The sequence below is a fragment of the Fredinandcohnia onubensis genome (assembly GCF_002734285.1).
Classification (GTDB): Bacteria; Bacillota; Bacilli; order Bacillales; family Bacillaceae_L; genus Ferdinandcohnia; species Ferdinandcohnia onubensis_A.
In genome coordinates, this window is record NZ_NSEA01000011.1 from 226982 (window position 1) to 284652 (window position 57671).

Annotated in this window: 61 protein-coding genes and 1 riboswitch (1 of these 62 cut by a window edge); of the genes, 15 read left to right on the plus strand and 46 right to left on the minus strand. The window is 38.5% G+C overall.

Annotated elements, in window-relative coordinates:
• From CKJ95_RS23380 to CKJ95_RS12520, 5 genes are all read right to left on the minus strand, one after another.
• A partial coding sequence (locus tag CKJ95_RS23380) for a BtpA/SgcQ family protein (RefSeq protein WP_306475362.1) occupies window positions 1–201 on the minus strand: 201 nt, incomplete at its 3' end.
• Window positions 202–338: 137 nt separating this feature from the next.
• Window positions 339–1178: an SDR family NAD(P)-dependent oxidoreductase gene (locus CKJ95_RS12505; protein ID WP_099353755.1), complete on the minus strand. Its 840-nt coding sequence runs from the start codon at window positions 1176–1178 to the stop codon at window positions 339–341.
• A 206-nt stretch (window positions 1179–1384) separates the two neighbouring features.
• Window positions 1385–2155: an MBL fold metallo-hydrolase gene (locus CKJ95_RS12510; RefSeq protein ID WP_099353756.1), complete on the minus strand. Its 771-nt coding sequence runs from the start codon at window positions 2153–2155 to the stop codon at window positions 1385–1387.
• A 554-nt stretch (window positions 2156–2709) separates the two neighbouring features.
• Entirely contained in the window at window positions 2710–3726 is a 1017-nt protein-coding gene (locus CKJ95_RS12515) for a LacI family DNA-binding transcriptional regulator (protein WP_180271498.1), read from the minus strand.
• Window positions 3727–3871: 145 nt separating this feature from the next.
• Window positions 3872–4570 (minus strand): polysaccharide deacetylase family protein, encoded by a 699-nt coding sequence (locus tag CKJ95_RS12520; protein ID WP_099353758.1) that lies wholly within the window; start codon window positions 4568–4570, stop codon window positions 3872–3874.
• An 88-nt stretch (window positions 4571–4658) separates the two neighbouring features.
• Between CKJ95_RS12520 and CKJ95_RS12525 the strand changes: the two genes are divergently transcribed.
• A complete protein-coding gene (locus CKJ95_RS12525; RefSeq protein ID WP_099353759.1) occupies window positions 4659–4943 on the plus strand; it encodes a hypothetical protein in 285 nt (94 codons plus the stop codon).
• Between the two features lie 98 nt (window positions 4944–5041).
• Here the strand turns inward: CKJ95_RS12525 and CKJ95_RS12530 are convergent, their stop codons facing one another.
• The 16 genes from CKJ95_RS12530 to CKJ95_RS12605 all read right to left on the minus strand — a co-directional run bounded on the left by CKJ95_RS12530 (window position 5042) and on the right by CKJ95_RS12605 (window position 20894).
• Window positions 5042–5242, minus strand: a complete 201-nt coding sequence (locus tag CKJ95_RS12530; RefSeq protein ID WP_099353760.1) for a cold-shock protein — start codon at window positions 5240–5242, stop codon at window positions 5042–5044.
• A 247-nt stretch (window positions 5243–5489) separates the two neighbouring features.
• Window positions 5490–6215: a twin-arginine translocase subunit TatC gene (gene tatC / locus CKJ95_RS12535; RefSeq protein WP_099353761.1), complete on the minus strand. Its 726-nt coding sequence runs from the start codon at window positions 6213–6215 to the stop codon at window positions 5490–5492.
• Window positions 6216–6276: 61 nt separating this feature from the next.
• Window positions 6277–6486: a twin-arginine translocase TatA/TatE family subunit gene (locus CKJ95_RS12540; protein WP_099353762.1), complete on the minus strand. Its 210-nt coding sequence runs from the start codon at window positions 6484–6486 to the stop codon at window positions 6277–6279.
• A 16-nt stretch (window positions 6487–6502) separates the two neighbouring features.
• Complete coding sequence (locus CKJ95_RS12545; RefSeq protein WP_099353763.1) at window positions 6503–6691, minus strand: hypothetical protein; 189 nt, start codon at window positions 6689–6691, stop codon at window positions 6503–6505.
• 77 nt (window positions 6692–6768) lie between these two features.
• On the minus strand, window positions 6769–8412 hold the full coding sequence (locus tag CKJ95_RS12550; RefSeq protein WP_099353764.1) for a PhoX family protein: 1644 nt from the start codon (window positions 8410–8412) through the stop codon (window positions 6769–6771).
• A 345-nt stretch (window positions 8413–8757) separates the two neighbouring features.
• Window positions 8758–9771, minus strand: a complete 1014-nt coding sequence (gene bioB, locus CKJ95_RS12555) for a biotin synthase BioB (RefSeq protein ID WP_099353765.1) — start codon at window positions 9769–9771, stop codon at window positions 8758–8760.
• Between the two features lie 21 nt (window positions 9772–9792).
• A complete protein-coding gene (locus tag CKJ95_RS12560) occupies window positions 9793–10392 on the minus strand; it encodes a biotin transporter BioY (RefSeq protein ID WP_099353766.1) in 600 nt (199 codons plus the stop codon).
• Between the two features lie 152 nt (window positions 10393–10544).
• Window positions 10545–12182 carry a S8 family peptidase gene (locus tag CKJ95_RS12565; RefSeq protein WP_099353767.1) on the minus strand — a complete coding sequence of 546 codons (1638 nt, stop codon included), beginning with the start codon at window positions 12180–12182 and terminating at the stop codon, window positions 10545–10547.
• 413 nt (window positions 12183–12595) lie between these two features.
• A complete protein-coding gene (locus CKJ95_RS12570) occupies window positions 12596–14161 on the minus strand; it encodes an FAD-dependent oxidoreductase (RefSeq protein WP_099353768.1) in 1566 nt (521 codons plus the stop codon).
• Window positions 14162–14679: 518 nt separating this feature from the next.
• The gene (locus CKJ95_RS12575; RefSeq protein ID WP_099353769.1) at window positions 14680–15960 is read right to left on the minus strand and encodes a plasmid pRiA4b ORF-3 family protein; all 1281 of its coding nucleotides are present in this window, start codon (window positions 15958–15960) and stop codon (window positions 14680–14682) included.
• 112 nt (window positions 15961–16072) lie between these two features.
• Window positions 16073–16969, minus strand: coding sequence for an Rpn family recombination-promoting nuclease/putative transposase (locus CKJ95_RS12580; RefSeq protein WP_099353770.1), 897 nt, complete (start codon window positions 16967–16969; stop codon window positions 16073–16075).
• A gap of 130 nt (window positions 16970–17099) precedes the next feature.
• Window positions 17100–18200 carry a hypothetical protein gene (locus CKJ95_RS12585; RefSeq protein WP_099353771.1) on the minus strand — a complete coding sequence of 367 codons (1101 nt, stop codon included), beginning with the start codon at window positions 18198–18200 and terminating at the stop codon, window positions 17100–17102.
• Window positions 18201–19073 carry an ABC transporter ATP-binding protein gene (locus tag CKJ95_RS12590; RefSeq protein WP_099353772.1) on the minus strand — a complete coding sequence of 291 codons (873 nt, stop codon included), beginning with the start codon at window positions 19071–19073 and terminating at the stop codon, window positions 18201–18203. It abuts the gene before it with no gap.
• Window positions 19057–19869, minus strand: a complete 813-nt coding sequence (locus tag CKJ95_RS12595) for a hypothetical protein (RefSeq protein WP_099353773.1) — start codon at window positions 19867–19869, stop codon at window positions 19057–19059. The genes CKJ95_RS12590 and CKJ95_RS12595 overlap by 17 nt, the downstream gene beginning before the upstream one ends.
• A complete protein-coding gene (locus CKJ95_RS12600) occupies window positions 19841–20413 on the minus strand; it encodes an RNA polymerase sigma factor (RefSeq protein ID WP_099353774.1) in 573 nt (190 codons plus the stop codon). Before CKJ95_RS12600 ends, CKJ95_RS12595 begins: the two co-directional genes overlap by 29 nt.
• Before the next feature lie 169 nt (window positions 20414–20582).
• Window positions 20583–20894 (minus strand): hypothetical protein, encoded by a 312-nt coding sequence (locus CKJ95_RS12605; RefSeq protein WP_099353775.1) that lies wholly within the window; start codon window positions 20892–20894, stop codon window positions 20583–20585.
• A 276-nt stretch (window positions 20895–21170) separates the two neighbouring features.
• Between CKJ95_RS12605 and aspA the strand changes: the two genes are divergently transcribed.
• Window positions 21171–22589, plus strand: a complete 1419-nt coding sequence (gene aspA / locus CKJ95_RS12610) for an aspartate ammonia-lyase (protein ID WP_099353776.1) — start codon at window positions 21171–21173, stop codon at window positions 22587–22589.
• Window positions 22590–22624: 35 nt separating this feature from the next.
• Here aspA and CKJ95_RS12615 read toward each other — a convergent pair whose 3' ends face one another.
• The 5 genes from CKJ95_RS12615 to CKJ95_RS12635 all read right to left on the minus strand — a co-directional run bounded on the left by CKJ95_RS12615 (window position 22625) and on the right by CKJ95_RS12635 (window position 27592).
• Entirely contained in the window at window positions 22625–23410 is a 786-nt protein-coding gene (locus CKJ95_RS12615; protein WP_099353777.1) for an SDR family oxidoreductase, read from the minus strand.
• Between the two features lie 240 nt (window positions 23411–23650).
• Window positions 23651–24574 (minus strand): DMT family transporter, encoded by a 924-nt coding sequence (locus CKJ95_RS12620; protein ID WP_099353778.1) that lies wholly within the window; start codon window positions 24572–24574, stop codon window positions 23651–23653.
• 119 nt (window positions 24575–24693) lie between these two features.
• Window positions 24694–25299 (minus strand): TetR/AcrR family transcriptional regulator, encoded by a 606-nt coding sequence (locus tag CKJ95_RS12625; protein WP_099353779.1) that lies wholly within the window; start codon window positions 25297–25299, stop codon window positions 24694–24696.
• 12 nt (window positions 25300–25311) lie between these two features.
• Window positions 25312–26028 carry a GTP pyrophosphokinase gene (locus CKJ95_RS12630; RefSeq protein ID WP_099353780.1) on the minus strand — a complete coding sequence of 239 codons (717 nt, stop codon included), beginning with the start codon at window positions 26026–26028 and terminating at the stop codon, window positions 25312–25314.
• A 262-nt stretch (window positions 26029–26290) separates the two neighbouring features.
• Window positions 26291–27592: an MFS transporter gene (locus CKJ95_RS12635; protein WP_099353781.1), complete on the minus strand. Its 1302-nt coding sequence runs from the start codon at window positions 27590–27592 to the stop codon at window positions 26291–26293.
• Window positions 27593–27722: 130 nt separating this feature from the next.
• Between CKJ95_RS12635 and CKJ95_RS12640 the strand changes: the two genes are divergently transcribed.
• Window positions 27723–28961 carry a helix-turn-helix domain-containing protein gene (locus CKJ95_RS12640; RefSeq protein ID WP_099353782.1) on the plus strand — a complete coding sequence of 413 codons (1239 nt, stop codon included), beginning with the start codon at window positions 27723–27725 and terminating at the stop codon, window positions 28959–28961.
• Window positions 28962–29022: 61 nt separating this feature from the next.
• Here the strand turns inward: CKJ95_RS12640 and CKJ95_RS12645 are convergent, their stop codons facing one another.
• Both CKJ95_RS12645 and CKJ95_RS12650 read right to left on the minus strand, forming a co-directional pair.
• Window positions 29023–29319 carry a spore coat protein gene (locus CKJ95_RS12645; RefSeq protein ID WP_099353783.1) on the minus strand — a complete coding sequence of 99 codons (297 nt, stop codon included), beginning with the start codon at window positions 29317–29319 and terminating at the stop codon, window positions 29023–29025.
• Window positions 29312–29521, minus strand: a complete 210-nt coding sequence (locus CKJ95_RS12650) for a hypothetical protein (protein ID WP_099353784.1) — start codon at window positions 29519–29521, stop codon at window positions 29312–29314. The genes CKJ95_RS12645 and CKJ95_RS12650 overlap by 8 nt, the downstream gene beginning before the upstream one ends.
• Before the next feature lie 152 nt (window positions 29522–29673).
• Here CKJ95_RS12650 and CKJ95_RS12655 point away from each other — a divergent pair, with 152 nt between their 5' ends.
• The 4 genes from CKJ95_RS12655 (at window position 29674) to trhO (ending at window position 32468) form a co-directional block, all read left to right on the plus strand.
• A complete protein-coding gene (locus CKJ95_RS12655; RefSeq protein ID WP_099353785.1) occupies window positions 29674–29883 on the plus strand; it encodes a spore coat protein in 210 nt (69 codons plus the stop codon).
• A 14-nt stretch (window positions 29884–29897) separates the two neighbouring features.
• Window positions 29898–30260 (plus strand): spore coat protein, encoded by a 363-nt coding sequence (locus tag CKJ95_RS12660; protein ID WP_099353872.1) that lies wholly within the window; start codon window positions 29898–29900, stop codon window positions 30258–30260.
• Between the two features lie 20 nt (window positions 30261–30280).
• The gene (locus tag CKJ95_RS12665) at window positions 30281–31420 is read left to right on the plus strand and encodes a zinc-dependent alcohol dehydrogenase (RefSeq protein WP_099353786.1); all 1140 of its coding nucleotides are present in this window, start codon (window positions 30281–30283) and stop codon (window positions 31418–31420) included.
• Between the two features lie 142 nt (window positions 31421–31562).
• Window positions 31563–32468, plus strand: coding sequence for an oxygen-dependent tRNA uridine(34) hydroxylase TrhO (trhO, locus tag CKJ95_RS12670; protein WP_099353787.1), 906 nt, complete (start codon window positions 31563–31565; stop codon window positions 32466–32468).
• A 32-nt stretch (window positions 32469–32500) separates the two neighbouring features.
• Here the strand turns inward: trhO and CKJ95_RS12675 are convergent, their stop codons facing one another.
• Window positions 32501–33169 (minus strand): oxidoreductase, encoded by a 669-nt coding sequence (locus CKJ95_RS12675; RefSeq protein ID WP_099353788.1) that lies wholly within the window; start codon window positions 33167–33169, stop codon window positions 32501–32503.
• Window positions 33170–33467: 298 nt separating this feature from the next.
• On the opposite strand from CKJ95_RS12675, the gene CKJ95_RS12680 reads away from it, so the two are divergent.
• Entirely contained in the window at window positions 33468–34730 is a 1263-nt protein-coding gene (locus CKJ95_RS12680; protein ID WP_099353789.1) for a sensor histidine kinase, read from the plus strand.
• Between the two features lie 84 nt (window positions 34731–34814).
• Here CKJ95_RS12680 and CKJ95_RS12685 read toward each other — a convergent pair whose 3' ends face one another.
• Window positions 34815–34967 (minus strand): ParA family protein, encoded by a 153-nt coding sequence (locus tag CKJ95_RS12685; RefSeq protein ID WP_099353790.1) that lies wholly within the window; start codon window positions 34965–34967, stop codon window positions 34815–34817.
• A gap of 169 nt (window positions 34968–35136) precedes the next feature.
• Here CKJ95_RS12685 and CKJ95_RS12690 point away from each other — a divergent pair, with 169 nt between their 5' ends.
• Both CKJ95_RS12690 and CKJ95_RS12695 read left to right on the plus strand, forming a co-directional pair.
• Entirely contained in the window at window positions 35137–35907 is a 771-nt protein-coding gene (locus CKJ95_RS12690) for a class I SAM-dependent methyltransferase (RefSeq protein ID WP_099353791.1), read from the plus strand.
• Between the two features lie 51 nt (window positions 35908–35958).
• Window positions 35959–37029, plus strand: a complete 1071-nt coding sequence (locus CKJ95_RS12695; protein ID WP_099353792.1) for an NAD(P)H-dependent flavin oxidoreductase — start codon at window positions 35959–35961, stop codon at window positions 37027–37029.
• A gap of 143 nt (window positions 37030–37172) precedes the next feature.
• Here the strand turns inward: CKJ95_RS12695 and thiD are convergent, their stop codons facing one another.
• The 4 genes from thiD to CKJ95_RS12715 form a co-directional block, all read right to left on the minus strand.
• Window positions 37173–37958 carry a bifunctional hydroxymethylpyrimidine kinase/phosphomethylpyrimidine kinase gene (thiD, locus tag CKJ95_RS12700; RefSeq protein WP_099353793.1) on the minus strand — a complete coding sequence of 262 codons (786 nt, stop codon included), beginning with the start codon at window positions 37956–37958 and terminating at the stop codon, window positions 37173–37175.
• Window positions 37958–38605: a thiamine phosphate synthase gene (gene thiE / locus CKJ95_RS12705; RefSeq protein ID WP_099353794.1), complete on the minus strand. Its 648-nt coding sequence runs from the start codon at window positions 38603–38605 to the stop codon at window positions 37958–37960. Before thiE ends, thiD begins: the two co-directional genes overlap by 1 nt.
• A complete protein-coding gene (gene thiM / locus CKJ95_RS12710) occupies window positions 38592–39416 on the minus strand; it encodes a hydroxyethylthiazole kinase (protein WP_099353795.1) in 825 nt (274 codons plus the stop codon). The genes thiE and thiM overlap by 14 nt, the downstream gene beginning before the upstream one ends.
• Before the next feature lie 58 nt (window positions 39417–39474).
• Window positions 39475–39585, minus strand: a riboswitch (TPP riboswitch).
• Between the two features lie 86 nt (window positions 39586–39671).
• A complete protein-coding gene (locus CKJ95_RS12715; RefSeq protein ID WP_099353796.1) occupies window positions 39672–40370 on the minus strand; it encodes a DUF421 domain-containing protein in 699 nt (232 codons plus the stop codon).
• A gap of 170 nt (window positions 40371–40540) precedes the next feature.
• Between CKJ95_RS12715 and CKJ95_RS12720 the strand changes: the two genes are divergently transcribed.
• The 3 genes from CKJ95_RS12720 to CKJ95_RS12730 all read left to right on the plus strand — a co-directional run bounded on the left by CKJ95_RS12720 (window position 40541) and on the right by CKJ95_RS12730 (window position 42297).
• A complete protein-coding gene (locus CKJ95_RS12720; RefSeq protein WP_099353797.1) occupies window positions 40541–40888 on the plus strand; it encodes a PadR family transcriptional regulator in 348 nt (115 codons plus the stop codon).
• Window positions 40875–41876 carry an HAAS signaling domain-containing protein gene (locus CKJ95_RS12725; RefSeq protein ID WP_099353798.1) on the plus strand — a complete coding sequence of 334 codons (1002 nt, stop codon included), beginning with the start codon at window positions 40875–40877 and terminating at the stop codon, window positions 41874–41876. The genes CKJ95_RS12720 and CKJ95_RS12725 overlap by 14 nt, the downstream gene beginning before the upstream one ends.
• Before the next feature lie 97 nt (window positions 41877–41973).
• A complete protein-coding gene (locus CKJ95_RS12730) occupies window positions 41974–42297 on the plus strand; it encodes a hypothetical protein (protein ID WP_099353799.1) in 324 nt (107 codons plus the stop codon).
• A gap of 44 nt (window positions 42298–42341) precedes the next feature.
• Here the strand turns inward: CKJ95_RS12730 and CKJ95_RS12735 are convergent, their stop codons facing one another.
• Complete coding sequence (locus CKJ95_RS12735; protein ID WP_099353800.1) at window positions 42342–43043, minus strand: gamma-glutamyl-gamma-aminobutyrate hydrolase family protein; 702 nt, start codon at window positions 43041–43043, stop codon at window positions 42342–42344.
• A gap of 15 nt (window positions 43044–43058) precedes the next feature.
• The gene (locus CKJ95_RS12740; protein ID WP_099353801.1) at window positions 43059–44108 is read right to left on the minus strand and encodes a DmpA family aminopeptidase; all 1050 of its coding nucleotides are present in this window, start codon (window positions 44106–44108) and stop codon (window positions 43059–43061) included.
• A 755-nt stretch (window positions 44109–44863) separates the two neighbouring features.
• Between CKJ95_RS12740 and CKJ95_RS12745 the strand changes: the two genes are divergently transcribed.
• The gene (locus CKJ95_RS12745) at window positions 44864–45859 is read left to right on the plus strand and encodes a zinc-binding dehydrogenase (RefSeq protein WP_099353802.1); all 996 of its coding nucleotides are present in this window, start codon (window positions 44864–44866) and stop codon (window positions 45857–45859) included.
• Window positions 45860–46015: 156 nt separating this feature from the next.
• On the opposite strand, the gene CKJ95_RS12750 is transcribed toward CKJ95_RS12745, so the two are convergent.
• Genes CKJ95_RS12750 through CKJ95_RS12765 form a run of 4 tightly spaced genes read right to left on the minus strand, consistent with a single transcriptional unit; the run spans window position 46016 to window position 49491 of the window.
• Window positions 46016–46759 carry a hypothetical protein gene (locus CKJ95_RS12750; RefSeq protein WP_099353803.1) on the minus strand — a complete coding sequence of 248 codons (744 nt, stop codon included), beginning with the start codon at window positions 46757–46759 and terminating at the stop codon, window positions 46016–46018.
• Window positions 46760–46807: 48 nt separating this feature from the next.
• Window positions 46808–48076, minus strand: a complete 1269-nt coding sequence (kynU, locus tag CKJ95_RS12755; protein ID WP_099353804.1) for a kynureninase — start codon at window positions 48074–48076, stop codon at window positions 46808–46810.
• 13 nt (window positions 48077–48089) lie between these two features.
• Window positions 48090–49235 carry a GNAT family N-acetyltransferase gene (locus CKJ95_RS12760; RefSeq protein ID WP_099353805.1) on the minus strand — a complete coding sequence of 382 codons (1146 nt, stop codon included), beginning with the start codon at window positions 49233–49235 and terminating at the stop codon, window positions 48090–48092.
• A 55-nt stretch (window positions 49236–49290) separates the two neighbouring features.
• On the minus strand, window positions 49291–49491 hold the full coding sequence (locus CKJ95_RS12765; protein ID WP_099353806.1) for a hypothetical protein: 201 nt from the start codon (window positions 49489–49491) through the stop codon (window positions 49291–49293).
• A 148-nt stretch (window positions 49492–49639) separates the two neighbouring features.
• Here CKJ95_RS12765 and CKJ95_RS12770 point away from each other — a divergent pair, with 148 nt between their 5' ends.
• On the plus strand, window positions 49640–49957 hold the full coding sequence (locus tag CKJ95_RS12770) for a hypothetical protein (RefSeq protein WP_099353807.1): 318 nt from the start codon (window positions 49640–49642) through the stop codon (window positions 49955–49957).
• A 203-nt stretch (window positions 49958–50160) separates the two neighbouring features.
• On the opposite strand, the gene CKJ95_RS12775 is transcribed toward CKJ95_RS12770, so the two are convergent.
• The 6 genes from CKJ95_RS12775 to CKJ95_RS12800 form a co-directional block, all read right to left on the minus strand.
• On the minus strand, window positions 50161–51411 hold the full coding sequence (locus tag CKJ95_RS12775) for a M20 family metallo-hydrolase (protein WP_099353808.1): 1251 nt from the start codon (window positions 51409–51411) through the stop codon (window positions 50161–50163).
• A gap of 19 nt (window positions 51412–51430) precedes the next feature.
• Window positions 51431–52534, minus strand: a complete 1104-nt coding sequence (gene ald / locus CKJ95_RS12780; RefSeq protein ID WP_099353809.1) for an alanine dehydrogenase — start codon at window positions 52532–52534, stop codon at window positions 51431–51433.
• Between the two features lie 87 nt (window positions 52535–52621).
• Window positions 52622–53974, minus strand: a complete 1353-nt coding sequence (locus tag CKJ95_RS12785) for an aspartate aminotransferase family protein (RefSeq protein ID WP_099353810.1) — start codon at window positions 53972–53974, stop codon at window positions 52622–52624.
• A gap of 212 nt (window positions 53975–54186) precedes the next feature.
• Entirely contained in the window at window positions 54187–55653 is a 1467-nt protein-coding gene (locus CKJ95_RS12790) for a CoA-acylating methylmalonate-semialdehyde dehydrogenase (RefSeq protein WP_099353811.1), read from the minus strand.
• A 171-nt stretch (window positions 55654–55824) separates the two neighbouring features.
• On the minus strand, window positions 55825–57432 hold the full coding sequence (locus CKJ95_RS12795; RefSeq protein ID WP_099353812.1) for a PucR family transcriptional regulator: 1608 nt from the start codon (window positions 57430–57432) through the stop codon (window positions 55825–55827).
• 175 nt (window positions 57433–57607) lie between these two features.
• Window positions 57608–57671: the end of a hypothetical protein gene (locus tag CKJ95_RS12800; protein ID WP_099353813.1), read on the minus strand. Its footprint extends 149 nt past the window's final position; 64 of the gene's 213 nt are visible here — the last part of the coding sequence; its start codon lies beyond the right edge, outside the window; it ends in the stop codon at window positions 57608–57610.

Here is a 57671-nt window from a genome sequence, read left to right on the forward strand (position 1 = left end):
GTAAAATGGGTAGTCATTAAAGTTTTCTACCATAACAGAACTAGCTCCACCCTTTTCAAGACTTTTTGCATCGCGGATTGCAGCTTCTAATACTTGATCGATATTTCCTTCATACAGCGGTGATCCGGGTAGTGGACCTAAATGAACCATACCTAAGACTGGTTTTTCTACACCGAAAATATTTGTAAATGACGTTTTCATAATAATTCCTCCTCATTTTTTTCTTATATTTATCATGCATTTAACATGGTTGACTTCTGGTCATACTCATTGAAATCCAATTATTGTTTATTTCTATGAATCTTCTAGTTGCCAAAGATAAACAGATGGCAACGGAATTATTCTTTGATCCCGGTTGAAGCCATACCGAATTCAACTTCATCGATAGAAAGTGCAACATTGGCATCCATACTTGGTGCCCGAAGCTGAGAAGTAAGTCCACCATCAATAGCTAAGACATGGCCTGTGATGTAAGAAGCTTCCGGTGATGCTAAGAAGCGAACACCTTGACCAACGTCTTTAGGCATTCCGAGTCTACCAAGCGGAATGAGATTGTCAGGAGAGGACTCTTCCCCAACTGCTGTTCGATTTTCAACCCAGATAGCACCTGGCATTACGGCATTCACACGGATTTTCCATGGAGCTAAATCAAGTGCCATTGCTCGTGTAGCCGCCTCTATTGCACCTTTCGTCGCGTCGTAAGCGACACGATTTCGATGTGCGCGTGTAGCTCCACCAGAACTCATATTAATAATGACCCCGCCCTCACCTTGGTGAACCATGGCTTTTGCTGCCATTTGGCTACAGTGGTAAAGACCATTAACGTGTATATTAATTAGATTTTCCCACATAGCGTAGTCAGTCTTTAGAAAGTGTCTTTCTGAGAGTGGACCGTGACCAATGCCTGCATTATTAACAAGCACATCTATACCGCCTTGGAAATGGTTAGCTTCCTCAAAGAGTCTTTTTACATCATCACTTGAAGCTACATCCGTATATACGAATAGACCTCGGCCTCCAGATTCGTTGATTTCCTGCACACATCGCTCACCCGCATCAGCATCAATATCAGCAATAACTACCGATGCACCTATCTCAGCGAAAGCTAGGGCGATTCCTCGGCCGAGTCCCTTTGAGCCACCAGTCACAATTACACGTTGCTTTTGTTTATCACTCAATTGTTTTCACACCCCATCTAATTTCAGTTATTAATTCCGTTTGGGTAAAATTCTGCAGACAAACGACTTACTTGATACACAATCATCTCTATTTCTAATGAATTTAAATAAAACGCTAAACTACTAATTTACAAGCCACCAATATGTAAACCCTTTCATTCTATTTACTTAATCACCCCCTTAAATTTTAAGAAGTTAGGGTAATCTTATTTTGTATGATTAGCTAACATTGTTTCCTCAGCCAATTCTATAGTTATATAATCTTCTAATGTTTCGGAAACCCAGTATTGTAAATCCGCTTCCCTTTTATGGAGATAATTAGGGTCGCCATTAACTAGTTTCATAGGTATATCGTGTCCAGGTACTAAAATGCTGTTCTTCTTTTCTTTCCACATACTCCATAAATAATCAATTGAATTTTGGCTATCAGAGAGATTTAGTGTCATATCTACATTCCTTGATAAAAGCTCAGCCCTATTTTTAGCGGCATCCCCACTAAATATCAAATCATAATCACCATTGTTTACGCTGTATGCCAAATGACCTGGTGAATGTCCTTTAGTTTGATGCGCAACAATTCCAGGAACAATTTCTTCTAGATGGTCGACTAACCTTATTTGTGTCGAAGAATTTAATTCCTTAACATACAATTCAGGTACATGCCATCCTCCAGGTGGTTCATTTAATGCCCAATTCATGTCCACTCGCCCCACTACAATGGTTGCGTTAGGAAACAATGTCCAATTTACACAATGATCCCAATGCGTATGGGTCAATAAAACCATAGATATGTCGCCCGGGGCTAAACCTTTGTCACGTAATTTATCTAATATTAGAGGCCTGACACCGAAACTGCCGACATCAATAATAATGTTTTGGTCATTGTGAGACAACAAAGTAACTGTACTCCACCCAAGCCCCCCATGGGTTGAGGACTTACCGGGAAATCCTTGAATAAATATGTTGTAGTCGAACATTACGATCCCCTTTCTCCTTAGTAATAAAGTTATACACCTTGAAAAACTAGCAAGAGATTGAATCAAAAAATGTTACATGAAAAAATAAATGTTATCTTTTATTAAAGATTAATACTAAAATTTCAGGATTGAACTATGTCAGTAAATGAATATGTAAATAGTCATAAAGGACTATTTCTGGAAACGTTTCCATAAAAACCCACCTCCAACCAATTCATTATTGAAGCTTACGATTTGGATAATTGAGGAAAAATAAAATACTGTTTGTTATAGATTCATGAAGGTGTCTATACATGTGAGGTTTCTTCTGCAGATAGTTAATTGCACATATGCATTGAATTGTTTATTTGGGTAAATATTATAAATTTTATCTCGGTAACAAAAAAATGATTTAAATAGGTGGAAACGTTTCCACTTATTTAAATCAAATTATACATACTTAACAGACCACTTTCAATACTTTTTTGAAAATTTATAAAATTATATTAATATAAAATCATCTCCGATTCTATCAATATTATTCTGAATCGTCGTTGTTTTGTTTTTTCACTCGATCACTCACTAACCTCTACTTCCATAGTTGATTCCCTTACAATAAGAGTTGGATAAAAAAGAATCGTTTCTTTATTTATTTGCTTTTCCTTAATTGTTTTAACAATGATTTCTATTGCCCTTTGACCCATTTCTTTAATAGGTGTACGAATGGTTGTCAGCATAGGAGACAATATCTCTGCATATTGGGAATCATCAAAACCAACAACTGATAATTGTTCGGGAATATTAATATTAAGTTTCCTTGCAGCTTTATAGATCCCAACAGCAATACTGTCGCTTCCTGCAAATATTGCTGTAGGTCTATTATTTTTTTGTAATAATTTCAATGCATTTTTGTACCCGCTTTCAATATAAAATTTGTCAAAAATAACAAAATCGTCATTTATAGGAACTCCACTTTCATTCAATGCTAATTTGTACCCTTGGTGCCTTTCAATTGACGCATAAGATTCAAAATCCCCACCTATAAATGCAATATCCTTATGTCCTAATTCTAGAAGATGTCTCATCGCTTTAAGTGCTCCATCAACATTATCAACTACTATTTCATTAAGAATTAAGTTCGGAAATTTGCCCCCTAATATAACAATAGGAAGTTCAGGATACCTTTGCTTCAATTCTTTAATATTTTCATCATCTACTTCTGGGGATGAAAAAATAATCCCATCGACTCCCTTAGCAATCAATAGGTGTATATACTCTGCTTCTTTTTGTAAATTGTTATCAGTATTACATAAAAAAATGTTAAACCCATGACTATTTGCTCGATCTTCTATTGCTCTAGTCAAATCTGAATAAAAAATATTTTTTATGTCAGGTATGATTAAACCAAGAGTTAATGTTTGTTTCTTAATCATTGCTGCGGCTACCAGACTACCTTGATAATTAAGTTTCTTAACTGCATTAAGAACCTTTTGTCTCGTTTTTTCACTTGTATAACCACTCTTATTAAGTACTCTCGAAACAGTAGATATTGAAACTCTAGCTTCTTTCGCGACATCCTTTATTGTTACCAACACCAACACATCCTTATGGAAACGTTTCCTCATTTTTTACTAATATTATAATATAATTCTACAAAATTTGTCGTTTTCCTTTTATTGCAAAAAGAACCATTGTAAATAATGGTTCTCTTCAGCATTTAAATTATTTCAAGACGAATTAGAGACCCTGTAACTCATTAACCGTCACAAACCTATACCCCTCATCCTTAAGCGATTGGATGATTCCCTCAATTTCTGCTAAAACTTTATCGCTATCCTCATACATCGGATGCATCAAAATGATTGAACCAGGGATTGTTTGTTCTTTGACATACTGGATCCTATCCTCGGTTTCAGTGTAAAAAGTGTCCGGTTCAATATTCATGGTGATTGTGTCTTTCTTTTCCTTATAGAGATAATAAGGTAAACCAACGAGCTTTTTACTATTTGGAGGACGAAAGTCAATTTCTCCTTCATATCCTGCATTAAGGATTAGTTCATCTGTTTTCTCAATTTCCTCTTTAATAAAGGATGGGGATTTGAAAATCATGCGGTTATGGGAATATGTATGATTCCCAAGCTGATGCCCAGCTTCAGCTATTTTCTTTGCTTCCTCTGGATATTTCTCGATATCTTGTCCGATTAAAAAGAAAGTTGCCTTCACATCATATTTTTCCAATAGCGGTAGGATTTCGTTCACATTTTCAGTCGGCCCATCATCAAATGTTAAGGCAACCACTTTTTGATCTGTTTCGACTTGCTGAGTTAGCCCGCCAAATAATTGGAATGACCTTGAATTCATTAACTTGTAGCTGCCGTATAAAGCAAGAAAAATAATGATAATAACGATTCCACTAAATACTAATTTTCTTTTCATATTTTGCATCCTTTTCATTTATTTGAACTTCAATTATAGTAAAATTAACAGGATAATAGAAACCATAATTTGGAATAGGAGATTTTATATGTTTAAAAAGTTTGTAAAATCATTTGTGGAAAAAGGCAATGTGATTCGATTTGAGTTAGATGATTGGTACAAATGGTACAAAGAACCCGAGAAGTTTCATGATGCGGTTGTTGAGTACCTAACACAGGAAGGAAAAAAAGTTGAGACTCTTTCAATCATAAAAAACATAACGAGTAATAAAGTCTCGGAGCTGCTCATTGATGGTGACAAATATGAACTTACTGTTCTCGCCGGAAGTATAGCTGCAACTGCGCAAACTGTGGTTTTAAAGAGAATTGATTAAGCAAGGAGTTTGTAAGCGAACCGCGGGGACAGTTTTCTAGAACATAAAAAAGGGATATACCGAAATCGGTATATCCCTTAGCTTATTAAGATCACTTATTAAGCTTTGCGAACGTTAGAAGCTTGTGGACCACGTTGTCCTTGCTCTACATCAAAAGTTACACTTTGACCTTCGTCTAATGATTTGAAACCTTCGCCTTGGATTGCTGAGAAATGTACGAATACGTCTTCTCCGCCTTCACGCTCGATGAATCCAAAACCTTTTTCTGAATTAAACCATTTAACTTTACCTTGTTCCATGTAAATTGCCTCCTAGTGTGATTGCCACACATTTTGTTACTATCCTTGTTCAAATACCTTAGACGAAAAACAAAATGAATCTTTAATCTGAATAAGAACAAAAATAATTCTTCCTTAGAATAACAGATATAAAAGAAAATAGCAAATCATATTAAGAAATTAATTATTAACAGGTCTTTGTACTCATTAGAGAAGCCTGTAAAATAAGCTCCTCCGAATGTACAACAAAAGCCCTTATCACCCTTCGCTATGTTAAGGCTAATTCCTGTTTTTGCTTTCTCCTGTATACGATCTTGGAAAGTAGCACACTACATTCATACAAGAACAGTAATGGCACGATCACAATTACATCAGACACAAAATCTGGGGGTGTTATTAATACTGCTGTGACAATTAATCCAAAGTATGAGTACCTTCTCATTTTTTGTAAGCGGTACGGGTTTAAGATTCCTAGGCTTGTTAAGAACATGATGATCACTGGCAATTCAAACAAACATCCAAATGGAAGAACAATATTAACCATAAATCCAAAATATTTTTCAGCCGTAAAAAAGTTCATAAACAAATCCCCTGATAAGGAAAGCAGGAAATCAAATACGATTGGAAAAATAACAAAATAGCCGAAACTTATGCCTGCAATAAATAAAATAAACAGAGAAGGTATGTAGGCCAATGTAACCTTCCTCTCAGTTGAAGATAATGCTGGTTTTACGAAGAGCCAAATTTGATGAGCAGCAATTGGAATAGTACCAGCAATGGCAACGATGCCTGATAGTGTTAAATAAACCCATATAATGTCACTTGGCCCTAAAATCGCTAATTTAATCGACGAATCTTGAATAATCCAATCATAAATATCCTTTACAAAAACAAACGCAAGAACTAATAAAAGCATGAAGCTTCCGAGGATAATAATAATACGTTTCCTCATCTCCGTTAAATGATCAACCAAATTCATTTCTACCTTATCCATAAACACACCTCTATTCTAAAAAAAAGATGCAAGTAAGCTACTTACATCTACAGTGATTTCATTAAATGGCTGTTGATTTCTTTTCAGAGCTTTGAAGTTCTTCTTTTGGTTTTTCTTCATCTTCTCCAACTAATTCACGTGTGGATTTTTTAAATTCCTTTAATGTCGTTCCAAAAGCACGTCCAATTTCGGGTAGCTTTTTCGGGCCAAAAATAACTAACGCAATCACGAGGATTAGAATAAGACCTGGAATTCCTATATTTTGTAGCATGAATAGTTCCTCCTATTTACATCGCTTTTTTAATCGATGATTTTCGATGGTTTTCAAAATTGAACAATTTATAATCCGCCTTCTGTTCGCAGATTAGACATTTGAAACTTCCTGAGATTTTCATTTCGTCTGGAATCGGTTGGATATGTGGTAGAAATATCCTTTCTAAGCCTTGATTCACATGCTGTTTACACACGACAATCATGCAAAATACTCCTCTCGTCTTTTACAGAAAGGTGTAAACGATCCTTTCCCGCTTACACCTCTACCTTACGTAATCGATTATTTAAATGCCCCGCCTTGAACGGCTACCAGGCATGAACGACCAAATGTTTTGCCTGGATATGGGTTCCATGTAGCAGGATGTTGCACATCCAGGAATAAAGTCCGCTCATCCGGAGTTAACCAAGGGCCCGTTACCTCACATCCTTTTGGACCTGATGCAAATTGGAATGGATCTCCATAATTTTTCCCATCCGTCGGAACCATAAAGACACCACAGTTTTTATATTCTGCATACACATTATCCTCGGTAGCACTAAAATCCTCGACTACCCAAAGATTTCCTTTACTATCAAAGTGAAGGTTATCCGGACAAGTAATTCCGCTTTGTTGACCGCCAGCAATAAATACTTCAAATGTAAACTTATCACTACCATGGTCACCATTCGCAGGGACAAAACGGTAAATTTGGCCATGGAAATTTCCGTGATTCGAGTTATTTGTTAGTGCCAAGAATACACTTCCGTCAATTGGATGAATTTCTACATCTTCTGGACGGTCTAACTTAGTTGCCCCTACAGCTGCAGCTGCTTCGCGCGTATATGTTAGTACATCCGCTTGACTTGTAAAAAACTTTTTCCCATCTTTTTCATAGTTTTGTAGTTTAGAATTTGTTTCATAATCTAATGCAATCCATGTTTGTTTGCCAAGGTCTGCTACGTACAATGTACCCTCTTCCAAAATATTAAAGTTTGCTTCTCGATTAGTTGGATTGAATTTCTTTTTACTCACAAATTTATAGAAACTTTCTCCGCGACTATCGTCACCCATATAGACAACCACTCTGCCATCTTTTGTTTGTCCCATTGCAGCATTTTCATGTGCGAAGCGTCCAAGAGCTGTATGTTTGCGAACAGGTGCATCAATGTTAAAAGGATCAACCTCCATTACCCAGCCATAGTGCTCATCGATAAAGTTTGGCCAGCCATAATCATCACCATATTCCGTGTTTTCCTCGCAAGAAAGAGCTGTATTCCAAAGTGTGCGTCCACCACTACAGTTTCCAAGTGAACCTTCCACTACTTTTGCTCCTTTTACAGCAGAGCTTCCAGCTGCAGGTCCAGTCAATTGAATAGGAGTTGTCCCATCCACACGTCGATTATATGTATCATCTTGGACTAATACCCATTTTCCTTTTTCCTTCTTCACATGGATAACAGAACCACCAACAGATTCTTTCTGCATCTTTAGAAAGGCTGGATATTGTGCAAGGTTTTCTTTTTTGTATGTATCCGGATTAATTCCTAATATATTCATATAATTATCTGGTTCAGGGAACTCATGGTTAACCCATATTAAACCTTCTTCCGAATTTGTTCCGCCTTTTAAAGCGTCCATCGGAAAATAAACGGTAAGGTCAGCTGCGTCACCAAATTTTTCTCCTTTCGAATTAATCACATCGCCATAAGAAACGATAATATTATAGTTATATCCCTTTGGTAGGAGTAATTCATTTTCCCATGAACGATCAATTTCTTTAAAAGGGACCGTAAGTGGTTTCCCCTTCCCATTCGGTTTTCCATCCATTAAATGATTAGCTGTTGCTGCATTTGCCTTAGGAGCTAGCATTCCCAGTCCTGATGTTGCTGCTACCACTGCTGCCGTTCCACTACCCATATACGTTAAAAATTTACGTCGATCCATCACTAATCGCTCCTTTTATTTTGTTTCTAAAAGTTATTTACAACGCAATTATGCTTGTACATTTTTAAGATAGTATTAATGTGCATCGTGTTTTTTGTAAATGGCGGAAAACAGGAATTATGGCTCTTATTTTTGGAATTAAATGTAAAATAATTGGGATTTATGAAAAAATAGAGATGGGATTTCGGGGTGCTGTTTGTAGTTGATTCGAGGGAACTAGGTTTATTTTCATAGTAAAAGTAAAACGACTCTCAATAAAATTTACACTCACGACACATTATTGAGTCATTCCTACATCACAAACTCTAAAAAAGGTACTTCTCAAAAGGAAGTACCTAATTCGCCTTAATCAATTTTCATTTTTTCTTTATTTTGGGACAGTGTACCTTCCCAATCGATTTCGAAGCCGAGGTCTTTTAGCATTTTATGGTCAGCCGAGCCTTCTTGGCCAACAGTTGTGAGATAATCTCCTACAAAGATTGAGTTTGCTGCATAGAGGCCAAGTGGTTGAAGGCTTCGAAGATTTACTTCTCTTCCTCCTGAAATTCGTATTTCCTTTGTTGGATTGATAAAGCGCATGAGGCAAAGTACCTTCAGGCAATATCGTGGGTTCAGTTCGTTTGTCCCCTCTAAAGGTGTTCCATCAATCGCATGCAAGAAATTGACCGGTATGGAATCGGCATCTAAGACGCGTAAGCTTTTTGCCACATCGACAACATCTTGCTTTGATTCTCTCATTCCCACGATTACTCCGGAACAAGGTGAGATTCCCTGCTCTTTAACGGTTTCCACGGTATTCACCCGATCTTGATAGGTATGTGAGGTTGTGATACATTCATGGTGATTTTCAGATGTATTAATGTTGTGATTATACCGATCAACACCCGCGTCTTTTAGTTTCTTTGCTTGATCCGATTTTAAGATACCTAGGCAAGCACAAATTTTCAAATCATACTTTTCTTTGATTTCCTTTACAGCAGATACAACGTGGTCCACTTCCTTGTTACTTGGTCCGCGTCCACTTGCTACGATACAATATGTGCCAACTTGCATTTGATGAGCTTTTTCAGCCCCTTTCAAAATTTCTTCCTTATCCATCATTCGATATTTTTCAATCGGTGCAGTTGAAATACTAGATTGTGAGCAATACCCGCAATTTTCCGGACATAGCCCAGATTTTGTATTAATAATCATATTTAACTTCACCTTGTTGCCATAATAATGATGACGAATCACGTAAGCACCATGAAGCAACTCTAATATTTCTTCATCTGGAGAGTTTAAGATATCTAACGCCTCATCATTTCTTAATTCATACCCATCGATCACTTTTAACGCTAATTGCTTCCATTTACTCATCTGTTTTCTCCTCCATTTTTTCTAATTAACCGATTTTTTCAAGTTCGCAAAATAACCCCGACTAACAAGTGTCCGTTCAAAGCGATGCGCAAATAACCCTGCTCCAATCGCGAGGACGATATCTTTTGGTAACGGGACAATCATCCACAACCATGCCATCGAATACGTAAATCCTTCTGGGGCCGCCGCCCATAATTGATAAGAAAAATACATCCAGTTCGTTCCGAAAAGATAATTAATGGACATCCCAATGAGTGAAGCAATGATATATGTATGAAGCGCCTTTTTCTTTTCGATCATGATTCCTGTTATATATGCCGTAAAAATAAATGAAACAATAAAACCAAAAGTCGGACTCAATAAATGAGTAAATCCTCCGCCAAACTTAGCAAACACAGGAACCCCTACTAAGCCTACAAATGCATACACACACATGCTAATCGCACCAAGACGACTACCTAAAATCGCACCCGCCAAGATGGCGAAAAAGGTTTGCAATGTGATCGGTACCCCACCAACGACCATAAAGGGCGCAATCGATGTAATGTTGGCCCCGATTGCCATTAACGCCACAAACATTCCTACTAGACTAATATCAATCGTTGATAACTTCCTTTTCATTCCTTTGCCTCCTTCTTTTATCTATATAATTAAAATAATGAGAAAATGGTTTATTTGTCAACCTATTTTTATTTTTAGTTAACATATAAACAATAAAAATAGGAGTCTCTAAAGGTGAGACTCCTTAAAAATAGACTAGCTAAGGCAATTAATTAGTAAACTCTAAACGTTGTAGAACCGGTACTGCTTGAATAACCACTCTTTGAAGCAGTTGCATCTAATTTGTATGTTCCAGTTGCTGTGTAATAGTTTGTGCCAATTGACCAGGTTGCAACACCAGATGAATTTGTTGTTGCAGTTGATGTTACCGTTGTTCCATTTGGTCGTGTGATTTTAAAATTCACGGATGCATTTGTAAGCGCAGCTCCATTTGAATCTTTTACTGTACTTGTGACATAGACGGTTTCTCCACGATAATAGTAGCTGTAGTTTGTGGATACCGTTGTAACTGTTTCAGTTGATGATGGTGGTGGAGGTGTAGTTCCACCGCCTCCAGAAGCCGCTACAACCGCTGCATGTGCATCAACAATTCCATACCCGTATTGCGTGGAGCTACCTGCCTCTTGTGCTGTATCACGTAAGATTTGCCTTGCTTGTGAGACTGAAATATTCGGATTTGCCGCTCTAATTAATCCCGCTACCCCAGCCACATGTGGAGTCGCCATTGATGTACCTGATAAGGATGTATAGCGACTATTTGGATAGGTGCTGTAAATATTCGAGCCTGGTGCCATAAGCTCTAAACCTGATCCATAGTTTGAAAAGCTTGAGCGTGTTCGGTTCGATGTTACCGACCCTACCGCGATTACACTGCTATAAGCTGCTGGATACGAAATACTCGATGCCCCGTCATTACCAGAAGCTGCTACAACAATCGTTCCTTGTGAAGTTGCAGTTTGTACCGCCTCATCCATGCTTTGATTATAGCCTCCGCCACCAAGAGACATATTGATGACGTCTGCATCAATATTCGCCGCATATAAAATTCCCTGTGTAATTCCATATAAGGAACCTGACCCATCATCACCTAATACCTTCACTGGGATAAGGGTCGCATTTTGCATGACACCAGATACTGATCCATAGCTTGCAATCGTACCAGCAACGTGAGTTCCATGGCCTTGAACATCCATCGTTGTTCCGCCGACGAAAGTTCTTCCTAAACTCGTGTTCACAAAATTGGCTAGACTAGGATGGTTATGGTCGATTCCAGTATCCAACACCGCAATTTTTACAGCACTTGAACCATTCGTAACTGTCCATGCTTGCGGAGCCTTAATCATGTCGTAATGCCATTTTTGATTTTGATGAACAGCTTGGATGGTCGCTGTCCCTTCAATCGCCATCATCTTATAGTTTTCGGAAATATATCTAACTTTGAAACCAAGACCCATTAACTCTTTACGTAATTCTTTTATTGCCATATTACTAGATTTGAACTGGTCCGGAGAGTATTTGACTAAGTAGACTAAGCCCATTTTCTCGACTACTTTTTTGTTAAAACTTTTATTTAGGAGTGGTTTGACTGAAGTATCTTCTACATGGAGAGTGTCTATGATTGAGAATCCTTTTGCTTTCAACGCATCATCCTGGCCCGTCAGACTATCTGCGCTCTGGATTGTGGAATCCGAATTGCCTTTTTGTTTCGGTTCCACTGAAACAATTAGTTCGCCTTCAACAAAGTCTTGGTTCCCTTTCCCCGCATTGTCTGGCTGTTCGGCAAAAGTTACACCTGCAAACATCGTTAAAACGAGTAAAAGCACAATCGCAAAACTGACTAATTTCTTCATTTACATACCTCCATTTTTAGTTTTGAAAAACAACTCGTATGATATAAGTCAGTGGCACACTCCCTTCTATGTATCGTGTATATACAGAAAAAAAGTAAAAAAAGTCGACTAACGGACCTTATCACTTTTGACTGTCAAGATTATGTATTCTGTGAAATCGGTTGATGAGGAATTGTTGAGAAGATGTAAATTGCGTTTGACGTTTGTAAAAATTGAAATGTCCTCTGCCTCCATTACACTACAATTTTCCAGTTGTGACCGTCAATATCTTTTGTAATATTCAGTTATTTACTACTACAAAATAATTTCCAAAATATCTAATTTTACTAGTATTATAGTCTTTCACATATATTCACCGCTTTGGTGCGGTAATAGAAAAAATCAGGTACCTCCCGAAGGAAGCACCTGATTTTTTAATAACCAGAATCCTCTGATGTTAAGTTATCTAGCATTGTGTAATCGTATTGCTGTAGTGGCTTTTCTGCCGGCCCTTCTAAAACTTCACCCGTATAAGAGAAACGTGATCCGTGACATGGGCAATCCCAGGATTTTTCACTATTATTCCAATGACATTCACAGCCAACATGGGTACAGGTTGTATCGACGATGTATAGTTTTCCATTTTCGTCTTTGTAAGCCCCTTTTCGATGTCCATCTATGGAGATTACGGCACCTTCCCCATTCTGAATGTCATCCACATTTTTTTGAGGGATTTCCATTTTTCCTTGTACTAAATGCTTTACAACATCTGCATTGATCTTGAAGAAATTTTTCAAACTTGGATGTGCATAGAATCGAGCAGGGGAATACAGATCACGATAAGGATTATTACGTTTCAATATAATATCCCTAATTAATAACGCAGCTACTGTACTGTTTGTCATACCCCACTTACGGAAACCAGTTGCGACCAGAATGTTTGGTTCACTGTTTGTTAACTCCCCGATATATGGAATTTTATCCAGTGTCTCAAGATCTTGTGCTGACCAGTGGTATTTAATATCCTCTAATTCAAAAACCTGTTCACTAAAAATACGTAAGGAATTGTAATCTTCCTTTGTGTCCGTTCTTTCACCCGTTTGATGGCTTCCGCCTCCAAGGATAATGTACTCTTCTCCATTCGTTGAAACAGATCGAATCGAACGGGTTGGCTTATCGACACTTAAATACATGCCACCCGGGTAATTCTCCTGTGCTTTAACTGCAACAGCGTATGAACGCGATGCTTTCATTCTTGCCGAATAAAGCCCTGTCCCTTCGTAAAATGGGAAATGAGAACACGCAAGGACAAAACCACCGGATACTCGTTTATTATTGCGAGTAAGTACGGTAGATTTTTGCCCTGTTTCAACATCGACCGCAACCGTGTGTTCAAAAATGAGTCCACCTTTTTCTTTAATGATTTTGACAAGGTGCGCCAAATATTTGACTGGATGGAATTGTGCCTGATTTTTCATCACAATTGCGTTTTTTATCTCAATGTCAAAAGGAATAGTGTCTACGAGACCACCATCAATTCCAATTTTTTCATAGGCTTGGGCTTCGTTCTCAATCTTTTGTGCATACTCATCCGTTGTGGAGTAAAGGTAGGCATCCTGTTCCTTAAAATCACATTCAATTTGGTGCTCTTCTACTGTTTTTTTGACAAAATTTAATGCATCTGTGTTTGCTTCATAATAAAGCCTCGCTGTGCTCTTTCCGAAATTTGTAATGAACTCATCATAGATGAGGTCATGCTGTGCTGTAACTTTTGCAGTCGTGTGTCCGGAAGTACCATTGAGTAGATGATCCGCCTCTAATAAGGCGACTTTCAATCCCTCGTTCACTAAGACATACGCGGAGGTTATACCTGCAATCCCCCCACCTACAATCACAACATCTACCTCAAGGTCTTCCTCAAGTGGAGGAAACTCTGGAATGTCAACATCGGCTCTCCATAAAGGCTCGGGTGCTTCGGGAAGCTTTTTCTCATTTGCCACAATAAACCCTCATTTCCTAAATAAGTAAGTTTGGGTTTAGGTTTTCCAGTATTTTGGGTATCATGCATGGTTCGTGATGAAATTGGGGTGGGGATTAATATAATTGGGACAGTGCTGAAATTGCTTAGTTGATGATGAAGGGGATTTTGGGATTTTTTCTGTGAGGTTTTCCTCTTCATACTGCTGATGAAGGGGATTCGCCTATCTTTTCCGAAGGGTTTTCCCCTTCATATCGCTTATGAAAGGGATTCGTTGATTGCTTCCGTGGAGTTTTCCACTTCATTTCGCTTATGAAGGGGATTCGCCGATTTCTTCCGCGGAGTTTTCCCCTTCATTCCGCTTATGAAGGGGATTCGCCAATCTCTTCCGCGAGGTTCTCCTCTTCATATCGCTTATGAAGGACTCTACTGATCGAATTCCGCTTGGCAAGGGACTTCATCCACCTTATGAAGGACTTTACAAACATAACTCCGCTGCCTCCGGGACTTCATCTAACATCCCAAAATAAACTTACGAAATCAAACCTCTTCCCACCCATATTGGGCCGGGGCTTCACCTTTTCTATCAACTATCCGTGCCTTAGTTTTACTTTTTCCTTCTATAATTTTCAGAACATCTATATAAAATTCCCATTCATCGCCAAAATCGAATAGATATAGAAAACTTTTTCCCTCTCGAAGTTGAAGTTCTCCCAAATTCACCTCATTTGCATAGGGACCCTCAAAATCAATTGGTGAGTTATAAAAGTTTTTTCTGCTAAACTTTTTTCCATCCATAAAAAAGGCGTAAAGATGATCATCTTCAAAATCAAAAGCCTCTTGGATTAAATGATGTACATCCAATAAAGTATGTGAAGCTGAAAATTGTAACTTCCGCCAGCATGACTGGTTTAAAGTCACTTTAAATAAATAGGTACCCGAACTATTCTTTATTTCGCTCTCAAGAAAGTTTTGAGTGACCTCACCTTCTTCAAATAAAGGCTGTAATAAAGGAAATAGAGATTCATGTTGCATTCTTTCTGGTTCTTCACTATCTCGCCCTTGATGATATATGGAACTAAGACCTAATATATCAAGAAATGATCGTGAACCAAACTCTTCATTTGACTCAGAATCACATGTATCAAGTAATGATTCTTGTAATTGTTTAAACAATGGGGTTAGCAGAATTGATTTCGCGGCACGATAAGTCGGACTGACTTTTTTTGTTTTTTCTTCATCAAACACAACTTCCCAGAACCCAAAATAATGAAAGTAATATAGAAAATTCTCAAAATCAAAAAATAATCGTCTTAATATATCATTTTTATTAATGTAGATTATCTTATTAGCAGGGTAATCCTCAAGTTTATCAAATAGGATATCAATACTATGAGGGGCCCTCTCAAAATAGCCGCCTTGTAAATAATCCCAATCAACCTTCATCCAAAAAGCCTCTAACAATGCAATATATTGCTCAGAAGTTGTTAGTCTCAAAAATTCTTCATATCTTTTTGATTGTAATGTAACTGTCTTTTGTGAATGCAAAGGCTCTTTTCGAAGTAGATCTAACTCGATGCTCGCAAGAAAAAATAAATGCAAAAGTGGATATCCCGGTTGATTGTTTTTTAAAGGAACATCAAATTTCGGATGAGACATTAAGTCGTAAATTGCAATTAAATCCTTTCGAGGAAGGAACTCATTTGCTTTTGTTAACTTTATTTTGTTATTTGCTATGTAATCTAAAAATCGGATAAAATCCCCAATAATTGGAGTGGGATATTCGTCTGTAATCCGTATTCTTACTTCCTTTTTATACATATAAAATTCTCCTTGTTACTTAGAGAACTGTTTTAATTACCCTAGTTTATCGCTTATTCCTCTAAGATTAATTAGGTTATAGCTCTAATCTTTTTAAATTGAAACATTGCTACTACATTCTCTTCATAAATTCTATTACTTCTTCTACAGGTATTTTTGTTAATTTTGAAATAACAGATGCTTGGAAACCTTCCGATATCATACTTTTTAAGATTTCATGTCGTTCTAGCTCCCTGCCTTCTTCTCTAGCTCCCTTTAGCCTACTTAATTGGTCCCGCAGTTCTTTTAAACGCCATTCATATTCAGCTCGATTTTCTTTGTTAATGCTTAATTTTTCCCACTCTTTAAGGGCTGTTTTTACCTCTTCGTAATTCATCGCCCATTCCTCCAATTCATTAAGAATTTCAGAATCAACTGTGCCTTTTTGATTGTCTGCCGCTGTTAACAATAATAGCCAAGGAACAGCTTTTGTATCCGTTTTCCAATCCCTGCGATATTTCTTCCATTGTATCATGAATTGCTTCAAATCCAATGTATGAAATTCTAGTCTATCACTAAATGGAAAGTAGTTGGTTGTTTCAAGCACTTGGAATTTTGAATGGAATAATTCGGCTTCATGTTTGAAAAGAGAGAAATTTAAAATGGAGATTACTATAGTTACAGGAAGTTCTTCATAAGATTCTCTTTCTTGGAGAGAGGCGGTGTACATTTTCCCCCAGTAAAACAACATGCGTTGTGGCATATTATATGGATTTGCAAGTTGAATCTCTACATTAATTTTTTCACCTGTTGAGGTTGATACAAGTAGATCAAGTCTAGAGGATTTCCCTTCAGAAGTATCCTTTATTAGATCTGTATTTTCAAAGGATACATCATTAATGCGGTTACATTCAGGTCTACCTAATAAGTCATTTAAAAAAGCAATTGTAATTTGTTTTCGACTTGGTTGTCCAAATAATTGTTTGAACATATAGTCTACTTTCAGATCAAGAAGTTTTATTTCGTTCATTAATACTGTCCTTTCTTTAATGGATATTCAAATCGGGGGAATAAGCGATGACAACACTATACTTCGACATAACTTGACAAATTCCTCTTTATATAAAAAAATCACCCGCCCACAGGACAGGTGATCTTACTCAAGAAGTAACTTCCTTATTTTTCACAACGCGTGATGTTAAAATTGGAACCACAACGATAACCCCAATCATTACAACAAGCGCAACAATCGAATAAAGGACAGGAATTCGAAAGAGATTGATTGTACTAAAATCATCAAAAAATGGCTCAACATTCATGTAATATATAAACGAAAATTGGAAGATATCCTCTACCCAATTAGGGAGTTGAAGTGTTTCTACTAAAAAGTATGGTATCGCAAAGATAGCACCATTGATAATAAGTGAAACCAAAGCATTTTTACAAATAGACGAGATAAGCACAATCATAATGGCAAAACTACATGCTCCTAGCAAGTGAAATCCTATTTGAAGTAAATGGTACTCTAGCATTGTAAAACTATATGGCGAAAAATAGTATTTAAACGTATATTGGATGGACGTTTCCCAGCCACTATTCCCATATTGAATCAGGTTCCACGCAATGTTAAAAATCTCCCACCCTACTACAACAATAGCGGTATATATTAAGGCAGCTCCAATTTTTGCACCTAGTAATGATCCTCTACCTTTTTTCGAGCTAAGAATATAGTTGTCCACCCCCGAGCTATATTCCTGGGTGTACATACTAGAAAGCCCCACCAAAAGCATGGCTCCAGTGATGAACACGGAAAAAACGCTAGCATAGTCGATAATTTCTGCCGGACCTTTGTTATAAGTGAAATAAGAGGTATCAATCTCTTTTAGCATGGCTGTTTGAAGGTCGGTATTATATTTATTTTCCCCAGCTAGCTCTTTGATTTTTTCCTGAGCATTCAATTCCACCTGATGGCCGTACGCGAGATTTTCGTAAACTCCCATCAAGGTCCATTCATCTTCAGACAACCACTGATCGGTTTCCATCATTTCGTCTTGCTTTTTCATTAACTCTTCATTGCCCTTGGCAACAGCTTCAAGTTTTTCCTCAGTAACTTTCCCTTCCCAATCCTTATAGATTGCTCTTTCTTGATCAGCACCAGGATAATAGGTAAATCCCGTCGAAAAAACAATCAGCAAAAGGAACGCAACATACACCATTCTTTGCTTAAAAATTTTATATAACTCAAATTTCAATAACTCCATTTATGCCACCTCCTCATCGAAATAGTAAAGATATAAATCCTCTAGATTCGGATGTTCTTGTACAGCATTTTGATGAGGTTTGACATCACTTAAAATTCGAAGCTCGAATTTATGCCCAACCCGAGCAATGTTGCCAACCTTATATAAAGATTGATACTTTGTAATTTCAGATTCAGTATCAACTGTGACAGTCCAAACCTTGTCTTCGATCCCTTTTAATAGCGTCTGTGGCGTCTGTTTTTGAATCAGTTTTCCTGCCTTCAATACGAGAACTTCCTTCGCAATGAATTCAATATCTGAAACAATATGTGTGGATAACAAAACAATTCGGTTTGTTGAAATTTTCGATAACAAATTTCGGAACCGAATTCTCTCTTTTGGATCAAGGCCAGCCGTTGGTTCATCCACGATCAGAATTTTCGGGTCGTTTAACAGGGCTTGTGCAATTCCAACACGTCGCTTCATCCCCCCTGAAAACTTCCCTACTTTTTTCTTCGCATGCTCACCTAATCCTACCAATTCCAGCGTCTCCGCGACCTTTTCCTTTGCCTGTTCTTTAGACAGCCCCTTTAAAGTCGCAATATATAGCAAAAACTTTTCAGCTGTAAAATTTTTATAAAGCCCCACATGCTGAGGCAAATATCCGATGACATCTCGATACCGATAATCCAAAACCGAAATATCTTGACCATCTAATAAAACTCTTCCGGAGCTCGGCTTCATAACACTAGCAAGAATGCGCATTAATGTCGTCTTCCCTGACCCGTTTGCTCCTAAGATCCCGTACACCCCTGTTGTAAATTCTAAATTTATGGAGTCCAAAGCCTTTTTATCGTCAAAGACTTTTGACACATTTTCAATGGTTAAATTCATATGAAATACCCCTTTTGTAAATTCTGCTCATTTTAATCATGATAAAAATCGTTGCAGCTACAGTTACCAAAATATATACCACAGCTGAAACTGTTTCGATTCTTTCCATTACATCTTGTTGTGCTAGAAACAGAGCAACTACGGTCCAAACAATTATTCCACCGGTTAACGTGGATGCTCGACGGAATTTTGAAGCTACCACTAACATAATCGCGGCAATGATGGTAAATGGTGTTGCCCAATAAAGAACTAATTTTCCAATCATCACTTCAGGTAGGAGGACTGCAAAACTAATCGTTAACAAGATATTTAGGGTAATATTGAAGGCCCCTACAACAACCATTCTCGATAGAATTATTTCTTGAAGGCTAAATTTAAATGACATTTCTAGTTCAGCCATCTCGGTATTCCCACTCTTAAACACCTCAATCAACCCGATGAATGTTGGGAGTGGAGCCACATACAGCATAATGAGATATGGATCTAATTCGTAAAAAAGAGTTGAAGTTACTCCGATTATTAAAAACAATAGATTTAAACCCCAAAACAATGGTGAAAAATAAAAGACTTCCCTTGTTGAATGTCTTAATACGGTTGATATTATGGCAACAAGTGCCTCCCACTTATTTTCTTTTCTAGGAACGTGAGGACGCAGCGCATCAACAGTCATCATAATTTCAGATTCACTTGGTAATTCGATATCAAACTCGTCCAAAGTCATTCCCAATTCCTGTTCCAATGCTAAAATCTCATCATCAATCTCGAATTTATTGTCTTGTCTGTCGTCTTTGCTCATTTCCCTCACCTCTCTCTAATGCTGTTGCAAGTTTCCCAAGGCCTTGCTTCAATCTTGATTTAACGGTCGACACGTTCGCTTTTGTTATGTCGGCTATCTCCTGAATTTTCATGCCATGGTAGTATTTCAGAATCACGGCTTCTCGTTGGATATCTGGTAGACCATTAATAGCAGACTTTACCTGCTCCCTTGTTTCCTTCCGTTCAAATATGTAGGGAACATTACTGTTTTCACTTTTGATTGTTTCCTGAAGTACCGTTTGCGCAGATGTCTGCTTATAGTCAGCACTTCTCCAATAATCGCGGCAATGATTGACGGCTATTGTATAGAGCCAGCTTTTAAAACTACCTTTATTCGAATAAGACTTAATCCGCTGCATCATTTTTATGAAAATTTCCTGTGTTAAATCGTACGCCATTTCCTTGTTTCCCACTTTTCGATAGACAAAAGCGTAAATGGATTTATAATACTTCCTTGTCAAAACCTCCATCGCCGCTTGACTACCTTGCAGGATTTCTTCAATTAGTTCTTGATCCTCAGGCATTTTTATCACCTCAATTATGTAAGACGAAAAGATTTGAAAAAAGATTTATTCCTTCTAAAAAAGTTTCTGCTTTGATTATCTATTTAGAATGAGCAGGCTGCAACGGGAAATGATAATTACGTAGAAAAGCACCTATCCAAAAATGGATAGATGCTGAGTAAATTTTGTCCTATATAAAATAATTCAGTACTAAATACACAATCAAGCAAAGGATAGATCCTGTTAAAAATGGACTAATTCGGAGTCGTACTTTTTCATGCTCTCGTCTGTAACTACCGAGAAATGTATTAAAAACGGCCATCTCTGAGTTTTTTGTAAAAATATCGCCTGAGGAGCCCATTATGAATGCGACTATAATAAAGAAACAAGAGCCAACAAACAAGGTAGTTAACGTATTTGCATCTAAATAGAGGGATACTCCATAAAGAATGGCTACCTCTACGGCAGTTACAAGGAGTGCAAATGTCATGTATCGTACCATTGTTCATCCCTCCTTCCTCAAACTGCTGATACCGTTTATTACGAATGAGCGTGAGAAAAGTTTCGGAATACTTAGTATATATTATTCCGCTTTTTCATCATTTAGTCCGGACAAACCAAGGCCTGGACTTTACCAAATAATAGATTATTAAAATTGTAAGCGGTTTTAGTTGGTAAGTAAAAAATACATGTTATAATGAGGTGGATGACAGTTGCAAACTAGTAGTAAAGGGAATTTAATACTACTAGAATGTATATGTAAAAGGGAGAGGACATCATGAGCCAAGTTCGAATAGAAAAGGATTTTCTTGGAGAAAAAGAGGTTCCAGTTGATGCCTATTATGGCGTCCAAACGATACGTGCAGTTGAAAATTTTCCGATAACTGGTTACCGTATCCATGAAGAATTAATTATCGGATTAGCAATGGTTAAAAAAGCCGCAGCATTAGCAAATATGGATGTAAAGCATCTATATGAAGGCATTGGAAAGCCAATTGTACAAGCTGCCGATGAAATCATAAATGGAAAAATGCACGACCAATTTATTGTAGACCCTATCCAAGGTGGAGCAGGTACGTCTATTAATATGAATGCAAACGAAGTTATTGCTAATCGTGCACTCGAGATCCTTGGACATGAAAAAGGAAAATATAATGAAGTAAGTCCAAACAGCCATGTGAATATGTCTCAATCTACAAATGATGCATTTCCAACGGCACTTCATATTGCAACACTAAATTTAATTGAGAAATTATTAAAAACAATGGAGTATATGAAAGAGGTTTTACAACAAAAAGCACAAGAATTTGACCATATCATAAAAATGGGAAGAACTCACCTTCAGGACGCAGTACCGATTCGACTTGGACAAGAGTTCGCTGCATATGCCCGCGTGTTAGAACGCGATATAAAGCGCATACAACAATCCCGTCAGCATTTGTATGAGGTCAACATGGGAGCTACTGCTGTAGGAACAGGGCTTAATGCTGAACCACGTTATATCGAAAATGTTGTCAAATATTTAGCAGAAATTAGTGGGCTTCCTTTAGTAGGTGCTGAGCATCTAGTTGATGCTACTCAAAATATCGATGCCTACGCCGAAGTTTCAGCTGCGTTAAAAATAAATATGATGAGTATGTCAAAGATTGCAAATGACTTACGGTTAATGGCATCAGGACCACGCGCAGGACTTGGCGAAATCAGCTTACCAGCAAGACAACCTGGTTCATCGATTATGCCAGGTAAAGTAAACCCTGTTATGCCTGAAATGATAAATCAAGTTGCGTTCCAAGTAATAGGAAATGATCATACAATCTCCTTAGCTACTGAAGCTGGTCAACTAGAGTTGAATGTAATGGAACCAGTTTTAGCATTCAATTTATTACAATCACTTAGCATTATGAATAACGCATTCAGAGCATTTACTGATTACTGTCTATCAGGAATCAAAGCAAATGAAGAGCGTTTAAAGGATTACGTAGAAAGAAGCGTTGGACTGATTACAGCCGTAAATCCACATATTGGATATGAAGTCGCCTCTCGAATCGCAAGAGAAGCTATCTTAAATGGTAAACAAGTACGTGAACTTTGCTTGTTATACGATGTGTTAACTGAAGAAGAACTAGATCTAATTTTGAACCCATACGAAATGACAGAACCAGGGATTTCCGGTTCATCGTTGCTGCAACGAGCATAAAACAAAGAGGACTGGCGACAGTCCTCTTATTCATGTTAAATCGCCTTCACCATACCACCGTCAACCAAGTAGGCTTGCCCTGTCATATACGTGTTAGCGTCAGATACTAAAAATGTCACAAAATTTGCGAATTCTTCAGGCGAACCATACCGTTGTAATGGGATTGTTTCTTTGGCCATTTGTTCAATTTCCTCAACTGGCTTTCCTAGGGTCTCAGCTCTTACCTGATCCAAGTGTGCCACGCGGTCTGTTGCTATGCGTCCGGGTGCGACTGTATTGATGAGGATATTATAAGGCGCTAATTCGTCAGCTAATGTTTTGGATAATCCGACAATTCCTAGTCGAAAAGTATTGGAAAGAATTAGACCAGGAATAGGCACTTTGATAGACGATGATGCAATATTGATAATTTTTCCGCCATTTTCTTTCAAGTATGGTAGAGCGCCACGAATCATGCGAACATAACTTAATAGATTTAATTCAAATGCCCCCTGCCAAGCTTCATCATCTAATTGTTCGAATGATCCTGCTGGTGGCCCTCCCGCATTATTCACGAGAATATCAATGCTGCCAAACGTATCTACAGTATGTTTAATGAGAGCCTCGATGTCTTCTTTATTGGTAATATCCGTTGGTAGGTAAGAGACTTTCCCCTTGTTGAATGCTGAGAGTTCGGCCTGAACTGCCTTTAGTTTGCCCTCACTTCGGCTTGCCAGCATCACATTGGCGCCTTCTTTTACGAGTTGGGTTGCGATTGCTTTTCCAAGTCCCTGGCTAGAAGCTGCAACGATGGCTGTTTTCCCGCTTAGATTTAAATCCATATGTCATTCACTCCTTAAATTTGAGTTTATTCTTCCATTTTAGCCCATTTTTATCGCTTTGTGTTGTACTTTGAATGTTGAATTGTTCCCTAACTTTATTGCATTGTGCCCTACCACTCAATAATTTCCCTAACCCCGGATAATTGTGCCCTAACTCAAATAATTGTGCCCTAACTCAAAATAATTGTGCCCTAAGCCAAAAAAAGGGCCAGCTCCCACAAAAAGAGCTGACCCTCCTATCTATTTCGACACCGAAACCTCAACCTGCTTATCAATCTTAGGTTTCCGTTCGAAAATACCAGTTCCTAACAACACGCCACACACGATTAAAACGAATCCAACTAACTGAATAAATTTGAAAGCTTCATTTAAAAACAACACCGAACCGACCAGTGAAAAGAATGGTGCAAGATTTAAGAAAATGGCCGTTTCTCCTGGGCCAATTTTGGAAATGGCAAAATTATAACACAGGTTTCCGATACCGGTTGAGATAATCGCTGATGCAGCAAAAACGACCCACACATAGGCAGGTACAGCACCAGTTGAGGCGATCGATTGCCCCTCAAGCGCGAAGCTTAACATTATCAAGAAGCCTGCCCCCATTAATAAAGCGTAACAGGTAATCGTTTTTGCATTTAATGTATAAGAGGCTTTTCGAATAAAAATAAAACTTACCGCCTGCGCAATGACGGATAAAAACACATAAAAATCCCCGAGTGCGAGCTTCGTAAATGACCCTCCACCCAGGATTAAGATAAAATAAATACCCATGATTCCTAAAAACACACCACTGATTTTTAGAATTGTCATTTTCGCTTTTAAGAAAAGCACCGCCAAAATATTGGTAACGAGCGGTATTAAGGCTAAGATGGATGCACCATTTGTGGCACTCGTGCCCGTCAAGCCGACAGAAAGTAATGCTTGGTGGCCAAGAATTCCAGTTAAAGCACTAAGTGAAACATACCCAAACTCGTGCAGATTCATTCTTTGGAGATCCTTTTTCACATATAAAAAGACAAAAATTACAAGGCCCGCTGCCAAAATTCGTAGACCGGTAATGGACACAGGCGGAAAATTTTCAACCAATATTTTAATTGCTACAATATTTAGCCCCCACGCAACCATAACAAATAACAGAATGCCGTATAAATAAAGTTTTCGCACAATCACCCATCCATTCTGATGTGATCCATCAGTTCATTAATGCACTCTATTATACTCCATATCTGCTAAAAAATGGCTCGAAAAATAAAAGTCCGGTGAGATAACACAAAATGTGTCTTCTACCGGACAAGTCCTTTTTTCAAAAGGTTCATTTCGATTGTAAAGCTTCTTAATGCAGATTCTGATGATAGATCATAAGCAAAGGCATGGATTAAATTGCGCAGCATCACAGATGTAATGATTTGCATCGCATGAAACAATTCCTCATCATTCGAGACATTCATCTTGCTTTTATTAATAAGAGAGCTTAATTTCACAAAGTTTTCGTTCATTTCCACTTCTCCCGTTATTCTGTCAAACGTACGTTCAATCTTATGGGTCATGTTAAGCAAGGCATTTTTTAAAAAGGTTAATTCTTCTTCATCTTCCTCTAAGAAAAGTTCAAAAAAATCATTAATCGTTTGAAACAAATCACCATCATGCTTTTCTAACATGGATAGAAACGCTACTTTCTTTTCTTTCGCGTATTCACTTAATAAAAAGAAAAAGACATCTTCTTTATCCTCAAAATATTGATAAAAACTTCCGCGTGGAATTCCAGCAGCTTTTATAATATTAGAAATGGAAGCTGCGAATAACGGAACACTAGCAAATTCCTGTTTTGCCGCTTCAATCAGTGTTTGTTTTTTATCATCTGGTAAATTAAAAAAAGTGATCTTCGGCATTTTCACCTCTCCCTATTTGTCGAAGGATAAAAAATCATAAGGAAGAAGGATTTTATCATCCAATGTATAAAGCTCTTCCGTTTTCGTTGATTCCTTTAGTTTGTTCATTTCTCTTTGAAGTTTTTCCATCTTTTTATCTAATTGTGCTGCTGTTACAGCTGCTTCCTTTAATTCATCCTTCATATGCTGAGGGATTTCTTTATTGTATTTATAGTAAATTTTGTGCTCTAAGCTTGCCCAGAAATCCATGGCGATTGTCCGAATTTGAATTTCAACAAAAATATGCTCTTCACGGTCTGACATAAAAATTGGAATTTGCACAATTAAATGTAGACTTTGATACCCATTTGGTTTTGGATTTTTAATGTAATCCTTGCACTCGATTAAGGTAACGTCCTTTTGCTTTTGTAGCATTTCACTGATTTTATAAATATCGGAAATGTAAGCGCATGTGATCCGAATCCCCGCAATGTCCCGGATATTTTCTGTGATGGACTCAAAACTATAGTCATATCCCTTACGTTGGATTTTATTCATAATACTTTCTGGTGATTTCAGTCGAGATGATACATGCTCAATTGGGTTGTAATCATGTATATATTTAAACTCCTGCTTTAAAATATTGATCTTGGTCATCATTTCTTCAAGCGCAAACTTGTATGACATCATAAATCGTATCAGTTCTACTTTCATATCTTTAAACTGATTCATTCTAATTCCTATAGACATAATTCGTCTCCTTTAATGTGAAGCTATTGGTCTCTTAATGATCGAAGCTTTGACACCAAGCGATTGCAGTTTTTTTGCAAGCTTTCGTAGTTTCATTTGGTTCAATTCATTTTTAGGTTCTGTCTTTATCATGACATCGTGTCACCTCACAACTTCATTCTAGATGACACCATGTCACAAGTCAATTGATTATGACACATTGTCACACTATGTTCACATACATAGAAAAAGCCTTTCTCATTTTAGAGAAAGGCCTAAACCGTCACAAAGCAGTACTTGTTTTTTCCACAACAGGCTTCTGTTCATTCAATTCTGGATGAGCTTTTCTTACGACACTTGGTCTTGCTAGAACAAGGACCACTCCAATTAAAATGACTGCTGTTGTGATGAGAATATATTGGCCTGGTAATACATCGTATAAATAGCCAAATATTATCATCCCCAGTGGCATTAAAGCCACTGCCATCGATTCTAAAATCGAGAATACTCGCCCTTTGAAGTCATCATCAATCATTTTTTGCATCATGACTTGAAGCGGTGTATTGACAACGATTATCATTAAACCATTAATAAACATCGCAACAAAATAATACACAAACACTGACCAATACGATAATGAAATCATTAATGGAACAGCCATCGCTCCCATAATGACCCCTAACCCAATAATTCCACGTTTTGAAACAAGGAATGGATACTTCACTTCTTTTCGAATCGAGAAGTAAATCGAGAATAACAGCATTCCAATGGCAAAGGCCCCTTGCGTGAAGCCGAAATGTTCTGAAGCCAACTTTAATTTTTCAATTAATATAAACGAGTAACCGACCTCAAAAGCTCCAAAAAGGAAGTTGATGACTAATGCCATCCAGATCATCGTCATCAGAACCTGCTTTGTTTTTAAATAGGTTATACCAGCTTTAATGCTTTCCCACATGGTCTCCTTCTGGTCATTTTCATCTTTCACCTTGCGATTTGAGAATAAATTGAAGTTCATGGTAGATTCAAGTAAAACGGCAATGACAGAAGCTGCAATGTACATCCCTAAAAATAATTCCATCGATACTGTACCATATAACAGTCCACCCACTGCTGGGCTACCGATGGCCGCAAAAGAAATTGAAATTTGGTTAAGTGACATTGCTTTTTGAATACGTTTTTCATCCACCAAACCGGTAATCGAAGATGTAAAGGTTACACCAGTAAATGAAGTTGCGATTGATAATACGACAGTTGTTGTGTATATCGCAATCAGGGATAAACCATAAGTCAGACTAAAAGCGAGTAATCCAACAATTGCTAATGTCGTAACGAGTTGTGAGATAATCACAATTTTTTTCCGAGAATATTTGTCTGCCGCATAACCTGCTAGCGGTGCTACAAGTGCCCTCGGTAAGAGATTACAAATTAAATTTGTTGCAAAGCTTGTTGCTGATCCTGTTAGTTGAAGTATATAAAAGCTGATTGCAAATGCGTATACTTGTGCGCCGAATGAGGAAATGATTTTACTAATTGTGAACGTAAACAAATGATAAGATGCCCTTTTAAGCTTTTGTTGTTCATTCATGCTAATTCCTCCAATTTTGGGAAAAGTTTAATTTGATTAAACAAATCATATCATCATATTACTTTCTTTTCAACAAAAAGTTTAATATAATTAAACAAAATATTAAAAATAGGGAGAGTGCCTATTTCTTATGCTAGGTGAACGCATACGTAAATTACGTAAACAGAAGAAATTAACATTAGAAGAACTTGCAGGAACAAAACTGACAAAAGGCATGCTTAGCCTAATTGAAAATAACAAAGCAAATCCATCAATGGAGAGCTTAACCTACATTGCAGAGAGATTGGAAGTGGATTTGTCACAGCTTTTAAATGAATTCAATTATGATGAGCTACAAGACATATTGGATCAAGCGGAAAAAGTTTTCATTCTGGATTCTAGCCAGAATCCTGATAAATACAAAAAACTTATTCCACTTATTGAACCGGTCGTTCCTCAACTTAATCAGGGGTATGTAGCTGCAAGATTATTGGAATTGTACGGTTATAGTCTGTATTGGGAAAAGCAAGGGGATTGGAAACAGCCACTTGAGCAGGCTGCAAACTTATACGACCAAATGAATGTTACCCCAAAAAGAACGAGTATTGGCGTTTTTCGTGGGCTTGTTCATTTCTTGGATTATAATTATGATGAAGCATTAGCGACCATCCTCCATGAACGAAAGGAAATTGAAAAGAATCATGTCTTTATTGATCCAGTTTCTAGGTTAGACCTTGATTATCAAGAAGCAATCCTGTACTTCGCAGTTGGGGATATTGAATCAGCCAAGCGTGTGATGGATGAAGCGATTTCCTTTTCACAAAAGAATAAAATATTCTATTTAATTGATGATTTATACAGGCTTGCAGCTGCATATGCCATGATGGCTGAAGACCACGACTTACATGAATACTATTTGACTAAGATAAAGCAGTATGCTGAGTTTTCTGATGATAAAATGTCGAAGATGACATCACAGCTTTTTTATATTGAATCACTTAATTCGGTTAAGCATGATTACAAAACAGCCCTTGAAATCGTAAACAACTATGTATCAGATCCGGAATTCAATCATCAATTCGACGAGTGGTTTTATCTTGAAAAAGGAAAAGCCTTACGTGGACTTGGGCATTACGAAGAGGCGATTGAATATTTTGATCAGGTTGAGATTCCTGAGTACCATCGTCACCCTTTCGATCTGTCACAATTTTATTTGAAAGAAACATACAAAGCACTCTGCTGTGTCGAGCTCGGTAAGCTTGATGAAGCTATATCTGCAGCAAAGAAGGCAGTAGAGTTATTTGACCACTTACCCGATTCGCCTTATAAAGAATATAGTTTGAAAATATATGAACAAATAAAAGAAGGAACGGCTGGTTCTGAAAGTTAACGATAACAAAAAGAGGTATTTTTCTTTGCCGCGAGTCGGTTAGAAAAATACCTTTTTAATATTAGTCTGTTAATTCTAAAGCTGTTTTCGTAATCGTAAGATCCGTTTGGAGCTGTTCACTTAGATCACTTGGGTAATACATACCTTTGTCAATCATGTAATTTGAGATATTTGCATGAGTTTCAACTGCATGCCGAAGCTGCTCACGCAATACTTGTCTTACTTTTGGTGTAGATGCTTCTGTTATTGCAAAGGCTAAGTTTCGCACCCCAGCTTTTGCAGAGATAAGAAAATCAGTTGCAATGACCTGATCGGTCATGCCACCCATTCCCATTAATTTTTTTAAAATATCATTCATTGTCTTTACTCCTATCTGTAATTAATTGTTGAAGTTGGGTGATGAACCTCCTCCCAGATTCAACATCATTCGTTAAGATACTTTTTAACTGAGGGTCTTGGACGAGTCCACTCATCGTAAACGCTTTTGTCACACATAAATTTTTAAACGTCAGTAGTTCATGTACCTCAAGGGTTTCATGAAGCCCCATGTATTGTGTCATTGTAGCTCTCCTTTCTAATGTCACCTATTGTTAGATTACCTTGGACCTACGTTCTTATTCCACTCTACCTTCATACTAATTTTGGAAATCAATTTCCCACCCATTTTTGCCGAAAATAGGTCATCCTAAAGTTAAAAAGGAGTGACTTTTTTATGAATCAAAATACACTCGGTTTCCACGAGACAATGGAAACTCACGAAATGATCAATTTTAAAACGATCTGCTTAGTACGTTCAAAGCTTATGCAAGGCATTTGCTTTGATAATGACTTAAAAGCCTTGATGGAAAAGGATGTCCACCAAACGATGGCAGCCATAGAAGAACTCAAGGAACTCTATGAAAAAGCACGTACAAATTCTTAAAGAAGGTGATCATGTTGAATCAGGATTATTTAGATCCAAAATACGCTGAAGGAATGCCTAAGATGGCCGATGCTTCTTTTGCTATGGACTTTCTGCTTTCAGTTAAAACAGGTATTCGCTACTATTCAGTTGCATTAACAGAGACGGCTAGTCATGAGTTACGCGAAGCATTCTATCGCCAAATGGAACAAGCGCTAGATTTACACGAAGAACTATCTGATTTAATGATTCGTAAAGGCTGGTTATACCCAAATGATGTTGAGAAGCAAATTGAATTAGACCTTAAGTCAGCAGATATGGCCCTTGCCATTGCGCGAATGGAGCTTTTCCCAATTGACACGGACAGACGAGGTACATTTGCAACACCGAATAAATAAAGGGTAGGAGGAAATCTTATATGAAAGCCGTTACATATCAGGGCATAAAAGACGTTGCTGTAAAAGAAGTCGAAGATCCTAAAATTCAAAAAGCAGATGATATTATCGTAAAGGTAACAAGCTCCGCCATATGTGGATCTGATTTGCACTTAATCCATGGAATGATACCCAACACTCCAGAAAATTATATAATTGGACACGAGCCTATGGGTATTGTAGAAGAAGTGGGTCCCGAAGTGACCAAGATAAAAAAAGGCGATCGGGTGATCGTTCCCTTTAACATGGCTTGTGGAAAGTGTTGGTATTGTACACATGACTTTTCAAGTCAATGTGACAATGCAAATGAAAATGGGGATATGGGTGGTTTTTTAGGGTATTCTGAAACAACTGGTGGATTTGCTGGTGGTCAAGCGGAATATTTACGGGTCCCTTACGGTGATTTCACCCCGTTTAAAGTCCCGGAGGATAGTGAATTAGAAGATGAGCAACTTGTTTTACTCGCAGATGTTTCCTCTACTGCCTACTGGTCTGTTGAAAATGCGGGTGTCAAAAATGGTGATACCGTCATTGTACTTGGCTGTGGACCTGTTGGACTTCTTGTGCAAAAATTCGCATGGATGTTTGGTGCCAAAAGGGTTATAGCTGTCGACTATATCGATTACAGACTACAGCATGCAAAGAAGACAAATAATGTTGAAATCGTAAACTTTGAGAGTGTAGACAATGTCGGAAACTACCTTAAAGAAATTACACAAGGTGGAGCAGATGTTGTCATTGACTGTGTAGGTATGGACGGTAAAATGTCTCCGCTAGAATTTTTGGCAACAGGTCTGAAACTCCATGGAGGCTCAATGGGTGCGATTGTGACGGCTGCACAGGCTGTCCGAAAATGTGGTACGATTCAACTCACAGGAGTATACGGCATGAGATATAATGCCTTTCCTTTAGGGGATATTTTTCAACGAAACGTTCAATTGAAAATGGGACAAGCACATGTTATTCCCATCATTCCTAAACTACATGACCTCATTTCTGAAGGTAAATTTGATCCAAGAGACATCATTACTCATGTTTTACCTTTAGAACAAGCGAAACACGGCTATGAAGTCTTTGATACCAAGACAGAAGATTGTATTAAAGTTGTGTTGAAGCCACATTGAACTATGTAACCAAAGACTAGGATTCCCCCCTAGTCTTTTTACTTTGTAAAAATCCTCAGGAAATAAAAAGTACTTTTATTTAATCCCGAATTTTTGATATTATACATAGAGGAAAAAGCATGAATAGAAACAGGTGAATAAATTGGATTATCAAGTTTTACTTTATTACAAATACATCGAAATTGAAGACCCTCAGGCTTTTAGAGACCAACATTTTGAATTTTGTTCTTCCCTTGGTTTGAGAGGCAGAATTCTTGTTGCAACAGAGGGTATCAATGGTACTGTTTCAGGTACGGTGGAACAGACAGAAAAATACATGGAGTATATGCGCAACGATGCCCGTTTTTCGGATATGGTTTTCAAAATTGAGAAAAGCGAAGAACATGCTTTTAAAAAGCTCAAAATAAAGATAAAACCAGAAATTGTTAATTTAAGTCTTGAGGAGGACTTAAATCCCAATCAAATTACTGGTAAGCATCTTTCACCAAAGGAATTCCTTGAAACGTTGCAACAAGACGATGTCATCATTCTTGATGCACGGAATACGTATGAGTACGATCTTGGTCACTTTAGAGGTGCCATTCGACCAGATATCGAAACCTTCCGCGAGCTGCCAAAATGGGTCGAAGAAAATTTAAGCGAGCATAAGGATAAGAAAATTTTAACCTATTGTACAGGTGGAATTCGTTGTGAGAAATTCTCTGGATTCCTTGTAAACGAAGGCTTCAAGGATGTATCTCAGCTTGAAGGTGGCATCATTACGTACGGATATGATCCAGAGGTAAAAGGTGCACTATGGGATGGAAAATGCTATGTATTTGATGAACGCATTTCTGTACCAGTCAACCGAACTGGTGAGGAAACAGTGGTTGGAAAATGTCATCACTGTGGGAAACCAGAGGAACGTTATGTAAAATGCGGAAATCCAGAGTGCAACAAGCATCTCCTACTATGTGAGGCCTGCGAACATGAACACTACAGATCTTGTAGCCAGGACTGCAAAGACCACCCACATAATCGCTATGTGAAGGAACATCAATTGGCGTAAAGAAAACTGCTCAGATCAAATCTGAGCAGTTTTTAATCTTTTTGAGCAATTTTCGCAATCTCCTCCGAAGCATAAACCACTTTCCCCTGTTCTTTTTCCTGAGCCACTTTGTACATCGCTTTTGCTACTGTTTTTCCTTCGATTGCTCTATATTTTTGGAGGGGGCCAGTAAATATAAACTTTAAGTCTTTAAACAAGATAGCAGCCATTTCTTCTCCAAGACGAAATTCGCCTCTGTTTCCAAGTAGAAGTGACGGCCGAAAGATAGAAAGGTGTTCAAAGTTAAGTTGACGAACCTTCTCTTCAAGCTCTCCCTTCATTCTTGGATAGAAAAGCTTCGCATTACGGTCTGCATTCATTGAACTAACCACTAAATAATGTTTTGCGCCAGCCTCTTTCGCAATCCGACCAATCTCAACTGGATAATCTACATCTATTTTGTACATAGCTTCTTGGGCCTTCGCCTTTTTGATGGTAGTGCCTAAACATACGAACACATCATTCACTGCGAAATATTGTTTATACTCATTAAGTCGATCGAAATCGACGATTACTTCTATTAATTTTGGATGATTCATCTTAAGTGGTTTTCGAACTAGAGCATACACCTGCACATATTCAGATCCCTCTAGCAATTTATTTAGTAGTTCATTCCCAATTAAACCAGTTGCCCCAGCAATAAGTGCTGTCTTCTCTTCCACTTTGCCAACTTCCTTTCACATAAAAACGCAATTTTCCTTTCATAAGTATACCCATTTTTATTTCATTTGGCATGCCACTAATCTGTTGTAGGACTTTCTTATGAAAAAAGTATAGTTTTATAGAGCTAATAATGGTAAAATTAGGAAATAAGCACCATATTTCATTCTTTTTCATCTAATTTTACCAAAATTTTCACTCAATTAGACACAAAAGTAGTTTCATCTGTATTATAATAGAATTAATAATATTATCTAACTATTTACTATATTGTAAATTTTTATTACTTGAAGGTGAATCATGGAAATTACTAAGCACATTTTGTTTAACCTTGCATTATTAATCATACTTTCATTTATAGGTTTAATTTGGTTTGAACGAAAACGAAATCTTACCCTTTCAAAGTGGGAAGCGTACATAGGTTTGGTTGTGCTTATTTTGACTTGCTTTAGCGTTTCATATCAACCTACCCCTTCTTACTATTTTGATCTTCGTCTTATTCCTGTATTAATAGGAGGACTTTATCTTGGCATTGGTCCGATCCTGTGTCTGACAGTAATTATTATAAGAGGGTTCTACGGCATGAATTTTGGTTTTTACGCGACAATTGTCCTTTATCTTCCATTGGCTTTTGCTTTGTGGAAGCTATACCCGTTGTTTTGGAAACAGAGTTCCAATAAGCGTGTGTGCATATCCGTACTTTTGACCTTTATTGTATCCATCCTTACAGCGGCTGCACTTCAATTTTCGAAACCGCATATAAATACTTTCGATGCTTGGTTTGCCTATTTAGTCATTCCAGCGATTGGCTTAGGAATTTTGTCCTACTTAACTGAGTTTTTTCGCAATAATATCCAATTGCGACAAACCATTGTAAAATCTGAGAAGCTCCACGCAGTCGAACAAATGGGAGCGGCGATTTCTCATGAAATACGAAATCCTTTAACGGCAGCAATGGGATTTGTACAGTTGATGATGTCTAATACTCTACCAAGACATAAGCAAAAAGAATATTTGACGATTATTAAAGAAGAGTTGGCTTCTGCTGAACATGTTATTCAAGAATATCTAACTTTTTCAAAACCAGCATTAGATACGGTTGAAACCCTACAAATCAAACGCGAATTGCAACAAGTGATATCTATTTTAAAGCCTACTGCAAACCAACACTCAGTAGAAGTCATTACAAATTTTTCTTTGATAGGCTCGATGGAAGGCGACCGACAAAAGTTCCATCAATGCTTTATCAACGTCATGAAAAATGCGATTGAGGCAATGCCCGGTGGTGGTAGATTATATGTTGAAACCAGTTACGACCGATTCAATGTAAGCATTATCATCCGTGATACAGGAATGGGTATGACAAAAGAACAAATTGAGCGACTTGGTGAACCTTATTACTCTACTAAAGGGCCAAAAGGAACAGGTCTTGGAATGATGGTCGTTTATAGTATTGTAAAAGCAATGAAAGGTACGATCAAAGTATCAAGTTCTGTTGGCGAAGGAACTGAATTCACATTCCAATTTCCATCTGTCCTTTCCACAAATGAACCCCACGTCTGAAACGTGGGGATATTTTATGCAAATTCTAAAAAAGCTTTTCCTCTTTTTTTTGCCCTAATATCGCGTTTTATCGCCTCGTAAACTTCAAATTTCACTCAGTGAGCATTGTGGATCTAAATCAATTAACAGCACTTTCTTTTTTGCTTCTACTAGGTGAAGCGCAATCTGAAAAATACTCGTGGTCTTGCCTACTCCCCCTTTGTAATTACCAACAAAAATCTTTTTTCCTTCAGCCAATTGTTGACCCCCTCAGAAGTATTCATTTTAATGTATTAGCGAATGAAGAAAATATGCTTATTTTGCTTTATCATAACCTTTACTTATATTAATTTATAAAATATTTATAATTTTCTTATACCATATATTACTATATGATAAAAGTAACAACCACAATGGAGGAGAAAAAATGGACATTAAATCAGACGTTAAAAAACAATTTGGCCGCAGTGCTGCCTCTTATGTAACAAGTGAAGGTCACCGAAAAGGTGGAGATTTACAAACATTGGTCGCATTAGCCGATGCCACAGGAACAGAGCTAGCCCTTGATGTTGCTACGGGTGGCGGTCATACTGCCAATGCCCTTGCTCCTCTTGTAGGAAAGGTTACAGCATTAGATTTAACACCAGAAATGTTAGCTGCTGCAGAGAAGTTTATTAAAGGGAATGGTCATGAAAACGTTGAATTTGTTGAAGGCGATGCTGAAAAACTACCATTTTCAGATGAAACATTCGATATTGTATCTTGCCGTATCGCTCCTCACCATTTCCCTAACATTACTAGCTTCGTAAGTGAAGTTTCACGTGTTTTAAAATCAGGTGGGCAGTTCTTGTTAGATGATAATGTTGTTCCAGAAAACAAGGAATTTGATGAATTTTATAATACAGTTGAAAAAAGAAGAGACTACAGTCATTTCCGTGCTTGGAAAAAGTCAGAATGGCTTCAAATGCTAGAAGATGAAGGTTTTGAAATCCAAGAACTTTATCGTTTTGACAAGCCTTTTGATTTTGAAAGCTGGTGTAACCGTATGCATGTGTCAGACACCGAAAAGGCCGAACTGAACGACTATATGCTAAACTCTTCCGATAAGGTCAAACAGAAGTTTCGTATTCAAATAGAAAATAATACGATCATCTCCTTCCAAGGGGAAGCAGTTGTATTAAAGGCTACAAAACTCTAGGATAAAAGTGGGGGATTTCCTCCACTTTCTTTTCATTTAGGAGGTCCTCGTTTGTTTAATAATAAAGTTAATGAACTGTTAAAGATTGAACACCCGATTATCCAAGCTCCGATGGCTGGTGGAATTACAACTTCAGAATTAGTTGCTGCTGTCTCAAATGCTGGAGGCTTAGGAATGATAGGTGCCGGATATATGACTCCCTTGCAACTTAAGGAACAAATTAAGGAAATCAGAAAACTAACCTCCCATTCTTTTGGCGTTAATCTATTTGTTCCAACCGAATTTCATGCGAAAGAGAATGAAGTGAAATCAGCAAATCAATTACTTAATCCGATTCGAGAAAAATTGAACTTACCTCCAAAAGAAAATGTTGAGATTCCTTCATTGACGGATGCATTAAAAAAATTCAATGAGCAAATCAAAGTGATCATCGAGGAAAAAGTTCCTATTTGTTCTTTTACATTTGGCCTTCCATCTAAAGCTGTGATTACCAAATTAAAACAACATCAAATGGTGTTAATGGGAACAGCAACATCTGTTAAAGAAGCCATTGCAGTTGAAGAATCAGGATTGGATCTAGTTGTTGTTCAAGGCAGTGAAGCTGGTGGACATCGTGGAGCATTTATGAATAACGGGCACGAGGGTTTAATCGGCTTAATATCACTTATACCGCAGGTGGCCGACAGTGTTAAGATACCTGTTATTGCCGCTGGTGGAATCATGGATGGCAGAGGTTTAATGGCCTCTATTTGCTTAGGCGCACAGGCGGTTCAAATGGGGACAGCATTTTTGACCTGTATTGAAAGTGGGGCACATCCTGTACATAGAGATGCCATTCTGAATGCTTCTGATGACGAAACGGTCGTAACCCGTTCATTTTCTGGTAAATGGGCACGAGGACTCGTCAATCCCTTTATTGAAAACATGAAGGAACACGAAAATGACCTCCCGGAGTTTCCTGTTCAGAATTCACTGACCCAGGATATCCGAAAGGCATCAAGTTCACAGAATAATAAGGACTTCATGTCGCTTTGGTCCGGGCAAAGCCCAAGATTAGCAAAGCATCAAAGCGTTGCAAACTTAATAGATTCAATCATTTCCGAAGTAAAACACATAAAATGATAAGAGTGTCCTCCGCTTCAGACACTGGCTTGCTTGTTCGGCGGATGCCTGACTGAAGTTTGTTTGCTCTAGACACTCTCTCACTTGTTCGCCGGTTCCCTTGTCCGAAGTTGACACAGCAACTTCGGACACTGCTCCTATAATCAGTTCTTTATAGCGTAACAATGGTTCAACGGTCCACTGCCATTTCCAAGGTCAAGTCCCGCCTCTAATGCTCCCGTAATATAGTGTTTTGCTTCCTGTATACTTGTTTTAATATCATGGCCATTTGCTAAATTACAAGCAATCGCTGATGAAAGCGTACAACCTGTGCCATGCGTGTTCGGGTTACTAATACGTTCTCCCGGGAACCATGTGAACTCGCCATTACTATATAATAGATCATCCGCTGTATCTTCAAGATGTCCACCTTTAATTAAAATGGCACCTTTATATGTTTTGGACAATTTTTGGGCAGCCACTTGCATGTCTTCCTTCGTGGTAATCTCCATTTCGCCAAGCGCCTCAGCCTCATGTATGTTTGGTGTAATAATAGTAGCTAGCGGAATTAATTTGCTAATCAAGGCGTCTATCGCCGATTCACTCAAAAGTCTACTCCCACTTGTTGATATCATGACTGGATCCACTACTATATTTGAAGGCTTATATTCTTCTAGTTTTTCAACGATTTTATGAATGATTTCAGGTGATGACACCATCCCGATTTTCACACTATCGGGAAAAATATCAGTCATGATGCAATCCAGCTGTTGCCCCACAAATTCAGGAGTTGAATCGAGAACACCGTATACGCCAGTTGTATTTTGAGCAGTAAGAGCTGTAATGGCACTCATTGCATACATATTATGGGCTGTAATTGTTTTAATATCTGCCTGAATCCCCGCTCCCCCACTACAATCAGAGCCAGCGATCGTCAATACCTTTTTCATTATCCTTCACTCCCTAACATCTTAGCTGAAAGCTCTTGTAATTCCTTTGTTGCAGCAAGGATATCGGACTGTGCAAAGATTGCCGATACAACCGCAACACCGTCGATCCCACTTCCAGTTAACTCTAAAATATTCGTTTTATTAATCCCGCCAATCGCAACAATTGGAATCGATACACTTTTACAAATTTCTTGAACAGTTTCGAATGTCATCGGTTTCGCATCTTGTTTTGTACCTGTTGGAAATACTGAACCAATACCAAGATAATCTGCACCCGCTTTTTCAGCAGCTATAGCTTGTTCTACATTTTGAGCCGATACACCTAGAATTTTATCTGGTCCAATCATTTCACGTACTTTTTCAACCGGCATATCCTCTTGCCCAACATGCACACCATCTGCATCGCAAGCTTGCGCAATTTCAACATTATCGTTAATAACAAAAGGAACATCATAGAAAGCTGTTAACATTTTAAGTTCAATGGCTTCTTGTAAAAATTCATCATACCCTAGATCCTTTTCTCTAAGTTGAAGGAATGTGATGCCACCTTTTAGTGCTGCTTCCACTTGTTCAACTAAGGTTTGGCTCCCTGTCCAGGCATGGTCTGTTACTGCATATAGTTGCATTAATTTTTTATCGATTTTCAATGTTCATACCACCTTGTAGTTGTGTAAAATCTAGTTTACTCATCGCATCAATCAAGTACGTACGGAATGATGAAGTTCCCGCGTTCATTTGTTTTACTTTTTGATGAGCCAATTCACCGCAATATCCCATTGCGCTCACTGCTGCGGCTGTACTCTTTAAAATGTCACCAGGATTAGCTCCACAATAAGCTGCTATAACAGAAGTAAGCATACAGCCGGCTCCTGTGATTTTTGACATCATTGGGTGACCATTTCTGATCGCAAAGGCTTCATCCATATTCGCAACGATATCAATAGCGCCTGTGATTGCAATGACTGCACCTGTTTGTTTACTTACCTGCTTTGCAAACTGAACCATTTCATCGAGATTACCTTCGTTGATGACGTCTTCTGCAGCTGCATCTACACCTTTTGTATTTCCACTTCCTGCATGTACCGTTTTTATTTCTGATAAATTTCCTCTGATAACCGCAAATTGTACCTCGTCTAAAAGACGATAGACAGTATTGGTTCTTAAGCTAGAAGCACCTGCTCCCACCGGATCTAAAACAACGTGATGCCCTAATTTATTTGCAGCTTTTCCTGCTAAAATCATAGATTCTATTGTTCTCTCATTTAAAGTACCGATATTAATCACAAGCGCATTGCAGATGCTTGTAATATCCTCCACTTCTTTTGGATCATCCGCCATAATTGGTGAACCTCCACATGCAAGGACGATATTTGCAACATCATTAACCGTCACATAGTTTGTAATATTATGGACAAGCGGTGTATTTTGCCTAACGTTTTTTATGATTTGCTCAAACATGGTTATCCTCCATTCAATAAAAAAAGCGGTATACCTGAAATAGATATACCGCATGAATCGTCATACTTACACACATTCCCTACGTTGGCATTATCCAAATCAGGTAAAGGGTCAAAGCTACATTTCGCTTACTCTCAGCCCACAAGCGTGAGCTCCCCTGCTTTTATTCAATTGATTCTATTATAGCAGAACCACGGGGACGGTTCTAGTGGTTCCCTCGAAAATTAGGGACCACAGGAACCGTCCCTATGGTTCCTAATGCAGCATATTGTCGTCTTTGTTGTCTATGTAAAGCGTACCATCTTTCTGTACTTCCGCGTAAAAGACCTCAGCTACATCCATTACTCCTGCATTTTTTAATTGTTGGTTTAACCAGTTTGTATCTAAGTTCAGTCGGGAAAGATTCACTTTGTTTATAGTACCGTCTGATATGACCTCGGTAGAGATTGGGTACGCAGAGGGGTTGCTCCGAACACCAGCATCTTCTTTTGTGAAAGGCATTTTATTTTCGTAGGGCATCACCGAAAGTTGTCCACTAGTTTCAAAGATGGCATAATGTACATCTTTTATAGAAAAGTACCCTTTTTGTCTAAGTAATGAATTAAGGGAGTCCATATCAAGTTGAGTAGCTCGAAGTGAATTCTCCATAACTTTTCCTTCTTTTATCACGATGATTGGTTCCCCAGTCGTTACTTTTCTTGCTTTTTTAAACTTTATATCAATAAATGCCATTGCTATTGTAAAAACAGTCCAACCACTTAATGCTAGTATCCCATTAAAGATACTAAGATTTGAGTTTACTGCAAGATTCGCCGCAATGGAACCAATTGCAATTGCCGAAATAAAATTAAAAAACGTCATTTGACTGATTTCTTTTCTACCCATTAATCGTGCCAGTATAAATAACACCACAAACGCAATTGTAATCCTAAGTAAAAGTTGTGAAGTATCCATCAAAAAAACTCCTTTTTAACTTGTTGAGCTTTATTTTTTCCCTAATATAACAATTTAATGAATACACCCAATTTTAAAAAGAAGAATTGCTTTCGTCACCACAATAGTGTACGATACATAGTATAAATTAAATACTGTACATCATATAGTATAAAAAATGAGGTGGGTGAATGAGTGATCTATTTAACTCATTAATGACTGAACTTAGAAGAGGAACGTTGACACTAGCTGTTTTGAGTCAATTACGAACTCCCCAATATGGATACTCCCTAGTCCAATTATTAGAGGGTTCAGGTATCGCCATTGACCAAAGTACGTTATATCCTTTGCTTCGCCGTCTGGAAAAACAGGAGTTGGTAACAAGCAGCTGGGATACATCTGAAAGCAGACCACGTAAGTATTATGTCTTAAGTGAGTTCGGTCTTGAGATCTTTTTACAGTTAAAAAAGGAATGGATTCAAAATTCGAAAGAATTATATAGATTATTAGAGGGAGAGGAAGATTATGAATCTGATTGATATCTACGTTCAGGAAGTCACTCGAAGGCTGACTGAAAAAAATCGGAAGGACATTGCACTTGAGTTACAGTCGACCATCGAGGATATGCTGCCTGACGATTACAATGAAGAAGATGTAAAAAACGCGCTAGAAAAATTAGGGAGCCCTGCAAAATTGGCGAGTGGTTATCTCGACCGGCCCATGCATCTTATTGGCCCACGTTATTTTGATGTGTATGTTACCTTATTAAAAATGATTATACCGATAGCAGCTGTGATCTCACTCATCGCCATCATCCCTGAGTATTTTCTTGGGCAACAAGATGAGGAAACCATCATTAATATGGTACTAGACATAGTCGGTTTCGGCATTTGGAGAATGATTGAAGTATCGATACAAACATTCTTCTGGCTGACTATTGTGTTTGCCATCATAGAGCGAACTGATAAATCAAAAGATGACCAACCATTAACAGCCAGTTTAAAGAAATGGACTCCAGATGATTTAAAAAATATTACCTATATCCCGAAGAAAAAGGCCATTTCCAAGTTTGAAGTGTTTGGAGGTTTACTGTGGACCGCCATCTGGGCAACCCTATACTTTAAAGCAGATCAACTTTTAGGTGTATACGAAGGCGGTAAAGATGGTCTTGAATTTGTGATTCCAGCCTTAAATCAAGACATATTGCTTTCTTTTTGGCCAATTGTTCTAGTTGTGATCATTGCAGAAATTGCACTTGCTATTTATAAATTAATCAAGGGACAATGGACTAAAGCCTTGGCCATTTCCAATGCAGCCGTGGAACTAATTGGAGCTATTGTATTCATCGTTATATTCCTGTATCCGAATATCATAAACCCTGGCTTTATCACCTATATGACAGAAGACCTTTTCACTATGAACCCAGATCACTTTAACTCTAGAATGATTATTGGTGTAATTATTATTCTCATAGTATCTGCAGCAATCAATATCTACGATGGTTTTCGCAAGGCCCGTATCCGATAATTTGACTTTTACCACTACCTAGGGATTAGTTGTCCTAATCTTTTTCTCGAATGCATATAGATGAGTAATAGATATGGTACAAAGGAGTTTGGTGACCTTGAATAAATTTTTGATCGCAATCGGGATTCTATCTATTATATTCGTGACCGGTGTAATTGAATCAGATGATGTCTATGAATACAAAAATGCAATCTCTGTATCTGGTATGTCTGTGGAAGAAGAAGTAACGGCAAACCCAGAAGAGGATACTTCAGACGATGAGTTGATTCCAGAATTGGAAATGCAGTATGTTGACACTGAGATTGTCAACGGAAATAAAGTTGAAATCTACCGAGAATATGAGATTTATCGCAATGAAGCAAATGAAGTAATTAAAAGAGTTCCCACCGACAATTATGAGTATTTAGAGTACTGGAGATAAGGAAAAGGAGTTAAGCCTGTGTTTAAGGCTTAACTCCTTTTCTCTTAGCAACTTTCTACAAATCTTGTAAAAATGCGCTTCGCAATCTCGTCTCCATTAACCGCCAAACCTTCGGGATGCCATTGCACGCCTAACACAAAGGGATGTCCCTTGCTTTCGATTGCCTCGATGATTCCGTCTGAAGCAACCCCTGAAACCTCAAGTGGATATGGTACATGGCGAACAGCCTGATGATGATACGTATTCACCTTAAATTCAGAAGTCCCTGCAATCGATTCTAGCAAACTTCCTTCCTTCGCTTTCACAAAATGAGCAAGATGATACCTTGTTGCCTTCTGGGAGTGCTGAAGAAGCCCGGTTTCATGCTGATCATAAATATCCTGATACATATCCCCACCAAGTGCAATATTCAAAATCTGGATACCGCGACATATCGCAAGGATTGGCTTATTTGCAGTTAACATCTCCTGAATGATAGCAGGCTCAAAATCATCTCTTCCTGGCGAAATCGTCCCGAGCTTCGGATGTGGCTCCTCCCCAAATAAGGTTGGATCGATATCCCCTCCCCCTGTTAGAAGAAGCCCATCTATCTTACTAACAATCTGTGAAACATCTTCATCGATGCCAATTGGTAAAATAACCGGAATTCCTCCGGCTTCAATCACAGCTTGAATATAATCATTCGACAGCGTATGTTTATAATCCAACTCAACATGCGAGGTCACACCAATAATCGGTTTATTCATGTTGATTCCCCCTCATTATGAAATTATTTCACTCGTCATTTCAGCCAAAGAATAAAGCGTGTTTCCATTTCGGCCTGTTGTCGTTTTTGCAGTTAGTAATGACTGTAAAATTGCTTCCTCCGTGGCGTCTACTGTCGCTAAAAAGGCTTGATCCAGGTCATCTTCGTGGATGAAATTTAGAGTCTGAAGTTCTCCTTTATTTTCATGACTGATTGTGTTTGCGGTTGAGAAACCGATGAAAACATCCCCACTCCCATTTCCAATAAAAGAACCTGTTCTACTAAGTCCCACCGATGCACGTTTGATGATTCGCTTTAATTGACGTGAAGTCACCGGCAAATCGGTTGCGATAATAATCATGATGGAGCCTTTGTCACCCGTTTCGTTTTTTGTAGGGAGCTTCGCTTTGATGATTGGCCCCACATGGATTCCGTTTAGGCGAAACTGATCAATCTCCCCAAAATTGGAGAGCACCAAGATGCCTAAGGTGTATTTTCCATGAGGATATGTAAGGATGCGGGACGAAGAACCTATCCCCCCTTTTAGCCCAAAGCATTTCATTCCTGCCCCTGCACCGATACTGCCTTCTTCGAAATTGGTTGTTGCTGTTCCTAGGGCTTCCCGTACATTCTTTTCCGTAATTGACTGTTTTCGGATATTATTTAAGAACATATCATTGCACTCGCCAATGACAGGATTTACCGTCCCGGTTGTATCACCAATTTCCTCATTTTGCTCAAGCATATAGCCGATGAGGTGATTGGCGACAACCCCCACGCTTAGCGTATTTGTGAGCAGAATAGGTGTTTCAATTGTGCCAAGTTCATCGATTTGAAGAGTTCCCATCGTCTTTCCGAACCCATTCATAGCATATGAAGCAGCAACCACTTTATTGTTAAAAATATTTGTGTCATGCGGGATGATAGCTGTCACCCCTGTCTGGATGTCCCCGTTGGATATGGTGGAGTGGCCGACTCTCACGCCTTTTACATCTGTGATTTTATTTAAAGTTCCTGTTGGTAAGCTGCCGATATTTATCCCGTAATCTTTTAGTCTTTTTTGCATTTTGTGTGTAACCCTTTCCGATTGGTATTTGTTTTTAGTATAGGTTAGATGGGCGGGTTGAGTATAGGTGGGTATGGATATTTTTTTTTATTAGGAACAGAGTGTTATGTTTTCGGTGTTGCTGGTTCGGTGTATCCTAATTTTATCCAGATACAGTGATGTTTCGCGGTTTTGCTGGTTCACTGTTCACTAATTTTATCCAGACGCGGGCGTCTTTCGCGGATTTGCTGGTTCGCTGTTCCCTAATTTTATCCAAATGCAGGCGTCTTTCGCGGCTTTGCTGGTTCGCTGTTCCCTAATTTTATCCAGATGCGGGCGTGTTTTGCGATTTTGTTGGTTCGCATTCTCCTAATTTTATCCAAACAATATCCTCTTTTTAGTGTTTAGTAAGCTACCTAGCTACAAATATGGCCTTTGCGTTACTCTTTTCCTCTACTATTCTATCAATCGGGTACATATCCCACGCTTGCGTTCCCTTTCCACACTCCCATTCTAATAATCGGACACTATCACTCGCTTGCTTTCCCTTTCCACACTCCTAGACTATCAATCGGGTACGTATCACTCGCTTCCGTTCCCTTTCCCCACTCCCACTCCAACAATCGGGTACGTATCACTCGCTTCCGTTCCCTTTCCCCACTCCCATTCCAATAATCGGGCACGCATCCCCTTCTCCTCCAATCTAATTAGTTGAAATGTTCTGTGGAGTTCCTTTAGAATGAAACTATCGTTTTGACAATTTGGGAGGGGAAAATATGAAAGCGTTTGTACATTACAAAGTTCCTGGAATGGACGGAACATCTTATTCGGAGATCGATGAGATTGAACCAAAACAAGGTGAAGTGAAGGTTAAGCTAAAAAGCGCTGGGCTCAATCACCGTGATTTATTTGTTTTACATAGACATAAAGAAACAGATCCGCCATTAGTAATTGGGTCGGATGGTGCTGGGATTGTTGAAGCGGTAGGTCCTGGTGTCGAAAGTGTTCAGGTCGGAGATGAAGTTATCCTCAATCCATCTTTAGGCTGGAAAGAAAAAAGTGATGCGCCACCTGAAGGTCATGAGATTCTAGGCTTACCCGATCACGGAACCTTTGCTGAAAAAATCACACTCTCTGCGGATAATGTTGGTCCAAAGCCCGCACATTTGTCATGGGATGAAGCTGGTGTCTTATCGCTTGCAGCCATGACTGCCTATCGCGCATTATTCACTCGTGCAAATATAAAGCCAACTGATACTGTCTTATTACCTGGAATCGGAAGTGGTGCCGTTACGTTCCTTTTACTTTTCGCGAAAGCAATCGGGGCTCGTGTTATCGTTACTTCTCGCTCTGAAGCGAAGCTAAAACAAGCTCTTAAATTAGGTGCTGATGTAGCGATTGATAGCAATGGCGACTGGAATGAGGCGTTAAATGGAGAAAAAGTAGATATCGTGGTTGAAACAGTTGGAGCAGCCACTTTCCATAAATCACTTGGACAGCTTCGAAAAGGTGGAAAAATGGTAACATTCGGCGCTTCTGCTGGTGATTCGGTGGACTTCAATCTTCGGGAATTCTTTTACGGTCAATATACATTACTCGGCTCCACCATGGCGAGTACAGAAGAATTTAATGAAATGCTGCAATTTGTAAATCAACATAAAATTAAGCCTGTAATTGATAAAGTATACCCTCTTGAAGAAACTAAAAAAGCAATGCAGCGTATTGACGAAGCTGAACAATTCGGAAAGATCGCAATAAAAATCGAAGACTAAAACGAAAAGCGAAAGACGCCCGCATACCGTAGACAAGCACATTAAAGCACTAATAGAAATCGCTTTTCCATTCAGAAGCGATTCGCTTGTGACTTCAAGCCGTTGGCGCCTGAAGCTAGAAAACCCGAACTGCACCTAAATTAAGGTGCAGTTTTTTCATCCAAAATAACCGGCTAATTTTTTTTTCATCTGCTCCTTGTTCTCAGCAAATTGCCTGTGACGGTGACCATTTCCACCTGATGTATGTGGAAATCCATAAAGAACGCTATCTGGTGATACATACCCATTTTCTGCAAGATAGTTGAACACACCTGTCACATTAACCCCTAGTGGAATGATGAGAGGATTTTGCATATGCAACAACTCTTCTGTAAAACTATCCATAATATGATTCTTTAACAGTTCCGTTTTTAACATCTTTGGAGTTGAGCCACTGTAGTTTTTTCCCTTATAGAATACTGGATACCTAATAACGGAAGCGGTTTGAACAAGATGACTGGCAGACGTAAAAAGCTCACTTGTAGACTCAATTTCGAGGTATGAGTGTAACCCAAGTTCATCGAGCATCCCAATCAGATTTTTCCTCATCGGACCTTCAAAACTGGAATTCTTTTTCACCTCTTGTAGAAGCTGCTCATCAGTAAGGTCTTTATTTTTCGGATCAAGGATTGTTGAATATGATTTTTTCATTTGATGTAGTCCTGGTGTGATTCCGACAATCATCACTTTTGCAGATTCATTCACGTATTCAAAAGGAGCATAGTAGATCTCGATGTGCTTTTTTTCATCCTTGTCCAATAAAAATGTCTCGCTCTTTAACTCTTCTTCTTTATAATCCATGGGCAAGGATAAAATTTTTTGTTTGTATGTTTCGAACTTTGAACCGGCTATGATTGCCACATGAATTCCTCCCTTAAGTTGTAAAAGGTATACCGGATTGGTATACCTTCAAGCTACTACATCTCGTTCATTTTTAAATTTTTCGTATTGTTTTTCATCCATTATTGTTTTTAACATTTGAACAACTTTCCAAACATCCTCATATGAATTATAAAGGGGCACTGGTGCAAGTCGAATGATATTTGGAGCTCGAAAATCTGGAATCACTCCATTTTCTTTGAGCGCCTTACAAATTCGTGCTGCTTCCTTATGCTCAAGACTGACGTGACCTCCCCTAACAGAAATATCACGCGGTGAGCCAATCGTGAATCCCAGCCCTGATAGTTCAGTATCAATCAGTTCAATTAAAAAGTTCGTCAATCCAAGAGATTTACTCCGAATACATTCAATCCCTGCCTCAGCAAACATCTCAAGTGAACCGAGTAAAGGAGCCAAGCTTAACACATGAGGAGTCCCGATTTGAAAGGCCCCCGCATTGCCTGCTGGCGTAAACGTATGCTCCATATCAAATTGCTTTTCTTTATTTGAACCAAACCAACCCGCTAAGCCCGGTAATACACCAAAATGCCTTCGATTTACATACAATCCTGCAACCGCTCCAGGGCCACCATTAAGATGCTTATAATTGCACCAAAAGGCAAAGTCAACATCCCATTCAGAAAAGGAGTGTGGAATGGCACCGATTGAATGACAGCCATCAAACCCGATTAAAATTTCGCGCTTATGTGCCTCATCGGTAAGACGCTTCATATCTAAAATCTGACCACTCCGATACAATACGCTTGGCAAAACCACCAAAGCCACCTCATCGGTCATTGCCGCAATGATGTCTTCTTCAGCTAAGTAACGGCCCTCATGACTTTTCACCCTAACAAGATGTTCATCTGGGCTAAGCCCATGAATTTGCAACTGACTTTGAAGGGCATAGATATCGGATGGGAAATTTAATTCATCCGCTACAATCTTTGTACGTTTCCCTTTTGGCTTATAAAAGGTCGCAACTAATTGATGGAGATTCACCGTCGTTGAGCCCGTTACAATCACTTCCTCAGGTAATGCGCCAACAAGCGGAGCAAGTAGTTCACTTGCCTGTTCAGACATATAAAACCAAGGTTGTCTTCCTTGTGTCCAGCCATCAATCCCAAATTCTTTCCAATCCTCTAATGAGCGAAGTAATGAACGTTCTGCCCGCTTTGATAAAAGCCCAAGTGAATTCCCATCCAGATAGATGGTATCCGGTTTTTGATAAAATTCATCACGGAACGGAGCTAACGAATCCTCTCTATCAAGCTTTCTTGCATGTTCTAAAATATTCAAAAAGGTTTCCCCCTTAAAAGAAATCGTACATATACGCAGGGCGATTCGGAATCATTTTTTCAAATGCTTCTATTTCGGATTCTGCCCCTGCAATCATACCAGCTGCGAAAAGTTCGCTCGGACGTTGATGACCGAAGAGTGCCGTAGATAATGCATTAATCGAAAGTGTAATCACTCCATCTGTATCGTCGGTAATACAAACCTCGCCATCTTTTATCAGAAATGTTTTTTCATTCCAAGGTGCAAATGGATCTTTGATTTGAAGCTTTATCGTCTCGTTTCCAGCAAATTTGTATTCTTGTAGAAATGAATCTACATCAACAATTCGCACCATAAAATACGGACTAACTTCACGTTTTACCGTCTTTTGTTTCTTTAGAGCGAAGAATAATGGTTCTTTTTGAAATGTAATCATTTCGAGCTCAGTAATCATTGAATCATGCTGACATATAAAATTCCATAAGCCCTTCCTGGCCTCGACATTAACAGGGACAAATTCCTCAACTGTCATCTTACTGTCCTTAATTTCATAAAGGACATAACCTGTTGGCTTATCAGCTGAATCGTAATAAACAGCAATGTTCAGATCATCAACCACGCTTTTCCACCAATAATCTTCCCGATCAAGCATCCCTGAGAATGTAGTTGCATACTGCGCATAAATCTGTTTAAGCTCTTCTAGATTTGCGTTTTCAAATTGATAACGCTGAATCGTACCATTTGCTGGTTCAAACATAGTCAAATCAGCTTGCTTATGTATCGTTTTAAGGCGATTGCTAAATAGTTCCCAGCCATATTTTCGGTAAAAATATACATCAAATGGATGCAACATCGAAACGGTAAAGCCCTGCGTCTTCATCGTTTCAAGCGCATGCATAAGCAATTCCTTTACATACCCTCTTCTTCGGTATTCCGGATACGTCGCAACACCCGCTATTCCACCCATTTTAAACGATTGATCGCCTACATATGTAGAGAGTGGTATGAGATGAAACTTTGCTGCTAACCTATTATTTTCATAGATTCCGTAAATTTGATGCTTGTTAAGTTTTTTAGGTACCTGATCAAGCTGTTGTTCTGAAAGCTTATATGTAAATGCATACTCTGATAAACGCACAGAATCTAAAAATTGTTCTTCAGTAAGTCTTACGATTGCCATAGCCTACCAACTCCTATTTAGAAAAGAATCAATCTATTTTAACCAATACTCATATTTACTCGCAGCTAACTTCGTCTAGACTAAAGATATTTTTCGCTTCAAAAACAACAGTTCCGCTCTCGTCCATACATGCTTCTGCTATCTGCATTTTGATTTTGTGGTTATCTCTAATTTCTAGAATTCTTACAACCCCAAACGTTACAATCACAAGACTCCCAATGATTGCAATGAGGAGATTTCGTTTACTTTTACTCACTACCTCACCTCCTTCTTTAGGGTAACATAGTTACCACATTTTTCAATTTACAAAATAAGACTTCGCAATTTTTGTAGTAATATTTTTGTGGATTTTTCAATTCATCGGGTGTAAGATAGTAACATTAACAATGGGGAGATGGTAGAAAATGAGGAAACGATTAGTTCTAGCCATCATCATGTTTGTTGCGATCATGTCTTTTTCAGCTACAATTGCACATTCCCATGCGTTTAAATCACCAGATATTCAAGAAAACACTGTAACCATTAGCGGTGTTTCAATCGACAATTTTTCATCTAATGATGATGGTAAACCTAAAATTTCCTGGATGTTTTTTTCAATCACATCGGGTTTTATCGTCCTTCGAGCAGTTTTTAAGAACTTCGAAGCAAATCACTACTTCCAAAAATCCATATGGATAACACCCATTTTTTATCAATCGAATTATGTGGTAAAAGCTCTTTGATTTTTTTATCATTTTAAAAATCAAGGAGGAGAAAAATTATGTGGTTTAGATTTATTATGATTGGATTATGTTCCTTAACGGTAACGAGCCTATTCATCTTTCAAGGTATCGAGATTACACAAGCCTTTAAAGATTACTTTACAAATAAATAAGATGAAAAAAACGAATGTAGCAGTATGCTCTACATTCGTTTTTTATTTAGATTATTCCTGTGCCATTCTTACCGTTGTGCGATACAGAAGCTCAGTACCTAGTGAGATATCTTCAAAAGTTGAATATTCCTTAGGATTATGACTGATTCCATCTTTACAACGGACAAATATCATTCCATATTCACATTCATATGACATGGCTAATGAGTCGTGGAAAGGACCGCTCATTAATTCCATTGGTTCCAAGCCTATGCTTTGCATCTCATTACGCATAATGTCTTTGATTCTTTCTGCACAATAACGAGGTTCGCTATTTGTATCCTCGGTAATTTTACAACGTAGCCCGTGTTCCTCGGTAATTTCCTTAATCTTTGCATGTAATTGGACTTCAAGCTTGTGACGTCTATTTAAATCAATATCTCTTAAGTCAACCGTAAAGCTTACCTTTTCAGGAATAATGTTACGTGAATCCGGAAAAACCCGTAAACTTCCCACTGTTCCAACGGTTGGTGCTCCAGGTTCTTGGCTCGCTATCTCATTGAGTGCTATGATGATTTTCGCAGCACCTACAAGTGCATCTTTCCTCATTAGCATTGGAACGGAACCGGCATGCCCAGCAAAGCCCTCTAATTCAACTGTTAACCATAATGGACCTGATATACCTGACACAATTCCAACTGGTTTATTCATATTTTCTAGAACCGGTCCTTGTTCAATATGCATCTCAAGGAACGAACCAATGCTTCCTTTTGGGTACTCTGAATCTTTAAATTTTGAAGGATCACAGCCAAATTCAATGAGAGCCTCTCTTCTTGTCACGCCATCTTTATCCTGACGTTCTAACTCATCGTCTTCAAGTTTCCCTAGGATTCCCCTTACACCAAATAAGCCTTTATTAAAGCGACAGCCTTCTTCATCTGAAAAAGCAACCACCTCAATTGGGCGGTTTGGAACGATATGATTCTCTTTCATTGTTTGAATGACCTCAAGTGCACCTAATACACCAATTGTTCCGTCAAATCTTCCACCATAAGGCTGGGAATCAATATGAGATCCTAGCATTAAAATGGGGGCATCTGGATTTCCCCCTTCCATTCTTCCAATTAGATTTCCAAAGTGGTCAATTCTAGCGGTTAATCCTGCTTCCTCCATCCAGCCTTTCACTATTTCTACAGCTTGACGATCTTCCTTTGATAAGGTTAGGCGACACACTCCCGTTTCGCCGATTTTCCCTATTTTTGATAACTCTGTAATTCTTTCTTCCAGCCGTTCCTTGTTAATGGTTAGTGTTTGGATATTCATAGAATCAACCTCCTATTTATCAAATGCTGGTTACATATGGCAGATTATGAGCTCTTGCAACCCCTTCATAGACAACCTTTCCATCAATCACATTTAAACCTTTGTGTAAGGCTCTATTTTCCGCAAAGGCGCGTTCATAGCCTTTATTCGCAACCTGTAGAATATATGGCACCGTTACATTCGTGAGTGCCATGGTAGATGTTCTTGGAACAGCACCCGGCATATTTCCTACTGCATAATGGACGACTCCATGTTTCGTATATGTAGGATTTGCATGTGTTGTAACATGGGTAGCCGTTTCGAATATACCCCCTTGATCAATCGCAACATCGACGATCACTGATCCTTCCTCCATTAACCGAACCATTTCTTCTGTCACCAATTTCGGAGCTTTAGCCCCTGGAATAAGGACAGCACCAATCACAAGATCCGATTCGGCTACCGCTTGGCCAATCGTAAATGGATTTGACATCAAGGTTGTGATGGAATTTCCAAATATATCATCTAACTCTCGCAATCTTGTAGCACTGACATCTAATATCGATACTTGTGCACCAAGGCCAACTGCAATTTTTGCAGCATTCATTCCGACTACACCACCCCCAATAACGGTGACTTTCCCTCTACTTACTCCAGGTACGCCACCTAGAAGAACTCCTTTTCCACCTTTTGTTTTTTCAAGAAATGAGGCTCCAATTTGTGTGGCCATTCTTCCTGCAACTTCACTCATTGGGGTGAGTAAAGGAAGGCTCCTATCATCTAACTGCACTGTTTCATATGCAATTGCAACAACATTTTTTTGGATTAGGGCCTCTGTAAGCTCTCGATCTGCAGCGAGATGCAAATAGGTGAATAATAGTAATCCGTCATAAAAATATTGATATTCCTTTTGGATTGGTTCTTTTACTTTTATCACCATATCGCAAGCCCATGCATCTGCAGCAGTTGGCACAATCGTTGCTCCTGCATCAATATAAAGTTCATCAAAAAAACCTGAATTCATGCCCGCTCCCCTTTCAACAAAAACCTTATGGTTATATTGAACCAGCTGCATGACACCAGCAGGAGTTAAGGCCACACGATTTTCATTATTTTTAATCTCCTTCGGTACTCCAATTCTCATCTCCATCCACCCTTCTTTTTTCTTGGTAAAAACACCCGCAATCTATTTCTTTGTGAAAATAGATTACGAGTGTTGAAACATACCTTTTTACAATAATTTAATTTCTTCAATTAGAGTTCTTTTGACAAATTCGAGGTCTTCCTCTGAAATCGATAGAGGTGGCGCGAGAGTTAAAACATTATTGTACCCCGCTACTGTCGCTCCATTTTTCCCGATAATTAGACCCCTTTGTAGACACCCAGCAATCACTTTATTGACTTGACTTACTTCAAGTGGTTCCTTTGTTTGTTTATCCTTGACTAGTTCAAGCCCAATCAATAAACCTTTTCCTCTAATATCACCAACATAAGGATGGTCCACTAAAGCTGCTGTAAGGCCATCTTTCAATTTGTCACCAAGTTGCTTTGACCTATCAAATAGATTTTCTTTTTCCATAATTTCTAGGTTTTTAAGTGCCAATGCACATGCTGCAGGGTTTCCACCAAATGTATTAACATGACGGAAATAGTCATATTCCGCAGAACCTTTAAAAGCTTCGTATATTTCTTTCTTGACGGCTGTTGCTGATAATGGAAGATATGCACTTGTAATGCCCTTTGCCATTGTAATGATATCTGGTTTAACACCGTAGTTCATAAACCCAAATGGTTTGCCTGTTCGCCCGAACCCGCAAATAACCTCATCAGCTATGAGTAGGGCACCATGCTTTTCACATACTTCCTTTACTCCAGCCATGTATTTGTCAGGTGGAACAATGACCCCTCCACCAGTAATGATTGGTTCCATGATCACGCCTGCTATTGTTTCACTAAGCTCCCATGTCATCACACGGTCTATTTCCTGTACAGACTGTAATTCCGACACTCCTGCATCCACCTTGTCATCAGATCTGTATAGGTCAGGTGGCGAGACATGGAGGAAGCCTGGTGCAAGTGGTTCGTATTTATATTTACGCTGCGCTTGACCTGTTGCAGCTAGCGACCCCATGGAATTACCATGATAAGCACGATAACGTGAAATAAATTTGTAACGGGAGTGTTCCCCTTTTTGCTGATGATATTGTCTAACCAATTTAAAAGCTGTCTCATTCGCTTCCGACCCACTATTAGAGAAGAAAATAACATACTCGTCCCCAAGCATTTCATTTAGCTTTTCTGCAAGTTGAATCGCTGGTTCGTGACTTTGTGTTAATGGAAAATAGGCCATTTGCTTAAGCTGCTCATAAGCAGCATGCGCTAACTCTTCTCTTCCATATCCTACATTTACACACCAAAGCCCCGACATCCCATCAAGATAACGTTTCCCATTATGATCTGTGACCCATGACCCTTCTGCTTTCGTAATGACTAGTGTAGAATTTGGATTATACGGTTTCATAGCATGCCATACATAATCCTTATCCTTTGTTAAAAGGTCTTCCCCTTGCGTAACCTTTGTCATACCCGCTTTCCCCCCTTATCCTTAATCAAATGCGCCTCGGCGTATTTGCGCCCAGATTTTTAGGCCCACACGATGTGGGTCATAAAGACGTTGCCACAGGATGTGGCGTTCTTAGTCTTTGAACTTACTGCTCGAAAAGCTCCTTTGAAAATCTGTGGCATCCGCCGGAGGCAAACATTATTCAGTAGGGGTTAAAACCCTACTGAATAATGTTAGTAATCAAAACGGGATGTAATCATTTTTTTACGCGTATAGAAATTTACTCCGTCCTTACCATTCACATGGAGGTCACCATAGAATGAATCCTTCCAACCAGAGAATGGGAAAAAGGCCATTGTCGCTGGTACACCCACATTGATGCCAAGCATTCCCGCTTCTGCTTCTTCTCTGAATTGTCTTGCCGCCCTAGCATCCTTTGTATAGATGGTGGCTCCGTTCCCAAATCGGGACTTTTGAATATATTCAAGGCCTTCGTCTAAATCCTTGGCACGTAGTAAACTTAAAACAGGTGCAAAGATTTCTTCTTTAGCAATCGTCATTTCTGGGGTTACATGGTCAAAAATGGTTGGGCCCAAAAAGTTACCTTCTGGCATTTCATCCATTTCTTTTCTTCCGTCTCTAATAAGTTGCGCACCTTCTTCAAGCCCTTTTTCTACATAACCTAGGACTTTATTAAGATGTGACTCGCGGATAACGGGTGTTAAGAGCACCTCATCATCCATTCCATTTCCAATTGTGAGACGATCTGCAGCATCCTTTAACGCAGATACAAACTTTTCACCATCTCCAACAACGACAACGGCACTACACGCCATACAGCGCTGCCCTGCACTACCAAATGTAGAGCTAATGATATTGGCTACTGCTTTTTCCATATCGGCATCTGGCATCACGATATGATGGTTTTTCGCACCTGATAAAGCTTGAACGCGTTTCCCCTGTTGCGCTGCACGTTCATATACATATTTCGCAACTGGCTGTGAGCCTACAAATGAAATTGCACTGACATTTGGATGATCTAATAAACCATTTACAACATCATGTGCCCCATGGACAACATTTAAAACGCCGTTTGGTGCACCCGCTTCTGTAAATAATCTAGCAAGCTCATTAGCTAGCATTGGCGTCCGCTCTGACGGCTTTAAAACAAACGTATTTCCACAAGCAATTGCCAATGGGAACATCCACATTGGGACCATCATTGGGAAATTAAATGGAGTAATTCCGCCTACAACTCCTAGTGGATATCGGAACATTTCAGAGTCTATATCCTCTGCAATATTTGATAATGTCTCACCCATCATTAAAGTAGGTGCACCTGCTGCAAATTCAACACATTCAATTCCTCGTAGAACCTCACCATGTGCCTCTTTATATGCTTTACCGTTTTCTTGGACAACAAGTCTTGCTAGCTTTTCATGATTTTCCGTTAATAAATAGTGATATTTGTATAAGATCCTTGCCCTTTTCGGAACAGGAGTATTTTTCCATGTTTTAAATGCTTCTCTAGCCGCCTTTACAGCCAGGTCCACATCTTCTTTTGAAGAAAGCGGCACACGTACTAATGTTTCTTTTGTTGCCGGATTGGGTACCTCAAGTGATTGAGTTCCAAGGGCGTCCACCCATTCCCCATTTATATAATTTTTCAGAACAACTGTTTCATTTTTGACTACTGACATTTTTTGTACAGCCTCCTTTTTCGTATTTCAATATTCGTTAATCCTTAACCTATATGTAAATTATCCCTCATAATGAAAATGCTTTCATTAGACATTCTGTAAAATAACTGCTTGTTATTTTTCCACACTTTGAATACTCCTTGCACGAAAAAACCCACTAACTCTAGTGGGCTATAAAACTTCCTTTTTCTCTTTTAATTGTTTTGATGAAATTAAAAACTCATATGATAAAATCATAAATTCAATTGCGAGCCGTTTTTCGTGATTCATAAAGTCTGAGCCTAGTAGCTTTTCTAGTTTTTGAATGCGGTGATATAATGTTTGCCTCACTACAAATAAACGCTTTGCCGTTTCTTGCTTCGAGCCGTTACATGATAAATAGGTTTTAAGTGTATCCATTAGTTTTCCATTATATTTTTTATCATAGGCAATGACCGGCTCCAAATATTCTAGAACAACCTCCTGCAAATCGATATGTCTGTTAAGTAACGAAATAAGCCTAAAAATATGTAAGTCATCATAAAAATAGCTTTGGGCTGGTATCGACATACGGTTTTGAATTCGGATTGTTTCAATAGCGGTTTGATAGCTTTTATGTAGATCAGTAAGCTCTTCTATAAATTTTCCAACGCCAAGTATCGGTTTGACTTTGTCATTACCTAGTTGTGACTCAGAGTCCATTAACCTTTGGATCCCATCTTGGACTCTCGCTTTCCACGTCCCATGATTTCGTTCATTGAGAAGGATAAAAACAATTGTGTTTCTTTTATCTGCTACGTAAAGGGAAAATCCCTGTTGTTCAAAAACGGCACGAGTAAACATTTTGAAATAGGTTAAATCACTTGTTGAATAATCTTCAATTGAATCTATTTTGCAAATACATACAACAGCTCCCTTTGGTTTACTTGTTGAAGTAAGAGCTAAATAGTCTTTAATCGATTCTTCATTTTGTTCACCGTCCAACCAATCATTGATCCATTCTGTTTCTTCTACTTTTTGTTTCTCCTCTACATATAGATTTCGTAGAAAAAGTTGTGCAAGCGCAGTTGCCGTTCGATCCAAAATGAGGTGGTCAAATTCGGTTACCTCTCTATCCTCAGAAATGATCGCAAGTTCTGCATAGCTTTCGCCTAACAGATGGATTGGAATTTTGGCTATATAAGTCGAATCTTCAGTCTGCGAATGCAGTAATTCAAGTAGTTTCTTACGTTTTTGCTCGGTAGCTTCTGGAATAAATTGAGTTTCCCTGTTCGTAAAGAGGATAATTACTTGGACTTGGAGATAGCTTCTAATAAATTTTAGAATTTCAACATAATGATCGATGGTTAATAATCTTTTATTTAATGCCTGTGAGTAACTTTCAAGATTGGATATCATTTGATATTGGCTGTTAATAAGTAGCCCGTGAATATCTTGGGTGATTTCAACAAAAGGTACTTCCTTTAAAAAAAGTATTATTGGAAATTGTGACTTGTTTGCGAGTTCAATGATTTCTGGTGGGATCGATGAGGTGTATATTCCTAATTCAATACAAATACCTGCTGCCTGCGAATCAATTAATTGCTCAATGACGGAGATAAATTTCTCCTTATTATCCCTCCAAGCAACACCGGTTGAAAGAATTAATTCATGTCCATTTAAGAGATTCCTAATATTTACGATTTCTACAACGTGGACCCATTTTACTTGTCGCCCGAGTCCCTCTTTACCGGCGATAACTTTAATACTTTCAAAGTGCTTTCGACTTAAAATATCATCAACTGTAATATATGATTTCAATCTACAGCTCTCCTAAATTGAATTTTCAGATTAGTTCTATTATACGCGATAACTTGTCATTAAAGGAGTGTTTTTCCAATTTTTTTAAACTTTCCTGTTAAATGGCGCAAAAAAGCCAGCACCCTTTACCACTGGGTACTGGCTTTTAACTATTTTTATATTGGAACAGAAAACATTATGCACCTTCTTCTTGTTGCTTAATAAGCATTACCGCAAAGTACTTACGCCCTTCTGGGGTG

Bases quoted from the DNA above. Each gene is read 5' to 3' on its own strand.
- CKJ95_RS12520 (WP_099353758.1), bottom strand. From the start codon at position 4,570: ATGAAAAGAAAATTAGTATTTAGTGGAATCGTTATTATCATTATTTTT.
- CKJ95_RS12785 (WP_099353810.1), bottom strand. From the start codon at position 53,974: ATGACAAAGGTTACGCAAGGGGAAGACCTTTTAACAAAGGATAAGGAT.
- tatC (WP_099353761.1), bottom strand. From the start codon at position 6,215: ATGGATAAGGTAGAAATGAATTTGGTTGATCATTTAACGGAGATGAGG.
- CKJ95_RS12735 (WP_099353800.1), bottom strand. From the start codon at position 43,043: ATGAATAAACCGATTATTGGTGTGACCTCGCATGTTGAGTTGGATTAT.
- CKJ95_RS12545 (WP_099353763.1), bottom strand. From the start codon at position 6,691: ATGATTGTCGTGTGTAAACAGCATGTGAATCAAGGCTTAGAAAGGATA.
- CKJ95_RS12580 (WP_099353770.1), bottom strand. From the start codon at position 16,969: ATGAACGAAATAAAACTTCTTGATCTGAAAGTAGACTATATGTTCAAA.
- CKJ95_RS12745 (WP_099353802.1), top strand. From the start codon at position 44,864: ATGAAAGCGTTTGTACATTACAAAGTTCCTGGAATGGACGGAACATCT.
- CKJ95_RS12740 (WP_099353801.1), bottom strand. From the start codon at position 44,108: ATGCAAAAAAGACTAAAAGATTACGGGATAAATATCGGCAGCTTACCA.
- CKJ95_RS12595 (WP_099353773.1), bottom strand. From the start codon at position 19,869: ATGAGCAAAGACGACAGACAAGACAATAAATTCGAGATTGATGATGAG.
- CKJ95_RS12650 (WP_099353784.1), bottom strand. From the start codon at position 29,521: ATGACACAATACATGGGGCTTCATGAAACCCTTGAGGTACATGAACTA.
- ald (WP_099353809.1), bottom strand. From the start codon at position 52,534: ATGAGAATTGGAGTACCGAAGGAGATTAAAAATAATGAAAATCGTGTG.
- CKJ95_RS12605 (WP_099353775.1), bottom strand. From the start codon at position 20,894: ATGGTACGATACATGACATTTGCACTCCTTGTAACTGCCGTAGAGGTA.
- CKJ95_RS12530 (WP_099353760.1), bottom strand. From the start codon at position 5,242: ATGGAACAAGGTAAAGTTAAATGGTTTAATTCAGAAAAAGGTTTTGGA.
- CKJ95_RS12585 (WP_099353771.1), bottom strand. From the start codon at position 18,200: ATGGAGTTATTGAAATTTGAGTTATATAAAATTTTTAAGCAAAGAATG.
- CKJ95_RS12630 (WP_099353780.1), bottom strand. From the start codon at position 26,028: ATGTCTATAGGAATTAGAATGAATCAGTTTAAAGATATGAAAGTAGAA.
- CKJ95_RS12775 (WP_099353808.1), bottom strand. From the start codon at position 51,411: ATGAATATCCAAACACTAACCATTAACAAGGAACGGCTGGAAGAAAGA.
- CKJ95_RS12635 (WP_099353781.1), bottom strand. From the start codon at position 27,592: ATGAATGAACAACAAAAGCTTAAAAGGGCATCTTATCATTTGTTTACG.
- thiD (WP_099353793.1), bottom strand. From the start codon at position 37,958: ATGAAAAAGGTATTGACGATCGCTGGCTCTGATTGTAGTGGGGGAGCG.
- CKJ95_RS12655 (WP_099353785.1), top strand. From the start codon at position 29,674: ATGAATCAAAATACACTCGGTTTCCACGAGACAATGGAAACTCACGAA.
- CKJ95_RS12510 (WP_099353756.1), bottom strand. From the start codon at position 2,155: ATGTTCGACTACAACATATTTATTCAAGGATTTCCCGGTAAGTCCTCA.
- CKJ95_RS12565 (WP_099353767.1), bottom strand. From the start codon at position 12,182: ATGAAGAAATTAGTCAGTTTTGCGATTGTGCTTTTACTCGTTTTAACG.
- thiM (WP_099353795.1), bottom strand. From the start codon at position 39,416: ATGTTTGAGCAAATCATAAAAAACGTTAGGCAAAATACACCGCTTGTC.
- CKJ95_RS12590 (WP_099353772.1), bottom strand. From the start codon at position 19,073: ATGAATTTAACCATTGAAAATGTGTCAAAAGTCTTTGACGATAAAAAG.
- CKJ95_RS12665 (WP_099353786.1), top strand. From the start codon at position 30,281: ATGAAAGCCGTTACATATCAGGGCATAAAAGACGTTGCTGTAAAAGAA.
- CKJ95_RS12560 (WP_099353766.1), bottom strand. From the start codon at position 10,392: ATGAAAAGGAAGTTATCAACGATTGATATTAGTCTAGTAGGAATGTTT.
- CKJ95_RS12770 (WP_099353807.1), top strand. From the start codon at position 49,640: ATGAGGAAACGATTAGTTCTAGCCATCATCATGTTTGTTGCGATCATG.
- CKJ95_RS12550 (WP_099353764.1), bottom strand. From the start codon at position 8,412: ATGGATCGACGTAAATTTTTAACGTATATGGGTAGTGGAACGGCAGCA.
- CKJ95_RS12725 (WP_099353798.1), top strand. From the start codon at position 40,875: ATGAATCTGATTGATATCTACGTTCAGGAAGTCACTCGAAGGCTGACT.
- CKJ95_RS12625 (WP_099353779.1), bottom strand. From the start codon at position 25,299: ATGCCGAAGATCACTTTTTTTAATTTACCAGATGATAAAAAACAAACA.
- CKJ95_RS12615 (WP_099353777.1), bottom strand. From the start codon at position 23,410: ATGGATTTAAATCTAAGCGGGAAAACAGCCATCGTTGCAGCTTCTAGC.
- aspA (WP_099353776.1), top strand. From the start codon at position 21,171: ATGAGCCAAGTTCGAATAGAAAAGGATTTTCTTGGAGAAAAAGAGGTT.
- CKJ95_RS12525 (WP_099353759.1), top strand. From the start codon at position 4,659: ATGTTTAAAAAGTTTGTAAAATCATTTGTGGAAAAAGGCAATGTGATT.
- CKJ95_RS12645 (WP_099353783.1), bottom strand. From the start codon at position 29,319: ATGAATGATATTTTAAAAAAATTAATGGGAATGGGTGGCATGACCGAT.
- CKJ95_RS12690 (WP_099353791.1), top strand. From the start codon at position 35,137: ATGGACATTAAATCAGACGTTAAAAAACAATTTGGCCGCAGTGCTGCC.
- CKJ95_RS12715 (WP_099353796.1), bottom strand. From the start codon at position 40,370: ATGGATACTTCACAACTTTTACTTAGGATTACAATTGCGTTTGTGGTG.
- CKJ95_RS12540 (WP_099353762.1), bottom strand. From the start codon at position 6,486: ATGCTACAAAATATAGGAATTCCAGGTCTTATTCTAATCCTCGTGATT.
- CKJ95_RS12640 (WP_099353782.1), top strand. From the start codon at position 27,723: ATGCTAGGTGAACGCATACGTAAATTACGTAAACAGAAGAAATTAACA.
- CKJ95_RS12790 (WP_099353811.1), bottom strand. From the start codon at position 55,653: ATGTCAGTAGTCAAAAATGAAACAGTTGTTCTGAAAAATTATATAAAT.
- CKJ95_RS12600 (WP_099353774.1), bottom strand. From the start codon at position 20,413: ATGCCTGAGGATCAAGAACTAATTGAAGAAATCCTGCAAGGTAGTCAA.
- CKJ95_RS12680 (WP_099353789.1), top strand. From the start codon at position 33,468: ATGGAAATTACTAAGCACATTTTGTTTAACCTTGCATTATTAATCATA.
- CKJ95_RS12720 (WP_099353797.1), top strand. From the start codon at position 40,541: ATGAGTGATCTATTTAACTCATTAATGACTGAACTTAGAAGAGGAACG.
- CKJ95_RS12760 (WP_099353805.1), bottom strand. From the start codon at position 49,235: ATGGCAATCGTAAGACTTACTGAAGAACAATTTTTAGATTCTGTGCGT.
- CKJ95_RS12575 (WP_099353769.1), bottom strand. From the start codon at position 15,960: ATGTATAAAAAGGAAGTAAGAATACGGATTACAGACGAATATCCCACT.
- bioB (WP_099353765.1), bottom strand. From the start codon at position 9,771: ATGAGTAAATGGAAGCAATTAGCGTTAAAAGTGATCGATGGGTATGAA.